The following is a 57,671-nucleotide window of genomic DNA, read 5'->3' as shown; positions in this document are numbered from 1 at the left end:
TCGGCACCGGATGTGTCGGCCGGGCGGTTCGCAAGCGCTGCGACTTCCTGACGAAGCGACGCGAGTTCGGCCGAGACGTTAGCATCGCTCGAGGATGACGATGCGCCGCCGGGTATGAAGCCGGCATATTGCATGCTGCCGGCAAGCAGAAGCGCGACGAGGCCGCCGAAAATGCCGGCTGCGACCAATGTAGACGTTGCCGGAGCGGCGCGCTGGGCGGGCTTTGCTTCGGGCTGGGGCCGGCGGGTGGAAAAGGATTGCGAAGGTCGCTCTTCGGGTTTCGGCCCAGACGGCTGCTCGTTCTTCCTTTCCGGAGAAGGTTTCTGCTCGGAGGCTTTAGCCGGTTCGGGCTTTGCCGCAGTTTGGGTCGGCGCCTCCGGTTGCGATTTGCTCACTGGATCCGGCTCGTCGAAGCGTGGGGTCTCCGCCTTGGCGCTCTCCGCCTCGGCGCTCTTCGCCGTCATCGACGCGGGCTCATCGAAGCGTGGCGTTTCCGCCTTGGGCATTTCTGTCTCGGTGCCCTTGTTGATGACCGGCTCAGTAGACGGAGATGCCGCAGTGGTTTCGGCCGTATCCTGCTCGGCTGCGGGTATCACGTCGTCCGTGTCGTTGGCGCGCACCGGTTCTGCCACCGCGGGCGTTTCTTCCGCGGTCAGGTCGATCGTGACCGGTTCCTTGTTGGCTTTGGACCGGCGCGGTGGTTTTCGGGGACCATCTCGACCTCTTCGTTACCTGTGTTGCTTAAAACCTAGTTGGTGCCCCCTCGGAAGGAAAGGGGCGGACCGGCAATTTGGAAAATGGCTGGCTAAAGAAGCGTCAACAAAGCGTCTTCGCTCGGTGTTTTGGCCACGCGAATATGGCGGCTATATTCGGCAGGTACGCCGGCAGCTGTCCTGTCGCTCATGCAGAGTATCTGCATGTCGTACAAGGCTTCTGCATGGGGCGTGGCGAGATCGAAAAAGCGCTGTGCGTTTTCCCGGGAATAGAGAAGCACGGCTTCGGGCCTAGACGTCACCAATATGTCTGCGAGGTCTGCACGCTGGTATTCGACCGGGACCATTTCGTAGACCTCGGTGATCCGCACGTAGAGCCTCAGCGCGTCGAGTCGCTCCTCGAAAGTCTGCGCTCTCGGCCGGCCAGCGAGATAAAGAATTCCTCGCCGAGATCGACACTCGAGCCGGCAATCAGGTCGGCAAGATCCTCTCCGTCGCCTGCTCCGGCATGGACTTCGCCGAAGCCTGCCGAACGCGCGGCTGCGGCTGTCGCATCGCCGACGGCGAAAAGGGCTTTTCAATGTCGATGCTAGGCCGGATTTCAGTTGCTGCGATCGCGCGCAAAGCCTCGGCGCTGGTCACCGCCAGTGCCGCATAGGGCGTGCGAAAAGCTTCCGCAGCCGCTTGCGGGTGATGCACCGCTTCACTCAGCGGCATCAGAACCGGCTCGTGGCCCATGGAGATCAGCCGCTCGGCGGTGCGGGCGGCGGAGAGTTTCGGGCGGGTGACGAGGACCCGCAAGGGTCAGCTCCAGCTGTCGAAGAATTCGGTGCCGGCGGCGGCACGGACGGCTTCGCCTGCCTGACGGCCGAGTGCCTCGGCATCTGCCCGCTTGCCTTCGGTCTCGATCGCATGCTCGCGACGGCCATCCGGCGTCAGGATCAGGCCGGAGAATTTTAGCGCCTCGCCATCGCAGATCGCGAAGCCGCCGATCGGGGTGCGACAGGAGCCGTCGAGGGCCGCCAGGAAGGCGCGCTCGCAGGTGACGGCATCATAGGTCGGGCGATCGTTGATCGGAGCGACAAGATCGTCGATCCGTTTGTCGCCCATACGGCTTTCAACGCAGATCGCGCCCTGGGCCGGGGCCGGGGGAAATCGGCGGGGTCGAGCAGTTCAGTGACGACGTTTTCCATGGCGAGGCGCTTGAGGCCTGCATAGGCAAGCAGCGTCGCATCGACATGGCCCTCGTTGAGCTTGCGCAGCCGGGTGCCGACAGAGCCGCGGAAGATGGTCACCTCGATATCCGGCCGCAGGCGGCGGATCAGTGCCTGGCGGCGCAGCGAGGCGGAACCGACGACGGCACCGTTCGGAAGCGCCATCAGGCTCGGCGCGGTGCGGCCGATGACGGCATCGCGAAAATCCTCGCGCGGCAGATAGGCGGAGATATAGAGCCCGTCCGGCAATTTTGTCGGCATGTCCTTCGACGAATGCACGGCGATATCCAGTTCGCCGGATTGCAGTTGCTCTTCCAGTTCCTGGGTGAACAGGCCCTTGCCGCCGATTTCGGACAGTGCGCGGTCGGTGATGCGGTCGCCGGTCGTCGACAGGACGACGATCTCGAACATCTCTTCCGGCAGGCCATGGGCCGCCATCAGCCGGGCGCGGGTCTCGGCTGCCTGGGCAAGCGCAAGCGGGCTGCCCCTGGTGCCGATCCGGAAAGGTTTTGTTTGCATCCGTCTCAATCCGTTGTTACCGGAAGCTCTCGTAGACCGGATCATTCGGCATCGCAATAAAATCGCAGTGAACGAGAGGGCAATGGCGCCATTTCTCCGCATCCTCGGCATTGAAACAAGCTGCGACGAAACCGCCGCAGCCGTTGTCGCGCGGCATGAAGACGGCCGCGGCGAGGTGCTCTCCGACGTCGTTTTGTCGCAGCTCGACGAACACAGCGCCTATGGCGGCGTGGTGCCGGAAATCGCCGCCCGCGCCCATGTGGAGGCGTTGGACGAACTGATCGAGGAAGCACTGGCGCGCGCCAATGTCAGCCTGGACGAGGTGGATGCGATCGCCGCCACCTCTGGCCCCGGCCTGATCGGCGGGCTTCTCGTCGGCCTGATGACGGCCAAGGCGATCGCCCGCGTCTCCGGCAAGCCGCTGATGGCGATCAACCATCTCGAAGGCCATGCGCTGACGGCGCGGCTGACGGACGGGCTTTCCTTCCCTATCTTATGCTGCTCGTCTCCGGCGGCCACACCCAGCTGATCCTGGTGCGCGGCGTCGGCGAATACGAGCGCTGGGGCACGACGATCGATGACGCGCTGGGCGAGGCTTTCGACAAGACGGCAAAGCTGCTCGGCCTGCCTTATCCGGGTGGTCCCGCCGTCGAGAAGGCCGCACAATCCGGCGATCCTGATCGGTTCTCGTTGCCGCGACCGCTCGTCGGCGAGGCGCGGCTCGATTTTCCTTCTCGGGTCTCAAGACCGCCGTCCGGCAGGCTGCGACCGAGATCGCGCCGCTGCCGGAGCAGGATATCGCCGATATCTGCGCCTCGTTCCAGAAGGCGGTGTCGCGGACACTCAGGGATCGGATCGGACGCGGGCTTGCGCGGTTCAAGGCGGAATTCACAGGGCTGGATAACGAGCCGGCGCTGGTCGTGGCCGGTGGCGTTGCCGCCAATCAGGAGCTTCGGCGTACGCTGCAGGCACTTTGCCTGGAACACGGTTTCCGCTTCATCGCGCCGCCGCTTCGTCTCTGCACCGACAATGCGGCGATGATCGCATGGGCCGGGCTCGAACGGCTGGCGGAAGATTTTCCGGCCGATGAAATGAGTGTCGCGCCGCGCTCGCGCTGGCCGTTGGACAGCGCGGCAAAGACATTGCTGGGATCCGGCAAGCGGGGAGCCAAGGCATGAGCAACGAACGGATCGCCGTCATCGGGTCTGGCGCATTCGGCACCGCGCTCGCCTGCGTCTTCGCGCTGGAGGCCCGGCATCCGGTGACGCTGGTCGGCCGCCGGCCGGACCTGATGAGCGACCTGCGCGAAGACCGCGTTCATGACGCGGCGCTGCCGGGCGTGCCTCTTCCCGACAATCTCGCCTTTTCCGCCGAGCCGGATGCCGTGGCCGAGGCGTCCATCGTGCTCTTCGCCATGCCGTCGAGAGCGCAGATGGATGCGGCGCGTCACTACGGTCCGTATCTGTCGAAGGACGCGGCTGTCGTCGTCTGCGCCAAGGGCCTCGACCGGTCCGAGCGGTTACTCACTGAGGTCGTGTCTGCTGCACTGCCAGATGCGGGCATGGCGGTTCTCTCCGGCCCTGGCTTTGCCGCCGATATCGCCCGTGGCCTGCCGACGGCGATGGCACTCGGTGCGCAGGATCTGGCGCTGGCCGAAAGGCTGGCGAATGTGCTTTCCGGCCGCACCTTCCGGCTCTATGCCTCGTCCGACGTCGTCGGCGTCCAGCTCGGTGGCGCGTTGAAGAATGTGCTGGCGATCGCCTGTGGCATCGTCGAAGGCGCTGGGCTCGGCGATTCCGCCCGCGCGGCGCTGATCTCCCGGGGCCTGGCCGAAATGTCGCGTCTGGTCGAGGCGATGGGCGGCAATGCAGATACAGTGCGCGGGCTTTCCGGGCTCGGTGATCTCGTGCTGACCGGCACCAGCCATCAGTCTCGCAATCTGCGTTTCGGCATTTCCATCGGGCAGGGCGAACCGGCTCAGACGGCCGGTGGGCCGCTTGTCGAGGGCGCCTATGCCGCCTCCGTCGCCGCCCGGCTTGGTCGCAAGCATTCCGTCGATCTGCCGATCACCGAAGCCGTCGCCGCGATCATCGATGGCCGGCTCGATGTGATGACGGCGATGGAGCAGTTGATGACCCGCCCGATCAAGGCCGAATAGAAATTTGATTTTTGAGGAGAGACCCGATGCTGTTTGCCTTTCTCTGCACCGACAAGCCCGGCCACCTGCAGGTTCGCATGGACACCCGTCCGACGCATCTGGAGCATCTGAACAAGCTCAATGCCGAAGGCACGCTGAAATTTGCCGGACCCTTCCTCGATGACGAAGGCAAGCCGAACGGCAGTCTCGTGGTTGTCGAAGCCGCCGATATCGCCGCTGCCCGCACGATCGCCGAGGCCGATCCCTATTATCTCGCCGGCCTGTTCGAGAAGGTCGAGGTGAAGGCGTGGAACTGGGTGTTCAACAACCCGGCCAACGAGGCAAAGTGATCGATGGCGTACTGGCTTTACAAATCCGAGCCGAATGTCTGGTCCTGGGAGCAGCAGAAGGCAAAGGGTGATGCGGGCGAGGAATGGACCGGCGTGCGCAACTACCAGGCGCGCAACAACATGCGGGCCATGAAGATCGGTGACAAGGGCTTCTTCTACCACTCCAACGAGGGGCTGGAGATCGTCGGGATCGTCGAGGTCTGCGCCCTGTCGCATCCGGATAGTTCGGCCAAGGGCGATCCGAAATGGGATTGCGTCGATATCCGCGCCGTGACCGACATGCCGAAGCCGATCACGCTGAAGGACATCAAGGCGAACCCGAAGTTCGAGAAGATGTCGCTCGTTACCTCAATGCGCTTGTCGGTTCAGCCAGTGACCGAAGAGGAATATCTCGAGATCTGCCGTCTCGGCGGTCTCGACAATCCGCCGAAATCCCCGGCCTGAGCCTGCCACCTTGAAGACCGATCCGAAGGCCTTCATTCTCGAAAACACCGACCTCATGCGGCCGCCGCATGTGCCGGAAATCGAACTCCATCTGGCAACCGAGGCCCATGACCTCTGGCTGAAGACGGAGGAGGACCTGGTAGCAATCGGCCTGCCACCACCGTTCTGGGCCTTCGCCTGGGCCGGCGGGCAGGGGCTTGCTCGTTACATTCTCGATAACGCCCAAGCGGTTGCCGGCAAGCGCGTGCTCGATTTCGCCAGCGGTTCCGGACTTGTGGCGATCGCGGCGAAGCTTGCCGGTGCATCAGATGTGCTGGCGGCGGATATCGATCCCTGGACGGCAACTGCAGTGGCGCTGAATGCGGCGCGGAACGAGGCCGAGCTCGGCTTTACCGGTGAGAACCAAGTGGGGCGGTCGGTCGAAGCCGATGTCGTGCTGGCCGGCGACGTTTTCTACGACCGCGACTTTGCGGCGGCGCTGGTGCCGTGGTTCACGATGCTGGCGGCTGAGGGCAAGACGGTTCTGGTCGGCGATCCGGGGCGCAGCTATCTGCCGAAGAGTCGACTGGAAGAACTCGCCGTCTATCAGGTGTCGGTCACGCGGGCGCTGGAGGACAGCGAGGTGAAGAAGACGACGGTGTGGCGGTTCCTTTAGTCAGGAAAGCGCCTTCTCAATTCCCGCCACGGATGACGCAGACGCCCATTTCAAAGGTACAGCCGTTGGTGGCCGCGAAGTTCTGATCGGTCATGGCCTTGTTCACGTCGATGATCTTGGCTCTCGGTGCCGGGATCATCGTGTTATCCTGTCCGGCATCGGATCCCCAGTAGCCACCGTCGCTGTAGAAGATGACGCCGCCGGACACGAAGCCGATCGAGCTGCCCTCGCTGCCCTTCGATCTCGAAGCCGTCACCACTCGGCTTGCACCGCCGAGAGACCTATCCGAAAGCATGTTGAGACGGTTGCGGCCGAAATGGTGGCCGTGGCCATGGTGAGGCCCGTAGTAACCGGGGGCGCCGTGGCCGTGACCCGGCCAGCGATCGCGGGCGGAAGCGCCTGTCGCCAACAGGGCAAATAGAGCAATGGCAGCAAGGACAGGCTTCATACGATTCGCGATCATGGCGAACTCCGGGAATCATGGTTAACCGGAAGTTAACACGATCTGGCCGAAAACAAATGTACGGCAACCAAATCTTTGGATTTCTTGGTTAACGTGCCGCGACGAAATGTCCGGGTGGTTGCCACTTGAAAGTCACAATCGATTAAATTCGGGCTCACTTGGAATTGTTCTTGTCGTCTTCGAAATCGAAGATTAAACCGGGCCGATGATGCAATGCACATTTTCTCGGCATGGTGCATTGCCGGGCGCCCGCCCGCTTTAGACGACGCCGCGAGGTAATGATGGCGAATGTAACGAATAACCGGCCCCTGTCGCCGCATCTGCAAATCTACAAGCCAATTCCCACCATGGTCATGTCGATCGTCCACCGCATCACCGGTGGCGCGCTGGCCGTCGGCACGATCCTTCTGGCCTGGTGGCTGGTTGCTGCCGCCTCGGGCAAGGAATATTTCGACTGGATCAGCTGGCTGTTCGGTACCTGGATCGGGCTGCTCGTCCTGTTCGGCTATACCTGGGCGCTCGTCCATCACATGCTGGGTGGCATGCGTCACTTCATGTGGGACATGGGCCACGGCTTCGACAAGCATTTCACCACCAAGCTGGCGGTTGCGCTGCCGATCGTCTCGATCTGTCTGACCGTGGTGATCTGGATCGTCGGCCTGGCGATCTGAGGGGATAAAATCATGGATATGCGTACGCCGCTCGGCAAGGTCCGCGGCCTCGGCTCCGCCAAGGATGGTACCGAGCACTTCTGGGTTCAGCGGATGTCGGCCGTGGCCATGGTGCCGCTCGCCATCTTCTTCATCATCTTCCTGATCCGTTATGCCGGCGCTCCCTATGAGGAAGTCGTGGGCGCGCTGTCGAACCCGATCGTCGCCGTCCTCTTCGGCATGATGGTCATCGCGGGTCTCGTGCACATGCGCATCGGCATCCAGGAAATCATCGTCGACTACGTGCATCACGAGGGCCTGAAATTCCTCGTCCTGATGCTCAACACCTTCTTTGCAATGCTGATCGGTGGCCTCTGTCTTTTCGCCGTTCTGAAAATTGCGTTCGCAGGATAATCCGTCATGGCATCCGTAACACCTATCGCTCCGAACGGAGCAAATCAGAACGGCAAGGCATATAATTACGTCGACCACTCCTATGACGTCATCGTCGTAGGTGCCGGCGGCGCAGGTCTGCGCGCCACGCTCGGCATGGCCGAACAGGGTTTCAAGACTGCCTGCATCACCAAGGTCTTCCCGACCCGCTCGCATACCGTCGCGGCGCAGGGCGGTATTGCCGCTTCGCTGCAGAACATGACGCCGGATAGCTGGCAGTGGCACCTCTATGACACCGTCAAGGGTTCCGACTGGCTCGGCGATGTCGACGCCATGCAGTACATGGTCATGGAAGCGCCCAAGGCCGTCTACGAACTCGAACACTATGGCGTGCCTTTCTCCCGTAACGAGGAAGGCAAGATCTACCAGCGTCCGTTCGGCGGCCACATGCAGAACTTTGGTGCCGGCCCGCCGGTGCAGCGCACCTGCGCCGCTGCCGACCGCACCGGTCACGCCATCCTGCACACGCTCTATGGCCAGTCGCTGCGCAACAATGCCGAGTTCTTCATCGAGTATTTCGCGCTCGACCTGATCATGTCGGATGATGGCAGCCGTTGCGAAGGCGTCGTTGCCTGGAACCTCGACGACGGCACGATCCATCGCTTCGCCGCCAAGATGGTGGTTCTGGCGACCGGCGGTTACGGCCGCGCCTACTTCTCGGCAACCTCCGCCCATACCTGCACCGGCGACGGTGGTGGCATGGTGGCGCGTGCCGGCCTGCCGATGCAGGACATGGAATTCGTTCAGTTTCACCCGACCGGCATCTACGGTTCGGGCTGTCTGATCACCGAAGGCGCACGCGGTGAAGGCGGTTACCTCGTCAATTCCGAGGGCGAGCGCTTCATGGAACGCTATGCCCCTTCGGCGAAGGACCTTGCCTCGCGTGACGTCGTCTCGCGCTGCATGACGATGGAAATCCGTGAAGGCCGCGGCGTCGGCAAGAACAAGGACCACATCTTCCTGCATCTCGACCATCTCGATCCGGCCGTGCTGCATGAGCGTCTTCCGGGCATTTCGGGATCGGCAAAGATCTTTGCCGGCGTCGATGTCACCCGCGAGCCGATCCCGGTCCTGCCGACCGTTCACTACAACATGGGCGGCATCCCGACGAACTATTGGGGCGAAGTGCTCAATGCCGACAGCGACAATCCGGAGCGCATCCTGCCCGGCCTGATGGCCGTCGGTGAGGCGGGCTGTGCCTCGGTTCACGGTGCCAATCGTCTCGGCTCCAACTCGCTGATCGACCTCGTGGTCTTCGGCCGCGCCGCCGCTATCCGCGCCGGCCAGGTCATCGACCGCGAAAGCCCGATCCCGGCCTTGAACGTAGCTGCCTGCGACAAGATCATGGATCGCTTCGACAACCTGCGCTATGCCAAGGGCGGCACGCCTACCGCTGTCCTGCGCGACAAGATGCAGCGCGCCATGCAGGATGATGCTGCAGTGTTCCGCACGCAGGAATCGCTGGAATCCGGCTGCAAGCGTCTCTCCGCGATCTGGAGCGAGATGAAGGACATCAAGGTCACCGACCGTTCGATGATCTGGAACTCCGATCTCGTCGAGACGCTCGAGCTGCACAACCTGATGGCCAACGCCATCCTGACCGTCTACGGCGCCGAGGCCCGCAAGGAAAGCCGCGGTTCCCACGCCCGTGAGGACTACACCGAGGGCGCATTCGCCGGCCGCGACGACGTGAACTGGCGCAAGCATACGCTCGCATGGGTCAACGATGCCGGCGACGTGAAGCTCGACTACCGCCCGGTCCACACGGACCTGATCGCCGACGGCATCGATCCTTACAAGATCGAGCCCAAGGCTCGCGTGTACTAGTGTTTGAGGCCGAAAGCATAAGCAGAGAAAGTGGCGAGCCTGTTGGTTCAAGAGAACTGCAGGCCGCATTTCCTGTTTTCATGCAAAAGGATTTCGAAGGTTCCGTTAATAACGCGGCGTACCAAGTCGGGATTGATAAAAATTATCCTTCTCGGTTGCGAAAGATGATCAGCGCTTCGATTCTAACATATCAGCTTAATAACAAGTCCGTTGATTACGTCCTGCGGCGCTATTTGGCTGACAAGGATTACGAAGAGAAACCTTCCTCTCGGTTGGACCGAGAGTTCCGCAAAGCTTGTCTTGAGCAGGTAGAGTTTTTTCAGGCCGCGCTTAAGGTCTACCCTCTCTTACCCAACGAGAACCTAAGGTGGGTGAGTGGATCGGCGATTTGACCGCTATTAGAATGGGTTACAGCTTGCAGCGAGCTTTCGGTGAAGCTGATAGAGGAGCTCTTTTGAAGCGACAGCAATTGGCCGTATGATCTTGGAGCAAGTTGCATGGGCGTTTGCGGTACGCAACATTGACGACGTGGCAAAAGTCCAACGATTTGCGGCAACCAAATCGATTGGCGTGTTAAATTCGAATTTCCCAATTGTTGGCCGTCTTTATGGCTGGATGAGTGGCCATGCCCATTGGGGCTATGATGCCCACTCGAAGGTAATCACTTCCAAAGACGGCTTCTCTGGAGCTTGGCTTTTCAACACCGAGTTTAAGGCAATTGCATATGCGATGTTAATTGCTTTGACACTCGTCATTTCTCAGGTTGGAGCAGTTATGCTGATGGAATACCCAGAGCTGCACTCTACGAAAGAATTCCAGTTCTGGGACGAGCGCCGAGGCAGCTTTGCCGGCGTCGCTATGATTGAGAAAATTTTCGACCTAGATCAAAATTCCTCAGATATCGAGACGATCTTAAATATCGTGAAAGTGGCAGCTAACCATGGTTGAACTCGCTCTTCCCAAGAACTCGCAGATGACCGAAGGCAAGGTCTGGCCGAAGCCGGATGGTGCCAAGAACGTTCGCGAATACCGCATCTACCGCTGGAGCCCGGATGACGGGCAGAACCCGCGGATCGACACGTTCTATGTCGATCTTGACGATTGCGGCCCGATGGTGCTCGACGGTCTGCTCTACATCAAGAACAACATCGACCCGACCCTGACGCTGCGCCGTTCCTGTCGTGAAGGCATCTGCGGTTCCTGCGCGATGAATATCGACGGCACGAACACGCTCGCCTGCACCAAGGGCATGGACGACATTTCCGGCACGGTGAAGGTCTATCCGCTGCCGCATATGCCGGTGGTGAAGGACCTCGTTCCCGACCTCAACAACTTCTACGCCCAGCATCGTTCGATCGAACCGTGGCTGAAAACGGTGTCTCCGACGCCGGCCAAGGAATGGAAGCAGAGCCACGACGATCGTCAGAAGCTCGACGGCCTCTATGAGTGCATTCTGTGCGCCTGCTGCTCGACCTCCTGTCCGAGCTACTGGTGGAACGGCGACCGCTATCTCGGTCCGGCCGTCCTGCTGCAGGCCTATCGCTGGCTGATCGATAGCCGCGACGAAGCCAAGGGCGAGCGCCTTGACAATCTCGAGGATCCGTTCCGGCTCTATCGTTGCCACACGATCATGAACTGCGCCCAGGCCTGCCCGAAGGGTCTCAACCCGGCCAAGGCGATCGCCGAAATCAAGAAGATGATGGTCGAGCGTCGCGTCTGACGCTGTTTTCTTGGAGGCCGCAACCTTGGGGTTGCGGCCTTTTTTATTATAGAATCCGCGCGCTGCGCACGCCTTTTTGATCAAGACAAGGGTCGCGATTGTGCCCGAAAGTCTGGCTACCCTTGATTAACCAAGTGCGTTTACGATATTCCCCGCCAAACTGTCGTGCCCGCACCGGGTGCAGTGTGAAGTGATCGGACAGGAGTTTTTGATGCAGTTCAAATATGTGGCAACAGGTCTCGTTCTGACCTTGGCGTTGGCCGGATGTCAGAGGACGTCCTACAGCCCGTATAACGACCTGCCTTCGCAGCCCGCTCCGCTTCAGGCGCAGCCCGTGCAGGGCGTGCAGGGCAGCCAGCTGCCGCCTCCAGGTGGCGCGTCGCAGTATCCTGCCGCTCCGCAGCAGGGCCAGAACATGGCCATGGCCGATCCGAATGCTGCCGCTCCGGCAAACGCGCTTGATGTGACCAAGCAGCAGATGGTCGGCAACTGGCGTGTCTCCAACGGCGGAGCCTCCTGCGACATGTTCCTGACGCTTACCAATCTCGGCAGCGGTTCGCGCGGCGGTACGCGTGGTTGCTCCGGCGAGCTGACGACCATGGGATCCTGGGAAGTCTCCGGCAAGATGGTTCAGTTCAAGAACCGCGCCGGCGATGTCATCGGCCGCGTCTACAAGAGCGCCGACAACAAGTTTGACGGCACGACCAATTCCGGCCAGCCGGTCAGCCTCAGCCGCTAACCCCATATCCCTCATGAAGGGGCGTCCCTCGTGGAACCCATCCCCGAATATACGTCGAGTGTCGGCGAGGAGCTGAAAGCCCTTGCCGCATCCGGCGTTCTGACGCCCGACGCGGCGCAGATGGCGGTCGCCGCCAAGCTCGACCACGTTCTCACCTGCCTCAAGGAAACCAAGCCGGCGAAGAAATCGAGCGCGCTTGGCTGGCTGTTTGCCAAGGGTTCCGGCAAGCCGCGCAAGATCCGCGGCCTCTATGTCCATGGCAGTGTCGGCCGCGGCAAGACCATGCTGATGGACATGTTCTTCAAAAAGGCGCGGATCGAAAAGAAGCGCCGGGCGCATTTCCATGAATTCATGGCGGATGTGCATAACCGTATCCACGAGCATCGCCAGAAGCTGAAGCGCGGCGAAACGAAGCAGAACGATCCGGTGCCGCCGGTGGCGGCGGCGCTGTTTGCCGAGGCGGAGCTTCTGTGCTTCGACGAGTTCTCCGTCACCGACATCACCGATGCGATGATCCTGGCGCGGCTGTTCACCGAGCTCTTCGATCTCGGCTGCGTGCTGATCGCGACCTCGAACGTGGCGCCGGAAAACCTCTATAGGGACGGCCTCAATCGCGGACTGTTCACGCCGTTCATTGGATTGCTCAACGAGCATGTCGATGTGGTGACGCTGGATAGTCCGACCGACTACCGGATGCAGAAGAACGCCAATCTTCCCGTCTATCTGACGCCGATCGACGGGCGTGCGGATGCGGCGATCGAATCCGCCTGGCACCAGGTGACCGACGGCAAGCGGGCGGAGCCGCTCGACCTGCCGATGAAGGGGCGCAGCATTCATGTTCCCCAGGCGGCGGGGCGGGTTGCGCGCTTCTCGTTTGCGGATCTCTGCGAAAAACCGCTCGGCGCTTCCGACTATCTCGCGATCGCAGCGCGGTTCGATGCCGTCTTCGTCGAGCACGTTCCGCAGCTTAGTCCGGATAAGCGTAATGAAACGAAGCGCTTCATCAACTTCGTCGATGCGCTCTACGATCATAGCGTCCGCCTGTTCATCTCGGCGGCCGCAGCGCCCGACGCGCTTCTGACGGAGAAACGAGGCACGGAAGGTTTCGAATTCGACCGTACTGTTTCCCGTCTTTTCGAGATGCGCAGTGCCGAATATCTCGCACTGCACAATGAGAAACGGCAGTCCGTCTGACACATTTATGACGGAATATCTTACGTTTACGTAAGAATCTTATCATCTAAACGATTGAATTTATTGGTCTCAAAATAATAATTTGCCATTTTTTCCAGATGGCGTTATCGGTTCTGCCGCAAGGAGAGCCTGCGATGTCTTGCCGCAGGTCAGGATTTGAGAGGAAGCATTTCCATGTCGCGTAAGAAGATCGCACTTATTGGTTCTGGCATGATCGGTGGCACGCTGGCGCATCTTGCCAGCCTGAAGGAGCTGGGCGACGTCGTCCTCTTCGACATTGCTGACGGCATTCCCCAGGGCAAGGGCCTCGACATCGCACAGTCCGGCCCCGTCGAAGGCTTCAATGCGAAGCTTTCCGGCGCCAGCGACTACGCGGCGATCGAAGGCGCGGATGTCTGCATCGTCACCGCCGGTGTCGCCCGCAAGCCGGGCATGAGCCGCGATGACCTGATCGGCATCAACCTCAAGGTCATGGAACAGGTCGGCGCGGGCATCAAGAAATACGCTCCCGACGCGTTCGTGATCTGCATCACCAACCCGCTCGACGCGATGGTCTGGGCTCTGCAGAAGTTCTCTGGCCTGCCGAAGAACAAGGTCGTCGGCATGGCCGGCGTGCTCGACTCGGCCCGCTTCCGCCTCTTCCTTGCCGAAGAATTCAACGTTTCCGTCCAGGACGTCACCGCGTTCGTTCTCGGCGGCCATGGCGACACGATGGTGCCGCTCGCCCGCTACTCCACGGTTGCCGGCGTTCCGCTGACCGACCTCGTCAAGATGGGCTGGACCACCCAGGAAAAGCTCGACCAGATCATCCAGCGCACCCGTGACGGCGGCGCAGAGATCGTCGGCCTCTTGAAGACCGGCTCTGCCTACTACGCCCCGGCCGCTTCGGCGATCGAGATGGCTGAATCCTACCTCAAGGACAAGAAGCGCGTCCTGCCGGTCGCAGCCCACCTTTCGGGTCAGTACGGCGTCAAGGACATGTATGTCGGCGTTCCCGTCGTTCTCGGTGCCGGCGGCGTCGAGCGCATCGTCGAAGTCGAATTCAACAAGGACGAAGAAGCTGCCTTCCAGAAGTCGGTCGGCGCTGTCGCCGGTCTTTGCGAAGCCTGCATCAGCCTCGTGCCTTCGCTCAAGTAATTTTCGGCGCCGGAGCAATCCGGCGCTCACCCAATTCCAATAGGGATCAAGCCCCATGAACATTCATGAATATCAGGCCAAGGCTCTCTTGAAGGGCTATGGCGCACCGGTCGCCGAAGGCGTTGCGATCCTCAAGGTCGAGGAAGCTGAAGCCGCTGCAAAGCAGCTTCCGGGCCCGCTCTACGTCGTCAAGAGTCAGATCCATGCCGGCGGTCGCGGCAAGGGCAAGTTCAAGGAACTCGGCCCCGACGCCAAGGGCGGCGTTCGCCTGGCTAAGTCGATCGAGGAAGTCGTGGCTCACGCCAAGGACATGCTCGGCAATACGCTGGTAACCGCGCAGACCGGCGACGCCGGCAAGCAGGTCAACCGTCTCTATATCGAAGACGGCGCCGACATCGACCGCGAGCTTTACTGCTCGCTGCTGGTCGACCGTTCGGTCGGTCAGGTTGCCTTCGTCGTTTCGACCGAAGGCGGCATGGACATCGAAGCCGTTGCCCACGACACGCCTGAAAAGATCCACACGATCGCCATCGACCCGCTCAAGGGTGTGACGGCTGACGACGTTGCCAAGATCTCCAAGGCGCTCGAACTGTCGGGCGCTGCCGCCGAAGATGCCAAGTCGCTCTTCCCGGCGCTCTACAAGGCGTTCGGCGAAAAGGACATGGCTCTCCTCGAAGTCAATCCGCTGATCGTCATGAAGGACGGCCATCTGCGCGTTCTCGACGCCAAGATGTCCTTTGATGGCAATGCTCTGTTCCGCCACGACGACGTCAAGGCGCTGCGCGACGAAACGGAAGAAGATCTCGAAGGAAATCGAAGCCTCCAAGTGGGACCTCGCCTACGTTGCCCTCGACGGCAATATCGGCTGCATGGTCAATGGTGCCGGTCTCGCCATGGCGACTATGGACATCATCAAGCTGTACGGCAAAGAGCCGGCTAACTTCTGCGACGTCGGCGGTGGCGCCGGCAAGGAGAAGGTGGCGGCTGCCTTCAAGATCATCACCGCCGACCCGAAGGTCGAGGGCATCCTCGTCAACATCTTCGGCGGCATCATGCGCTGCGACGTCATCGCCGAAGGCGTTGTCGCTGCCGTGCAGGAAGTCGGCCTGAAGGTTCCGCTCGTCGTGCGCCTCGAAGGCACCAATGTCGAGCTCGGCAAGAAGATCCTCAACGAGTCCGGCCTGGCGATCACCGCCGCCGACGATCTCGATGACGCGGCGAAGAAGATCGTCGCGGCGATCAAAGCCTAATCTGAGGAACCTGATACATGTCTATTCTCGTCAATAAAGACACCAAGATCCTGGTTCAGGGCCTGACCGGCAAGACCGGCACGTTCCACACCGAACAGGCACTTGCCTATTACGGCACCAAGATGGTCGGCGGTATCCACCCGAAGAAGGGTGGCGAAACCTGGTCGTCGGGCGTCGATGGCACGGCACTGCCGATCTTCGCTTCGGTTGCCGAAGCCAAGGAACGCACCGGCGCTGACGCGACCGTGATCTACGTTCCGCCGGCAGGCGCTGCCGACGCGATCATCGAAGCGATCGAAGCCGAAGTCCCGTTCATCACCTGCATCACCGAGGGCATCCCGGTCATGGACATGGTGCGGGTCAAGGCCAAGCTCGACAAGTCGAAATCGCGCCTCTTGGGCCCGAACTGCCCGGGCGTCCTGACGCCGGAAGAATGCAAGATCGGCATCATGCCGGGCTCTATCTTCCGCAAGGGTTCGGTCGGTATCGTGTCGCGCTCCGGCACGCTGACCTATGAAGCCGTGTTCCAGACCTCCAACGAAGGTCTCGGCCAGACGACGGCTGTCGGCATCGGTGGCGACCCGGTCAAGGGCACCGAGTTCATCGACATGCTGGAAATGTTCCTCGCGGACGACGCCACCCAGTCGATCATCATGATCGGCGAAATCGGTGGTTCGGCTGAAGAGGATGCAGCCCAGTTCCTGATCGACGAAGCCAAGAAGGGCCGCAAGAAGCCGATGGCAGGCTTCATTGCCGGCCGTACCGCTCCGAAGGGTCGTACCATGGGCCACGCCGGTGCTGTCGTTTCCGGCGGCAAGGGCGACGCGGAATCCAAGATCGCTGCGATGGAAGCGGCAGGCATCAAGGTGTCTCCTTCTCCGGCCCGTCTCGGCAAGACGCTGGTTGAAGTCCTCAAGGGCTGACGCCACATAATGGTCCACCGCCGCCGATAGACAGGTGGCGATGGACCTCAAGGTTCAAGCCCGCGAGCGGCGAGAATTCGCGGGCGGGCCAGCTGCCAATTAGGGCGGTGCCGCTGCGGCGGTTGAAATCAGAAGACACCAAGAGAATGCGGAGCCGGCGAGGTTTTCGGTTCCGACCACGTGAGGAGGCGGGCGCGGCGCCCGCAATAGGCCATGTCCCGGCAAGAAGCCAACGAGCAGTTTCTTATCACTTCGTTCCTGGACGGTGCGAACGCCGTCTATATCGAACAACTCTATGCCAGCTATGAAGCGGATCCGAACTCCGTGTCGGAGGAATGGCAGTCCTTCTTCAAGGCGCTCGCCGATAATCCCGACGATGTGAAGAAGGCGGCCCAGGGCGCATCCTGGAAGCGGACGAACTGGCCGATTGCTGCCAATGGCGATCTGGTTTCCGCTCTGGACGGCAACTGGCCGCTCGTCGAAAAGGCGATCGAGACCAAGGTCAAGGAAAAGCCGAAGCTGCCGCCGCAGCAAAGGGCGCGCCGGTCAACGAAGGCGACGTGCATCAGGCGACCCGCGATTCGGTGCGCGCCATCATGATGATCCGCGCCTATCGCATGCGCGGCCACCTGCATGCCAAGCTCGACCCGCTCGGTATCGCCAGCCCGGTCGAGGACTATAACGAATTGTCGCCGAAGTCCTACGGCTTCGAAGAGGCGGATTACGACCGCAAGATCTTCATCGACAACGTGCTCGGTCTCGAATACGCGACCGTGCGCGAAATGATCGATATCCTCGAGCGCACCTATTGCTCGACTATCGGCGTCGAATTCATGCACATGTCCAGCCCCGAGGAAAAGGGCTGGATCCAGGAACGCATCGAAGGTCCGGACAAGGGCGTTGCCTTTACGCCGGAAGGCAAGAAGGCGATCCTGTCTAAGCTGATCGAAGGCGAAGGCTACGAACAGTTCCTCGACGTCAAGTTCAAGGGCACGAAGCGCTTCGGCCTCGACGGCGGCGAAGCGCTGATCCCGGCGCTCGAACAGATCATCAAGCGCGGCGGACAGCTGGGTCTTGAGGAAGTCATCGTCGGCATGGCCCACCGTGGCCGTCTGAACGTCCTGACCAACGTCATGCACAAGCCGCATCGCGCCGTGTTCCACGAATTCAAGGGCGGTTCCTACAAGCCTGACGAAGTCGAAGGTTCGGGCGACGTGAAGTACCACCTCGGTGCGTCTTCCGACCGTGAGTTCGACGGCAACAAGGTTCACCTGTCGCTGACGGCCAACCCGTCGCACCTGGAAATCGTCAATCCGGTCGTCATGGGCAAGGCCCGCGCCAAGCAGGACATGCTGACCAAGGCCTGGGACAAGGACAACATCATCCCGCTCTCCGAGCGCGCCAAGGTTCTGCCGTTGCTGCTGCACGGCGATGCGGCCTTTGCCGGCCAGGGTGTCGTTGCTGAAATCCTCGGTCTGTCGGGTCTGCGTGGTCACCGCGTTGCCGGCACGATGCATGTCATCATCAACAACCAGATCGGCTTCACCACCAATCCGGGTTTTTCGCGCTCGTCTCCGTACCCGTCAGACGTCGCCAAGATGATCGAGGCACCGATCTTCCACGTCAACGGCGACGATCCGGAAGCGGTCACCTATGCCGCCAAGATCGCCACCGAATACCGGATGAAGTTCCACAAGCCGGTCGTGCTCGACATGTTCTGCTATCGCCGGTTCGGCCATAACGAAGGCGACGAGCCTTCGTTCACCCAGCCGAAAATGTACAAGGTCATCCGCGCCCACAAGGCCGTGGCCGAGCTCTATGCCGAACGCCTGATCGGCGAAGGCGTACTGACCGAAGCCGAATTCGACAAGATGAAGGCCGACTGGCGCGCCCATCTGGAAGCCGAGTTCGAAGCCGGCCAAAGCTACAAGCCGAACAAGGCTGATTGGCTGGACGGCCAGTGGTCGGGCCTGCGCTCGGCCGACAATGCCGACGAGCAGCGCCGCGGCAAGACGGCGATGCCGATGAAGAACCTCAAGGAAATCGGCCGCAAGCTGGCGACCATTCCGGAAGGCTTCAACGTTCACCGCACGATCAAGCGCTTCATGGAAAACCGTGCGCAGATGATCGAGAGCGGCGAAGGCATCGACTGGGCTATGGCGGAAGCGCTTGCTTTCGGTTCGCTCGCCGTCGAAGGCACGAAGATCCGCCTGTCCGGCCAGGATTGCGAACGCGGCACGTTCTCGCAACGTCACTCGGTTCTCTACGATCAGGAGACGGAAGAGCGCTATATTCCGCTCGCCAATCTGCAGGCCGGCCAGGGCAAGTATGAAGTCATCAACTCTATGCTGTCGGAAGAGGCTGTTCTCGGTTTCGAATACGGTTACTCGCTCGCTCGTCCGAACGCGCTGACGCTCTGGGAAGCCCAGTTCGGCGACTTCGCCAACGGTGCGCAGGTCGTATTCGACCAGTTCATCTCGTCCGGCGAACGCAAGTGGCTGCGCATGTCCGGTCTCGTCTGCCTTCTGCCGCACGGTTATGAAGGCCAGGGTCCGGAACACTCTTCCGCCCGCCTGGAGCGCTGGCTGCAGATGTGCGCCGAAGACAACATGCAGGTCGCAAACTGCACGACGCCGTCCAACTATTTCCACATCCTGCGCCGTCAGGTGAAGCGCGACTTCCGCAAGCCGCTGATCCTGATGACGCCGAAGTCCCTGCTGCGCCACAAGCGCGCAACCTCGACCCTGGCGGAAATGGCGGGCGAAAGCTCGTTCCACCGCCTGCTGTGGGACGATGCGGAAGTCATCAAGGACGGTCCGATCAAGCTCCAGAAGGATGCAAAAATCCGTCGCGTCGTGATCTGCACCGGCAAGGTTTATTACGACCTTCTGGAAGAGCGCGAGAAGCGCGGCATCGACGACATCTACCTGCTGCGCATCGAACAGCTCTATCCGTTCCCGGCCAAGGCTCTGATCAATGAGCTGTCGCGCTTCAAGAACGCTGAAATGGTCTGGTGCCAGGAAGAGCCGAAGAACATGGGTGCATGGTCGTTCATCGACCCGTACCTGGAATGGGTTCTGGCGCATATCGATGCCAAGTATCAGCGCGTCCGCTACACGGGCCGCCCGGCTGCCGCTTCTCCGGCAACCGGCCTGATGTCGAAGCACCTGGCTCAGCTCGAAGCCTTCCTCGAAGACGCACTCGGCGGCTGATTTTTCAGCCGTCTCCCCTAATTTGCCCAGAACGCAATCTGAGAAACACGGAAAATAGATCATGGCCACCGAAATCCGCGTCCCAACCCTCGGCGAGATCCGTCAGCGAGGCAACCGTCGGCACCTGGTTCAAGAAGGTCGGCGACACGGTCAAGGCCGATGAGCCGCTGGTCGAACTCGAAACCGACAAGGTTACAGTCGAAGTCCCGGCTCCGGCCTCCGGCGTCCTGACCGAGATCGTCGCCCAGAACGGCGAGACCGTCGGTCTCGACGCGCTGCTCGGCCAGATCGCCGAAGGCGGCGCTGGTGCAGCTCCTTCGGCTCCGGCCGCAAAGCCTGCCGAAGCCGCTCCGGCTCCTGCTGCCGCCGCTGCTGCTCCGGCACCTGCTGCTGCTCCGGCTGGCGGTTCGTCCATGCCGGCCGCTCCGGCTGCGGCCAAGGTTGCTGCCGACAACAATGTCTCGACCGCCGATATCGACGGTTCGGGCAAGCGTGGCCAGGTTCTGAAGGGCGACGTGCTGGCCGCGATCGCCAAGGGGCCGTCGGCTCCGGCAGCGCCCGCCGCCGCACCGGCTGCTCCGCGTCCGGTTTCCTCGGCTGACGACGCTTCCCGTGAAGAGCGCGTGAAGATGACGCGCCTGCGCCAGACGATCGCCAAGCGCCTCAAGGATGCGCAGAACACCGCCGCCATGCTGACCACCTATAACGAGGTGGACATGTCGGCCGTGATGGACCTGCGCAACCGCTACAAGGACGTGTTCGAGAAGAAGCATGGCGTGAAGCTCGGCTTCATGGGCTTCTTCACCAAGGCCGTCACTCACGCCCTGAAGGAACTGCCGGCCGTCAACGCCGAGATCGACGGCACCGACATCATCTACAAGAACTACTGCCACGTCGGCATGGCGGTCGGCACCGACAAGGGCCTCGTCGTTCCGGTCATCCGTGACGCCGACCAGCGCTCGATCGCCGGCGTCGAAAAGGAACTCGGCCGCCTCGCCAAGGCAGCGCGCGACGGTTCGCTCGGCATGGCCGACATGCAGGGCGGCACGTTCACGATCACCAATGGCGGCGTCTACGGTTCGCTGATGTCCTCGCCGATCCTCAACGCGCCGCAGTCGGGCATTCTCGGCATGCACAAGATCCAGGAGCGCCCGGTCGTCGTCGGCGGCCAGATCGTCATCCGTCCGATGATGTATCTCGCGCTCTCCTACGATCACCGCATCGTCGACGGCAAGGAGGCGGTCACCTTCCTCGTCCGCGTCAAGGAAAGCCTGGAAGATCCGGAACGCCTGGTTCTCGATCTCTAAGCCGTAGATACTGAGTTTAAGGAGAGCAGCATGGAACCGGATTCCGCGAACGCAACGCATCTGGTGGTGCTGCTTTCTCTCAGTGTCATTCTGCTTCTCTTCCACATTCTCCTGCAGGCTTCTTTTGCGACGAAGGAACTCGGCCGCTCATGGAATGCCGGGCCAAGGGATGAGGGGCAGCAGCCAACGAGTATCCGTGCGGGACGCGCGGCGCGTGCCTCGAAGAACTACCAGGAAACCTATCCGGCCTTTATCGGCCTGCTGCTGGGCCTCGCCTTCATCGGTGATCCGACCGGTCTCGGCATCGGCGGCGCCTGGGTCTGGCTGATTTCCCGCATCGCCTATGTTCCAATCTATCTCGCCGGCATTGCCTATATCCGCACCCTTGTCTGGGCGCTGAGCGTTGTCGGTCTTCTGATCATGATGTCCGCCTTGCTGGCTTGAGCCACGAGCGGCGCTTCGGAAAAAGGATTTTGAAATGTCTTATGATGTCGTCGTCATCGGTTCCGGCCCCGGCGGTTATGTCTGCGCGATCAAAGCAGCACAGCTCGGCCTGAAGGTCGCGGTCGTCGAGAAGCGCGCCACCTATGGCGGCACCTGCCTCAACATCGGCTGCATTCCGTCCAAGGCGCTGCTGCACGCGTCGGAAATGTTCCACCATGTGGCTCATGGCGTCGACCAGCTCGGCGTCGAGGTTTCCGCGCCGAAACTCAATCTCGAAAAGATGATGGCGCACAAGGATGCGACGGTGAAGTCGAACACCGACGGCGTCGCCTTCCTGTTCAAGAAGAACAAGATCGACGGCTTTATCGGCACCGGCAAGATCGTTGCTGCGGGCAAGGTTTCGGTCACCGGCGAAGACGGCAAGGTGCAGGAAATCGAGACGAAGAACATCGTCATCGCCACCGGCTCCGACGTTGCCGGCATTCCAGGCGTCAACGTCGAGATCGACGAGAAGGTCATCATTTCGTCGACGGGCGGGATCGCGCTCGACAAGGTTCCGCAGAACCTGATCGTCGTCGGCGGCGGCGTCATCGGCCTCGAGCTCGGCTCGGTCTGGATGCGCCTCGGCGCCAAGGTCACCGTCATCGAATATCTCGACAAGCTGCTCGGCGCGATGGATGCCGACGTTTCGAAGCAGTTCCAGCGTATGCTCGCCAAGCAGGGCATGGATATCCGCACTGAAGCCAAGGTGACCGCAGTCGAAAAGACCGCGACCGGTGCCAAGGTGACCTATGAGCCGGTCAAGGGCGGCGATGCGGTTACCGTCGAAGCCGATGTCGTGCTGATCTCCACGGGCCGCAAGCCCTATACCGAAGGCCTCGGCCTGGAGGGTGCGGGCGTCGCGCTCGACAGCCGCGGCCGCGTCGAAATCGACCATGGCTTCAAGACCAATGTCGCCGGCATCTATGCGATCGGCGACGTGGTGAAGGGCCCGATGCTCGCCCACAAGGCGGAAGACGAAGGCGTCGCGCTCGCCGAAATCCTCGCCGGTCAGCACGGCCATGTGAACTACGACGTCATCCCGAGCGTCGTCTACACCCAGCCGGAAGTCGCCTCCGTCGGCAAGACCGAGGAAGAGCTGAAGGCGGCCGGCATCGCCTACAAGATCGGCAAGTTCCCGTTCACGGCGAACGGCCGCGCCCGCGCCATGCTGGCGACCGACGGTTTCGTCAAGATCCTGGCCGACAAGGAAACCGACCGCGTTCTCGGCGGCCATATCGTCGGCTTCGGCGCCGGCGAGATGATCCACGAGATCACCGTGCTGATGGAATTCTCCGGTTCGTCGGAAGATCTCGGCCGCACCTGCCACGCGCATCCGACCATGTCGGAAGCCGTCAAGGAAGCCGCGCTCGCGACCTTCGCCAAGCCGATCCATATGTAATCGGCAGACGCATTCTCGAATTGGCAAAAAAACCGGCCTGGAGACAGGCCGGTTTTTTTATTTTGCGGATGAACCGTCATCCTCGGGCTTGTCCCGAGGATCCAGCCGCATTGCACATCCTTCGAGGGGCAGATGATCGGGACAAGCCCGATCATGACGCTGGAGTGATGAACCGCCCTCTCACGCCCTGACGGCATGAAGATACTGGAAATGCCGGTCGTACTGGGCCAGCACGTCCTGGATCAGTTCCTCGCGCGTCAGGCCCATCACGTCGTAATCCTGCCCGCCGTCGGAGAGGAATACCTCGGCGCGGTAATATTTGTCGGCGCGCTGGCGGTTGCTCTGGCTTTCGATGAAGCTGTAGCTCGGCATGTCGTAGGGGCGGATGCGAATGCCGTAGGAGAACTGCTCCTCACCCCCGGGAGTGACGATCAGCTTCAGGCGGCTGTCATCCTGCTGAACCTCGGCTTCGAGCGAACGATTGCGCAGTTCCGCAGCCACATCCGTCAGGGCGGGTGCAGCGACCTCGGAGAGGAATTTCGTCACTTCTGATTTGCGCGGATAGCTGATGATGCCGTGCAACTGTCGCTGCCAGCTGACCGATTGGCGCGGCCTCAGGCTCTGCACCAGCGCATTCTGCCGCAGCCCCTCGCGGCGCAGACCCTGGATCAGGCCCCAGCACATCAGCAGCATGACGAAGGCGAAGGGCAGGGCGCCGGCAATAGAGGCAGTCTGCAGCGCATCCAGCCCCCGGATGACAGCAGGATCGTGCCGATCAGACCCGATACGATGGCCCAGAACACCCGGCGCATGGCCGGACCATCGTCGCGCCCACCGGAGGCGAGCGTGTCGATGACCAGGGCAGAGGAGTCGGCGCTGGTGACAAAGAAGCAGACGATCAGCAGGATCGCCAGCCACGACACATACATTCCGAGTGGAAACTGTTCGAGGAAGACGAAGAGTGCGAGCGTGACATCCTTGGCCACGGCGTCAGACACGGCAGTGGTTGCTCCCGTCATATGCATGGCGAGTGCGGTATCACCGAAGACCGTCATCCAGGCGAAGCTGAAGCCGGTCGGTACCAGCAGCACGCCCATAACAAACTGACGGATGGTGCGGCCGCGCGATATGCGGGCGATGAACATGCCGACGAAGGGCGACCAGGCGATCCACCAGCCCCAGTAGAACAAGGTCCAGTCGCCGAGCCACTGGCCGGGTTCTTCGTTCGGCGCATAGGCATACATATAGAAGGTGCGCAGAACGAAGTTGTCGAGATAGGTGCCGAGATTCTGGACGAAGGCGCGCAGCAGGAAGGTTGTCGGACCCATCACCAGAACGAAGATCATCAGCGCGGCAGCCATGATCATGTTCAGGTTCGACAGGAACTTGACGCCTTTCTCGAGACCGGTCGCAACCGAGATCGTTGCAATGGCGACAATGACGACGATCAGCACCAGTTGCACGCTGAAGCTGATCGGTACGCCCGCCACATGGGCGAGCCCGGCGTTGATCTGGAGCACGCCGAGGCCAAGAGACGTCGCAACACCGAAGATAGTGCCGATGATCGCGAATATGTCGACCGCATTGCCGATGGGGCCGTAGATACGTTCTCCGATGATCGGATAGAGCGCCGAGCGCATGGTCAGCGGCAGGCCATGACGATAGGAGAAATAGGCGAGCGACAGACCGATCAGCCCATACACGGCCCAGGCATGCAGGCCCCAGTGGAAATAGCTGATTTCCATCGCCGTGCGGGCAGCCTGGATCGAGGCGGGATCGCCGACCGGCGGCTTGGTGAAGTGATTGACCGGCTCTGCGACGCCGAAGAAGACGAGGCCGATGCCCATGCCGGCGGCAAACAGCATGGAGAACCAGGCCGGATAGCTGAAATCCGGCTCCGAATGGTTCGGCCCGAGCTTGATGCTGCCGTAGCTCGACACGCCGAGAAAGAGCATCAGCATGAGAAAGATCGCAACGGCGAGAAGATAGATCCAGCCGAGCTCCGAAACAATCCAGCCCTGGACTGCCGCAAAAGTCGCGGCGGAGGCCTCCGGTGCGAGGACGCCGGCCAGGACGAAGAGAAGAGTTATACCGGCAGACCAGAGGAACACAGGTCGGTTGACGCCCTCCGTAAGACCGATTTTGCGGGAGGTTGATGTCTCTGTCGGATCTGCCATGGATGCCCCTTGCGCTTACGCGTCACGCCAACGGCCTGGCTATGTTAGCTCAGCCGCATGTGCGGGCATATGGAGCCATGGGCTCGTTCGCCAAGGGGTAGGTTGTATAACCGAGAGGTCGTCAGATTGCGGGCGTGACCGTGAAGCCCTGTTTGCGCAGAAGCTCGACAAGGCCTTCCTCGCCCGGCAGGTGCAGGGCGCCGACGGCCATGAAGACATTGCCTTCCGACAGAATCGGAGCTGCGCGTTCCGCCATCAGGTGGTTGCGCTTGGTGACGATCAGTTCCTCGAATTCGGCATAGCCTGCGTCATCGCTGCCATCGGGGGCGACCTGTTTCAGGAGTGGGATGGTGAGGCCCATGTCGCCGCTCAGATAAAGATCGGTCATGGTTTCGAAGACGTCGTCCATCTTCGAGCCGAGCTTGATGGTCTCGACCAGCGACTTGAGGTGAATGTCGGTTGGGATCGACGCCATGGCGCCGAGTTGTTCGGCGTAGGTTTCCAGCCCCTTGACCGACTTGCCGGCGGCGGCCGCATCCATGGCGATCTTCTTGTCGAGGAATGCTTCCGCCTTTGCCTTGCGCGCCATCTCGCAGGCGGGAAGCGATACGAAGGCCATCAGCATCCAGGGTTTCATGCGAGAGACGGCGGATAGCGGAATGCCCCGCTGCTTCAATCCGCTTTCCAGAAGCGCCAGATCATCCTTGCTCAGAAGCTTCTCGATGGAAGTGCCATCGGTGAACATGGTGAGTTCCGGCTTTGCAAGAACGCTGGCCATCGCCTTCTGCTCGTCCAGAACTTCGGCGGATTCGACGATGATCGTCTTTGCATCCTGGAGGGCGGTATCGGCGCCGGCCGGCATTTTCAGGACGCGCGGGTCGGTGACATGCATGGTGCCGAGCAGCCATGAGGTGGCGACACCCGGCTTCTCGATCTTCCAGAAGATGCCCTTTCCGTTCGGCACCTTGTCGCCTTCGGCCAAGATCTGCTGGTAGGCGGCGGGTTCCTTCGCTTTCATCTCGTCGACGAGGCTCGTGCCGTGGCAGGCCGGGTCGGCTTCCTGAGCATGGGCCGGAAGGGATCCGAGGATCACGATCAAAGACGCGAGCACGGCCACGTGGATGGCCGCAAGCAGCCACAGGACGAAGCCTTGCAGGCGCTCGAAACGGGGGCCGTAGAAGAAAGTCTCGTTCATGTCATCGATCCGCAATTGTCGCGCCGAATGTATCAATCCAGGTTCGACACGGCCTTAACGGGCTTGGTTAACGAATGGTTCAGGTCGCTGTTAGGCCAGGTATCACGCTCTAGGATGGGCGCGGTCGTAGACTTCCAGGAGGCGGGACGTGTCGACGCCGGTATAGACCTGAGTGGTCGAAAGGCTGGCATGGCCGAGCAGTTCCTGGATGGTGCGCAGGTCGCCGCCGCCGGCAAGCAAGTGGGTAGCGAAGGAATGGCGCAGTGCGTGGGGCGTTGCCGTATCCGGCAGGCCGAAGGCGCCGCGCAGTTTTTGCATTTGCCGCTGGATGATGGCCGGCTGCAGCGGCCCGCCGCGGGCACCGCGAAACAGCGGCTGGTCTTCGGTCAGGTGGAAGGGGCAGATGTCTCGGTAGCGGGTGACCGCTTCGGAAACCGCGGGAAGAACCGGCACGATGCGTGTCTTGCCGCCCTTGCCCCTGATGCGCAGCGTCGTCGTGCCGGGTTCGATCTCGTCCGGTTTCAGGTCGAGTGCTTCAGAGATACGCAGGCCGCAGCCATAGAGAAGCGCCAGGACCGCGGCATCGCGGGCGGCGATCCAGGGCTCGTCGTGCAATTGCGTCTCACGGATCGTCAGGTTGGTTGCCTGCCGGTCGGTCAGCGGCTTCGGCAGCGATTTTGGCTGTTTCGGCGCACGCACCGCACCGGCTGCGGCGGCATTTATCAGGCCCTGGCGTTCCAGATATTTGAGGAAGGAACGCAGACCGGCCAGATGGCGGCCGAGCGAGCGGGCGCCTGATCCGTCGCGGCGACGCTGCGCCAGGAAGGCGCGAAGGTCGGCCGGCCGCAGCGTGTGGATGTCGGAAAGTTTCGGCGGGCCGGCGAGATGGCCGGTCAGGAAGGTTAGAAACTGCCTTGTGTCGCGCTCATAGGCATCGAGCGTATTGGGCGACAGCCGGCGTTCGCTCTCAAGGCTCGACAACCACTCCTGGCGCTTGGCGGTAAGGTCGGGTGCGGCAATGATCAGCAGTTCGTTCAAGGGTGTTGCCTATTGGGCCCGTTGATTTTCGTGGAAAGCCGCACCAGATTGCTATCGGCAGCGTTACGAAAATCCTAAGTCAGCCGTAGTCTGCCAAAGTTTTATCATACAGGGCTGCCACAAAGCCGTCCTGCCCAAGGAGTACGTATGGCCCGCCGTGATAGTTCGACGACCCTCGGTCAATTCGCGGAGACCATATCGCTCAATTCCAGAGGTCGGCCCGGCCATATCGTCGACACACTGATCGGGGAACGCGGCAAGCGCATCGTCGGCAGCCCGTTCTGGCCGATCATGCGGCCCTTCCTCTACACGCTGCTGCGCTACGGCAAGGCGATCGAATTCGCCGACGACGTGGCGCCGAAGAGCGGTTTTCAGTGTTTCGAATATATGAGCGATCTCCTGAAGCTGGAGATCAAGGCGAAGAACGCCGAGCGCATACCCGAGAGCGGCGGTTTCATCCTGGTCAGCAACCACCCGACCGGCATTGCCGACGGCGTCGCCGTGTTCGATCTGTTGAAGGCGACCCGGCCGGACCTGATGGTGTTTGCCAATCGCGACGCCGTCCGCGTCAATCCGCGCTTCGCCGAGATGATCATTCCCGTCGAATGGCGCGACGAATACAAGAGCAAGCTCAAGACCCGCGAAACGCTGGTGCTGACCAACAAGGCGGTCGAGGAGGGCAAGGTGATGGTGCTGTTCCCGTCCGGCCGTATCGCCTATTGGGCGAATGGTCAGCTCAACGAGCGGCCGTGGAAAACCTCGGCGGTCAGCCTTGCGCGCAAATATAATCTGCCGATCCTGCCGATCCATATCACAGCCCGCAATTCAGGCCTGTTCTACTGGTTCGCCAAATGGTCGACCGAGCTGCGCGACATGACGGTGTTCTACGAACTGCTCAACAAGAAGGGCAACCGCTTCGATTTCACTGTCGGGCAGATGATAGAGCCGGACCAGCTGGAAGGCGATCCGGCAGAGGTGACGAAGGCGCTGGAGCATCATACCGTGATCGAACTGGCCGCTGACGGCGATGCCCGGTTTGCAGGGCTTGCAAAGGCCGAGGTCGTCTCGGCGGCGTGATCGGGAACCCTTACGGCCATGGCCATAGCGATCAGAATTCTCGGGGAGCGGTTGGCATCGGATGTTGCTCCTTTAGCCGAAGCTGCCGAGCGTGATGGTTATTCACATATCAGCCGTCTTGTCGAAGAATGGGAGAGCGGCAGTAACCGTTTCAACAAGTCTGGTGAGATGTTGCTTGGCGCCTTCGACGGGCCATCAATAATCGCGATCGGCGGCATGACCATCGAGCTTTCTCGCTCCGATTGGCTGCGTATGCGGCGCTTCTATGTTTTGCCGGATTTCCGAGGGCGCGGTATCGCGCGATTGCTGGCCAGCCGACTTCTGGCCCATGCACGAGGTTACGCACCGACGGTCACGGTGCATGCCGGCGATGCGCGCGCCGCCCTGTTTTGGCAAGCGATGGGCTTTCGCCCCTTCGTCCGTGACACCTACACGCATATTCTCGATTTCGCCTGATAGCACTTCCTCAACCTGCCGGATGGGATAGAAATAGGCATGCTGCTTCGTTCCATGTCTGCCCGGAACTACCGATCCCTGAAGTCGATCGGCATGGATCTCGCCGGCGTCAACTTGTTCATCGGCGAGAACGGCGTCGGCAAATCCAATCTCTACCGCGCGCTGCAGCTGATCCAGGCGGCGGTGCGCGGCACGCTGGCGCAGGAGATCGCAGCGGAAGGCGGCATGGCCTCGGCGCTCTGGTCCGGCCATCGGCGCAACGAGAAGAATTTCCGCATCAAACTCAACGTCGAGGTGCTGGACGATGAACGCGCCATTACCTTCCGATACCGCGTCGAAGCGGGGTTGAGACCGCCCAAGGCTGCGGCGGGCTTCGCCTTCGAACCGCAGATCAAGGAAGAGGAGCTTTCGATCGAGACCGGCTCGCGACCGGTGACGATGATGAAGCGAGCCGGCCCCGGCATCATGGTGCGCGGGGCGGACAACCGGATGCAGGAATATCCGGAAATCGGCGCCTTCCGTCGGATGGTGGAAAGTTGGCGGTTCTTTCACGGTTTTCGGACCGATCGCGACGCGCCGATGCGGCAGCCGTGCCTGGCGGTGACGGCGCCACTGCTGGACGAGGACGGTGCCAATGTTGCGGCCGTGTTCGCGACGCTGGAGCATATCCGCGGTAACACGATCGAGCTCAACCGGGCGATTGGAACCGCCTTCGACGGGCCCAGGCTGCATGTGCCTGAGCCCGGCGAATATGCTGAATTCGGTCTTGTCTTTCCGCACCTGCCGTTACGCGTCTTCACGCCGCGCGAATTGTCGGACGGGCAAATCCGTTTCTTAGGGCTGGCGGCGGCGCTGATGTCCTATCGCCAGCCGCCGCTGATTGCGCTCAACGAGCCGGAAGCGAGCCTGCATCCCGACATGCTGGAGCCGCTGGCCGACATGATCGCCGCGGCGGCGCAGGCAAGCCAGATCTGGATCGTCACTCATTCGGAACAACTGGCCGCCGCCGTTCAGGGGCGCTGCGGTGTGCGTGCCAAGCGGGTGATCCGCAAGGATGGGGCGACATGGATCGAGGGCATGCGGCTGACCGGGATGATGGACGAGGATGATGAGGACGAGTGAGCCGATGATGGCTGGGCGTTTCTCCTCTTCCCTGTGCCCCTAGGGCTTCGTCCACGGAGTGTCACAGGGATCCAGCCGACCCAAGTCCTTGGGCTGAAAAGAGCCTTCTCGCCGCGCAGGCGCGTGTCGGCTGGATTCCTGTGACGAACACAGGAATAAGGAGTGCTTGGGAGGAGGGGTTCACTTTTGTTCTCTTCCGATGCATGGTCGCGCCGCATGGCCAAAGATTCTCCTGACGTGACTGGCGACATGATGGGTTCGCTGTTCGGCGACGCGCTTGCGCCGTCGCGGGCACCCGTGCGCGTCGTGCCGGTTCTGGTGCCCGTGCCGGTGCCGGTTGCCTATAGCTACGCCGTGCCGGAAGGCGTGCATGTCGAGCCCGGTTCGGTCGTGCAGGTGCCGGTCGGGCCGCGGCAGCTGATCGGCGTCGTCTGGGAAGGCGAGAACGACGAGCGGCTCGATCCGAAGAAGCTGCGCCCCATCACGCTGGTCTTCGACTGCCCGCCTCTGTCCAAGGACATGCGCGATTTCGTCGACTGGGTATCGGCCTATACGCTCTCGCCGCCGGGCCTCGTCGCCCGCATGGCGATCAGGGCACCCGCGGCGCTCGATCCCGAACCGATGGTCGAGGGATTGCGCTATCTCGGCGGCGAGCCGGATCGGCTGACACCGGCGAGAACCCGCGTGCTCGACATGGCGCGCGAGCAGGATGCGCCGTGGACGCGCAGCGGGCTTGCCCATGCGGCGGGCGTTTCGCTCAGCGTCATCGACGGACTGATCAAGCAGGGCATGTTCGACACGATCTTCCTGCCCCCGCCACCGGTCGTGGCGAAGCCGGATCCCGACTATACCGCGCCGCGCATCGAAGGACCGCAGAAGGATGCGGCGCAGGAGATCGTTGCCTCCATTCGCCAAGGTGGGTTCGCCGCATCGCTGATCGACGGCGTCACCGGCTCGGGCAAGACGGAAGTCTATTTCGAGGCGATCGCCGAGACGCTGAGGCGCGGCAAGCAGGTGATGATCCTGCTGCCTGAAATCGCGCTGACGCCGGCCTTCCTCGAGCGTTTCGAGCAGCGTTTCGGCGCCAAGCCCGCCGAATGGCATTCCGATCTTTCGCCGCGTATGCGCGAAAAGGTGTGGCGCGGCGTGGTGACCGGCGAGGTGAGGGTGGTGGCCGGTGCGCGTTCTGCGCTGTTCCTGCCCTTCGAGGAGCTTGGTCTCATCATCGTCGATGAAGAGCACGATCCCGCCTACAAGCAGGAGGATCGCGTCTTCTATAATGCGCGCGACATGGCGGTGGTCAGGGCGCGGATCGGAGATTTCCCGGTCGTGCTGGTTTCGGCGACGCCATCGGTCGAAAGCCAGGTCAACGGACTGTCGGGCCGCTACAATCTCGTGCAGTTGCCCACACGATTTGGCGATGCAGCGCTTCCGGACCTGCATCTCGTCGACATGCGGCGCCATCCGCCTGAGCGTGGTGGTTTCTTGTCGCCGGTTCTGGTCAGGGCGATTGCGCGGACGATAGAGAAGAAGGAGCAGGCGCTGCTGTTCCTCAACCGTCGAGGCTATGCGCCACTGACGCTCTGCCGCGTCTGCGGCCACCGGTTTCAGTGCCCGCAATGTTCGAGCTGGCTGGTCGAGCACCGGTTCAAGAGCCAGATCCAATGCCATCAATGCGGCTATCATCAGCATACGCCGGAAGCCTGCCCGGAATGCGGAACGCTCGATCATCTCGTCGCCTGCGGTCCCGGCGTCGAGCGCATCGCCGAAGAGGTGGAAAAGCATTTTCCTGATGCGCGCACGATCGTTATGTCCTCCGACATTCTCGGCGGCGTGAAGCGGATGCGGCTGGAGCTCGAAGCCATTGCCAAGGGTGATGTCGATATCGTCATCGGCACCCAGCTTGTTGCCAAGGGCCATAACTTCCCGCTGATGACGCTGGTCGGCATCGTCGATGCTGATCTGGGCCTGTCCAACGGTGACCCGCGCGCGGCGGAGCGTACGTTTCAGCTCTTGAGCCAGGTGACCGGTCGCGCCGGGCGAACCGGCTTGAAGAGCCACGGCCTGATCCAGACGTTTCAGCCGCAGCATCCGGTCATGCAGGCGATCGTCTCGGGCGATTCCACCGCCTTCTACGAGCGCGAGATTTCCGAGCGGGAAAAGGCGCTGCTGCCGCCCTTCGGCCGGCTCGCCTCGCTGATCGTGTCGGCGGATACGCGGGCGGATGCGGAAAACCATGCCCGCGGTCTTCGCGCGGCAGCGCCGCATGTTTCCGGCATTGCGATCCTCGGGCCGGCGGAAGCGCCGATCGCGCTGGTGCGCGGGCGCTACCGTTTCCGCCTTCTCGTGCACGGACGGCGCAATTCCGACATGCAGGCCTTCCTCAGGTCCATGATCGGCAATGGCCCGAAAGCTCGCGGGACGATCCAGGTCCAGCTCGATGTCGATCCCCAAAGCTTCCTTTAGCGGATCGCATAAGCACTCATCTTTGCTACTTGTTTACCCTGTTGGCTAGAATCGGGACGATTCGCAGAAGTTGGATCGAAGAGGGACGACGCATGGAATTCTACTTTCCGACAGAAATGAACGAGCAGGTGGCCTTCATCGCCTGCGCCATCACGGCCGTGCTCGGCCTGCTGGTGCTTCTCTGCCCGGGTCCGGTCCTGCGGCTTTCCGCGTTTCAGATCGGCGAAGTCCGGCCGGAAGGCTATGGTTCGGTGCGGGCGGCGGGCGCGCGCTATATCGGTCTCGGTGTCCTGCCCATCCTGCTGGCCCAGGATTGGTTCTACATGGCGACCGGCGTGGTGCTGGCGCTGGGTGCGGCGGGACGGCTCGTCTCCTTCTTCGCCGACCGTGGCTTCACCTCACGAAATATGCTGTTTTTCCTACTTGAAGTTGTGCTTGCTGCTGGCCCGCTCGCCTATGTGTTCGGGTATATCTGACGGGCCTTATTGACGCAGTCGTGCATCGACGGCCTGGATTCCTTCAGTCGCGCCTGAAAAAACTGCGCATCCCCTTGAAGGACGGGCGTTTTCGATGTCGAGGCGTGTTGCGAGTCCCTACATCCTATGCTAGACGGACCCCGAACGTCGGAAAGGGTGGGCTGGAGGCTTCGCAGGTTCCGAGGAAATTCAATTATTTTCAAGACCTTGCTTGAACATGAGTTTCAGGTTGGGCGCTTGAATGGCAATTCAGGGAAACTGTGCCCGTGGCTGACACGTCCCCGCTTATTTCCGGTGTTGCGGAGCGCTATGCTTCGTCGCTGTTTGAATTGGCTTTGGAATCTGGTTCCATCGACAGTGTCGGCGCCGATCTCGATCGCTTCCAGGCGCTTCTGGACGAGAGTGAAGATCTGCGGCGTCTGGTTGCAAGCCCGGTCTTCTCTGCCGAAGACCAGCAGAAGGCTGCGAGCGCCGTTGCCGAAAAGGCCGGTATCTCCGGTACTGTTCTGAACTTCATCAAGGTCGTGGCCGGCAATCGCCGCCTGTTTGCCTTCCCGGGCATGATCCGCGCCTATCGCGAAATCGCCGCAGAACACCGCGGTGAAGTTGCCGCCGAGGTCACCTCGGCCCATGCGTTGACTGCAACGCAGGAAAAAGAACTCAAGTCGGCGCTGAAGGGCGTTACCGGCAAGGACGTGACCATTGCGGTCACGGTCGATCCGTCGATCCTCGGCGGCCTGATCGTCAAGGTCGGCTCGCGTCAGATCGATACCTCCTTCGCACCAAACTTTCCACCCTTAAGCTTGCATTGAAAGAGGTCGGCTGATGGATATCCGTGCAGCGGAAATTTCCGCAATTCTCAAGGACCAGATCAAGAATTTCGGCCAGGAAGCTGAAGTTTCTGAAGTCGGCCAGGTTCTTTCCGTCGGCGACGGCATCGCTCGCGTTTACGGTCTCGACAACGTCCAGGCGGGCGAAATGGTCGAGTTCCCGGGCGGCATCCGCGGTATGGCGCTCAACCTCGAATCCGACAATGTCGGCGTGGTTATCTTCGGCTCCGACCGTGACATCAAGGAAGGCGACACCGTCAAGCGGACCGGCGCCATCGTCGACGTTCCGGTTGGTCCGGAGCTGCTCGGCCGCGTCGTTGACGCGCTCGGCAACCCGATCGACGGCAAGGGCCCGATCAACTCGACCCGCCGTTCGCGCGTCGACGTAAAGGCTCCGGGCATCATTCCGCGCAAGTCGGTTCATGAGCCGATGTCGACCGGCCTCAAGGCCATCGACGCCCTCATCCCGGTTGGCCGCGGCCAGCGCGAGCTCGTCATCGGCGACCGCCAGACCGGCAAGACCGCCATCATTCTCGACGCGTTCCTGAACCAGAAGTCGATCCACGACAACGGTCCGGAAGGCGACAAGCTTTTCTGCGTATACGTTGCTATCGGCCAGAAGCGCTCGACCGTTGCCCAGTTCGTCAAGGTTCTGGAAGAGCGCGGCGCACTGCAGTATTCGATCGTCGTTGCCGCAACGGCTTCCGACCCGGCTCCGATGCAGTATCTCGCACCGTTCGCCGGTTGCGCCATGGGCGAATACTTCCGCGACAACGGTCAGCACGCGCTGATCGCATATGACGACCTTTCCAAGCAGGCCGTCGCCTACCGTCAGATGTCCCTGCTGCTGCGTCGTCCTCCGGGCCGCGAAGCTTACCCGGGCGACGTTTTCTATCTCCACTCGCGTCTCCTCGAGCGCGCTGCAAAGCTCTCCGACGAGCGCGGCGCCGGTTCGCTGACGGCTCTGCCGGTCATCGAAACCCAGGGTAACGACGTTTCGGCCTTCATTCCGACCAACGTGATCTCGATCACCGACGGCCAGATCTTCCTCGAAACCGACCTGTTCTACCAGGGCATCCGTCCGGCCGTTAACGTCGGTCTGTCGGTTTCCCGCGTCGGTTCCGCCGCGCAGATCAAGGCGATGAAGCAGGTCGCCGGCTCGATCAAGGGCGAGCTTGCCCAGTATCGTGAAATGGCTGCGTTCGCGCAGTTCGGTTCCGACCTCGACGCCTCCACGCAGCGCCTGCTCAACCGCGGTGCGCGCCTGACCGAACTCCTGAAGCAGCCGCAGTTCTCGCCGCTGAAGACGGAAGAGCAGGTTGCGGTGATCTTCGCCGGCGTCAACGGCTACCTCGACAAGATCGCGGTTTCCGAAGTCGGCAAGTTCGAACAGGGCCTGCTTTCCTACCTCCGTTCGGAAGGCAAGGCAGTTCTGGAGACGATCCGCGCTGAAAAGCAGATCTCGGACGACACGAAGGCAAAGCTGAAGTCGGCTCTCGACGCCTTCGCAAAGTCTTTCGCTTAAAAGTACGGATCTAGCTCAAGGACCGATAACGGATGCCTTCACTTAAGGATCTGAAAAACCGGATCGCCTCCGTCAAGGCGACGCAGAAGATCACCAAGGCGATGAAAATGGTCGCCGCGGCGAAGCTGCGTCGCGCGCAGGAAGCGGCCGAGGCCGCCCGTCCTTACGCAGAGCGGATGGACAAGGTATTGGGCAGCCTCGCAGCTGCCAATGCCGGCAATGCGGATGCGCCAATCCTGCTTTCGGGCACCGGCAAGGACCAGGTTCACCTCCTGGTCGTCGCCACCGGCGAGCGCGGTCTGGCGGGGGCTTCAACTCCTCGATCATCCGTCTGGCCCGCGATCACGCCCAGAAGCTTCTTGCCCAGGGCAAGACGGTCAAGATCCTGACCGTCGGCCGCAAGGGCAACGACGTTCTGCGCCGCTCGTTCAAGGACAATATCGTCCACTACATCACCTTCCGCGAAGTGAAGCAGCTTGGTTTCGTCCAGGCGGACGAAGTCGCGCACAAGGTGCTTGAGATGTTCAACGCCGGCGAATTCGACGTCGCCACGCTGTTCTTCTCGCGCTTCCAGTCGGTGATCTCGCAGGTCCCGACCGCACAGCAGATCATTCCTGCAAAGTTCGAAACGAAGGACGCAAACGAACCGGCAACCGGTTCGGCAGCGCTCTACGAATACGAGCCGAGCGAAGAGGAAATCCTCGAGGACCTGCTGCCGAAGAACATCGCAGTGCAGATCTTCCGGGCGCTGCTCGAAAACAACGCTTCCTTCTACGGCGCGCAGATGTCCGCAATGGACAACGCAACGCGCAATGCCGGCGACATGATCAACAAACTGACGCTTTCCTACAACCGCCAGCGTCAGGCGCAGATCACGAAGGAACTCATCGAAATCATTTCGGGCGCGGAAGCGCTCTGAGGTAAAGAAAGAGGGTAAGAATCATGGCTACCGCAACGGGCTCGTCCCTCGGCAAAGTGACCCAGGTTATCGGCGCTGTCGTCGACGTCGCGTTTGACGGCAAACTGCCGGCTATCCTTAACGCGCTTGAAACCGAGAACAACGGCAACCGCCTCGTTCTCGAAGTCGCACAGCACCTCGGTGAAAACCAGGTCCGCACAATCGCCATGGACTCGACCGAAGGTCTCGTCCGTGGCCAGAGCGTTACCGATACGGGCGCTCCGATCTCGGTTCCGGTCGGCGAGCAGACGCTCGGCCGCATCATGAACGTCATCGGCGAGCCGGTCGACGAAGCTGGTCCGCTTGACCGCACCAACCTGCGCGCCATCCACCAGGACGCTCCGGCCTATGTCGAGCAGTCAACGGAAGGCCAGATCCTCGTCACCGGCATCAAGGTCGTCGACCTGCTCGCACCTTACGCGAAGGGCGGCAAGATCGGCCTGTTCGGCGGCGCCGGCGTTGGCAAGACCGTTCTCATCATGGAACTGATCAACAACGTTGCTAAGGCACACGGCGGTTACTCCGTATTCGCCGGCGTTGGTGAGCGTACCCGTGAAGGCAACGACCTTTACCACGAAATGATCGAATCGAACGTCAACAAGCATGGCGGCGGCGAGGGCTCCAAGGCTGCGCTCGTTTACGGCCAGATGAACGAACCGCCGGGCGCCCGCGCTCGCGTCGCTCTGACGGGTCTGACCATCGCTGAAGACTTCCGCGACAAGGGCCAGGACGTTCTGTTCTTCGTCGACAACATCTTCCGCTTCACCCAGGCAGGTTCGGAAGTGTCGGCTCTGCTCGGCCGTATTCCTTCCGCCGTTGGTTATCAGCCGACGCTCGCTACCGACATGGGCCAGATGCAGGAACGCATCACCACCACGACCAAGGGCTCGATCACCTCGGTTCAGGCCATCTACGTTCCCGCCGACGACTTGACCGACCCGGCACCGGCAACCTCGTTCGCCCACTTGGACGCAACGACGGTTCTGTCGCGCTCGATCGCTGAAAAGGGTATCTACCCGGCCGTCGACCCGCTCGACTCCACCTCGCGCATGCTCGACCCGATGGTCGTCGGCGAAGAGCATTACGAAGTTGCCCGTAAGGTCCAGACGACGCTTCAGCGCTACAAGTCGCTGCAGGACATCATCGCCATCCTCGGCATGGACGAACTGTCCGAAGAGGACAAGATGACGGTTACCCGCGCCCGCAAGATCGAGCGCTTCCTGTCGCAGCCGTTCTTCGTTGCCGAAGTCTTCACCGGTTCGCCGGGCAAGCTGGTTGCTCTCGAAGACACGATCAAGGGCTTCAAGGGCCTGGTCAACGGCGAGTACGACCACCTGCCGGAAGCTGCCTTCTACATGGTCGGCTCGATCGAAGAAGCGATCGAAAAGGCCAAGAAGCTGGCCGAAGCCGCTTAATTACAAGCTTGAGACGGCGCGTCGGGAGAACCGGCGCGCCTGTCACTCCGTAAGAATTCGAATTTTCACGCAGTCCCGCATGCCGAGCCGATCAGGCGCCTTGCAGGATCTGCCATAGGAAGTGGACCATCATGGCCGACGCTTTCAACTTTGAACTGGTTTCGCCCGAGCGCCTGCTCGTTTCGGAGAAGGTCTCCGAAGTGGTGATCCCGGCGACGCTTGGCGAAATGACGGTGCTGGTCAACCACGCGCCGACAATGACGACGATCAAGCCCGGCGTGGTCACCGTGAAGCTCGATCGACATCCTGCCGGACAGCTGTACGCTGCTCGCAGAATCCGCCGTCCCGGCCGCCGAGCTGACCCACGACACGCTGCAGAAACGTATCGAGGCGACCCAGGCCGATATCGGCAAGGCAAACAGCGACGAGCACAAGACCAAGCTCGAGCAGTTCCTCGCCGAACTGACGCATCTCAACGGCGTCGTCGTCGCAGCGTAATTCGCTCGAGATAACAGTTTTTATGAAGGCGGTCCTTGCGGGCCGCCTTTTGCGTTATGGGGTCGCCTTCCAGGCGCGTCGTCATCCTCGGGCTCCCAAGGATCCAACCACGTCGAGAACAATGGGACGGTAGTAGATGCTCGGGACAAGCCCGAGCATGACGGCAGGGGAGGGGCGCTCTCGCTACGAGCTCCGGCTGCCGGGTGTCAAATCCCCGACAGCAGGTGCTGATGCAGCCGTGCCGCTCCGGGCGTCAGCGAACGATAGCGCGGCATGCCGAGATGGTAGCCGTAACCGGTCTCCAGCCGCCGAGAGCCCAGCTCGACGAGCGCGCCCGTAGCCAGTTCATCCGCGATGAGGCCGATACTGCCGAGCGTGACGCCTTCGCCGCGCAGCGCCGCGTCCACCGCCAGCGAGTAGGTTGAGAAGGAGAGGCGGGGCGTGATGCGTGCTTTGGGTGGATCGGGCAGCCGCGCGAACCATTGGCGAAACGAGATCCAGTGGGCGTTGAAACGTTCGTAGTCGATGAGGTCGAGACGGGCTATTTCGTGCGGGGCGATGGCGGCGGGATCGATCCTGAGTCTTTCAATGAAATCCGGCGAGGCCACCGGCACAAGCTCTTCCTTCATCAGCAGCGTCAGGTTCCAGCGCGGATGTTCGCCGGTGGAATAGAGGATCACGAGGTCGTTGGCTTCGGACGCAAGTTCCGAAGGGGCGTCGGTGGTCAGCAGCCGGACAGAGACCGATGGGCTTTCATTGTCGAAATCCTTGAGCCGCTTGGCGAGCCAGAGATGCGAGACGGAGCCACTGGCGGCGATCGAGATCGTTTCGCGTCCACCACCACGGAAGGGTTCAAGGCTCTCCTCCAGATAGTCCAGCGTTGCGCGCACACGCTGGGCCAGTCGGTCGCCCTCCGGCGTGAGCGCCAGATTGCGGCCGCGGCGGGTGAAGAGTTTTGCGCCGAGCTGTTCCTCTAGGCCCTGAATGCGCCGGCTGACTGCCGCCTGGGTGATATGCAGCTCGCGGCCTGCGCGGGAAAAATTCATGTAGCGGCAGGCGGCATCGAAGACGCGGAATGCTTCCAAGGGTATGCGATCCAGCATCAGCCTCTCCATGATCTCAGATCATCAAATAACCTGATATTTCGATGGATTTGAAGAGCTGACATTGTGATGCAGAGTGCGCGCATCATTCATCGCGTCGGCGGGCATTCATGCAGTTCTCCACTTCCTTCATTCCGGACATACGCTTCGGTTCCGGCCTGTTCCACGAGCTTCCTACTGCGGTTAAAGGCTTCGAGGGCGCACGGGCGGCCCTGATCGTCATGGATGGCTTCCTTGCCGCGACAGGGTTGGCGAAGAGCCTTGCCGGTGAACTGGCGGCAGCCGGTATCGAGCCACGTCTCTATTCCGACTTCTCCGGCGAACCGAAGCTGACGCATCTGCAGGCAGCGAGTGAACTGGCAAAGGGCGCTGACGTCGTGGTCGGCATCGGCGGCGGGTCGGCGCTCGATATCGCCAAGGTCGCGGCCTGCTGTGCCGCCTCCGGTGAGGATCCGATGTTCTACGCGCTGGCGGCTAATCCCTTGCCGAAGAAACCGTTGAAGAAGATCATGGTGCCGACGACGGCCGGGACGGGTTCGGAGACATCGGCCACCAATATCTTTGCTGGGCCGGAAGGCAAGAAGCTCTGGATCTGGGGTGCGGAGACCAAGGCCGATCTGGTGTTGCTCGATCCCGAGCTGACGATTTCCCTGCCACCGCATCTGACCGCATGGTGCGGCATGGACGCCTTCATCCACGCTTTCGAGGCCTGCACCAACCGGAATGCCCATGTGGGTGCGAAACTCTACGCCCATGAGGCGATGCGGCTGGTGGCGGGCTCGCTCGAAGCCGCCGTCAAGGCGCCCGGCAATCTGGAAGCGCGCGGTAAAGTGCTGCTCGGCTCCTGCTATGCCGGTATCGCCATCGACAATTGCGGCACGGCGGTCGCCCACAATATCAGCCATGCGCTAGCGGGAATGGCGCCGGTGCATCACGGGCTTGCCACGGCACTCGGCTTCGAGGAGACGCTGCCCTGGCTTGTCGATGCCGACACGGCCGATCTCAACGAGGCTGCCCGGGCACTCGGCCTCGCCGATGCGGCGGCTCTGCCGGGCCTCGTGACCGAGTTGATGGATCGCTGCGAGGTGGTTCGCGCTCTGCCCAAGGCCTTCAATGGCCTGACTGCCGAAGATCTCGCCAGCGAGATGCGCGAGCCGGAAAACCAGCCGATGCGTCGCTCGACCGTTCGCGACATTTCCGACGCCGATATCGATGCCTTCGCCGCCAGGATCATAGCGCTGCCGAAAACGCTTTGAGGAGAATACTCCGATGACCAGGACATATACCCGCAACTATTGGGAAACCGCGCTTTCGACGCTGACGCTCGAAGGCCGCCATTTTATTGACGGCGCCTATCGTGATGCAGTGTCCGGCGAGACCTTCACCCGCACACGGCCGATGGACGGGAAACCTGGAGCGAAACTGGCGCGCGGCGGGCAGGCTGATATCGATGCGGCCGTCGCCTCGGCACGGGCAGCTTTCGAGAGCGGCGTGTGGCGGAAGAAGGACCCGCTCGAAAAGAAGAAGATCATGCTGAAATGGGCGGAGCTGATCCGCGCTCATGGCGAGGAGCTCGCCATGCTGGAGACGCTCGATGTCGGCAAGCCGGTGCTAGCTTCGCTGAACGTCGATGTCCGGCTCTGCGCCGACGGCATCCAGTTCTATGGCGAGATGATCGACAAGCTCTATGACGAGATCGCGCCAACCGGACCGAATGCCCGCGCGCTGGTCCGCAAGGTGCCCATCGGCGTCATCGGGGCAATTACGCCCTGGAACTATCCGATGATCATCGATGCCTGGAAGCTCGGGCCGTCGATCGCCGCCGGCAATTCGGTAGTGCTGAAGCCGGCCGAACAGTCGTCGCTCTCGGCGATCCGGCTGGCGGCCTTAGCGGTCGAGGCGGGACTACCAGCAGGCGTCTTCAACGTCGTCACCGGTTACGGCGAGGAGGCGGGAAAGCCGCTGGCGCTGCATATGGATGTCGACATGATCGCCTTCACCGGCTCGACCGAGGTCGGCAAGCTGATCATGGGTTATGCGGCGCAATCCAACGTGAAGCGCGTGGCGCTGGAACTCGGCGGCAAGTCGCCGCTCGTCGTCTTCGAGGATGCCGATCTCGATGCGGCGGCCTCTGCCGCCGCTTGGGGCTGCTTCTACAATTCCGGTGAAACATGCCATGCCTCGACGCGGTTGTTGGTCGAACGTTCGGTGCAGGAAAGGCTGATCGGGAAGATCGAAGCGGTGACGAGAAACGATATAACGCTTGCCCATCCCTTCGAGCCTTCAGCACAGATCGGCGCGCTGATCGAACAGGCGCATATGGACAAGGTGCTCGGGTTGATCGAGGCCGGCGAGAGAGAAGGGCACGGCGGGCATTCGGTGCCGAACAGGTGCTGTCGGAGACGGGCGGTTATTACGTTTCGCCCGGCGTCTTTGTCGACATGACCAATGACATGAGCCTCGCCCGCCAGGAAATCTTTGGGCCGGTTCTGGCGGCCATTCCCTTCGATACGGAGGAGGAGGCGCTGCGGCTGGCCAATGACACGATCTATGGCCTGGCCGGCGCTGTGTTCACAAAAGACATGGATCGCGCGCACCGGTTCTCGGAAAACCTGCATGCCGGCACGGTGTGGATCAATACCTATGACATGTCGAATTTTGCCACACCGTTCGGCGGCTTCAAGCAGTCCGGTTTCGGGCGGGATCGTTCGGTGCATGCGATCGACAAATATTGCGATTACAAGACGATCTGGCAGCAATTCGGGTGATGCCTGTTGGTCGGGTTTGCCCCTCACCCAGAGCGCAGCAAGCTGCGCTCCCCTCTCCCCGTAAACGGGGCGAGGGGACGTGCCTCACCCGAGGCTGCAGAGGGGCGGAGACGGTGCGTCATTTCTCATTCGCCCCGCTTGCGGGGAGAAGGTGCCGGCAGGCGGATGAGGGGCATTCGCCGGCGACAGGACAAGACGCAGGCCGAAGATAAACGAGGGAACAGACAGCATGAGCCGCATCGCATCCATCGAAATCACCCACCATCGTCTCCCGCTCGATCCGCCGTTCAAGGCGAGCTGGGATGGGCGGCCGCGCAGGCATTTCGATGCGACGATCGTGCGCGTGAAGGATGACGAGGGCCGAGAAGGCATCGGCTCGGGCGACCTGATGAAGGGGTTTGATGGCCACGAGGACTTGTTCATCGGCGAGGATCCTCGGCATCTGGAACGGCATTACGAGGTGCTCTCGCATATCAATTTCCACTATGGCCGCTGCTGGCCGATGGACCTCGCTCTGTGGGATCTGGCGGGAAAGATCACCGGAGAACCGGTCTGGCGCATGCTCGGCGGTCGGTCCGACAGGGTACGACTCTATGCCTCCTCCGGCGTGCTGCGCGAGCCGTCCGCCATGGCCGATCAGGCGGAGCGTTATGTCGAGGAGGGCTTTCCGGCGATGAAGGTGCGCTTCTCATCCTCTGCCGGAGGCCGGTCGGGATGGCGAGACGACGTGAAGGCGCTGGAGGCGATCCGTGCTCGGGTAGGCGATCGTCTTGAACTGATGGTCGACTGTAACCAAGGCTGGCGGATGCCCTGGGATACGACCTTGCCCTGGACGTTCAAGGATGCGCTGGCGGTGGCGAAGGAACTGGAAGAAGCTCGGTATCTACTGGATGGAAGAACCGCTGTTCCGCTCCGACCGCAAGGGCATGAAGGCGCTGAAGGAGGCAACGTCGGTGAGGATCGCCGGTGGCGAGATGACCCGCGAGCTCTATGAATTCCGCGACATCATCGAGGAGCGCGCCTTTGACGTGATCCAGCCGGATGTGGCGCTGGTCGGCGGCTTAACCGGGTGCCGCAGGCTCGTCTATCAGGCGCGCGAGGCGGGCGTGACGTTTACCCCGCACAGCTGGACCAACGGTATCGGCGTGCTGGCCAATGCGCATCTGACGGCCGGTGTCGGTGATGCGCCCTTCCTCGAATATCCTTATGACAATCCCGAATGGAGCGAGGCGCGGCGGGACTATCCGATGGCTTCACCGCTCAAGCACAGCAATGGCTGGCTGGAGCTCGGCGAGGCGCCGGGTCTCGGAATCGTGCTCGACGAAGAACGGCTGAAGGCGACGCGGATCGGCTGATCGACCGTCGGAGCGCGATACCTCTAACTTGGCTGTTGGCATGCCGGGCCGGAAGCGTCTAGACATGTCGGGCGCGAAAGATCGGAGGAGCGATGCTGGCGGGCTTTCCCATGTATGACTGGCCGGAGGTCCGTGATGCGGCCGACGCGTTCTGGAGCACGCTGCAGCACTCTCTGCGTACCCGTGGCTTCGATGCGTCGGACTGTCTTTGGCGCGAAGACGACCTTGCCTCTTTCTGGCGTTCGCCGGACCTTCTGATCGGCCAGACCTGCGGGCTGCCCTTCGCCACCGATCTTGCCAGCGCTGTCCGGCTAATCGGCACGCCGGCTTATGATATAGGCTGCTGGCCGGGCTTTTACTATAGTGTGCTGATCGCGCCTCGGGGTCGCAGTCACTCAGGCCTAGAGCGCTTTACCGGCCGCGTTGCGGTCAATGACCTCAAGTCGCAGTCAGGCTATGCGACTCTGATGACATCGCTGATGGCGGCCGGTGCGGATGCGGCGGCGATCAGGATCGAGATGACCGGATCGCATCGCGCCTCTGTCGAAGCGGTCGCGGATGGGCGGGTGGATCTGGCCGCGATCGATGCGGTCTCGTTTCAGCTGGCCAAGCGCCATATGGCTGTGGCCTCGGAGGTGGAGATAGTTGGCAACACGCTGCCGACACTCGGCCTGCCTCTGATCACCGCATTGCCCGAAGATGCCCGGGACGCGCTTGCCGATGCGATGGAGGAAGCAGTTGATCGACTTGGACCCGCAGCGCGCGAGACTCTTCTTCTCACCGGCTTCGTGCGAACAGACGCATCCGCCTATGCACCCCTTGCAGAGAATTGGGCGCTGGTTCAGGCGTGGCTTGGCCTTCAGGCTGCCGCATCGGTTATTCCGGCTCGGATATCGGCATGATCGACAAGCTGGAATTTTTTATCGCGCTGGCAAAGGAGGGCCATTTCGGGCGGGCGGCCGAAGAGTGCGGCATTTCCCAGCCGTCTCTCTCCGCCGCCATCCGCCAGTTGGAAGAGAGCCTCGGGGTGCAGCTCGTTCTGCGTGGATCCCGTTATCAGGGGCTGACCCCGGAGGGCCAGCGGGTGCTGGAATGGGCGCGCCGTATCGTCGGTGATGCCCGCACCATGCGAGAGGAGATGCGTGCGGCCCACAAAGGCCTGACCGGCCATATCAGGCTCGCCGTCATCCCGACCGCGCTTGCCATGGTGCCGCGGCTGACAGAGCCGTTCCAGGCCCGGCATCCGGATGTGACCTTCTCGGTTGTCTCGCGAAACTCGCTGCAGGTTCTGTCCCAGCTCGACAATTTCGAGATCGATGCGGGGATCACCTATCTCGATAACGAGCCGCTTGGTCGGGTCACCAGCGTACCGCTCTATGCCGAGCGCTACACGCTCGTCACCGCCGAAGGCACGGCATTCGCAGATCGCGAAACCGTGACCTGGGCCGATATGGGCGGCGTTCGGCTTTGCCTATTGACCCCGGACATGCAGAACCGGCGCATTATCAACCAGAACCTGAGCAATGCCGGTATCCCGGTAAGGCCGATGCTGGAATCGAATTCCATGGTCGTTCTGCTTTCCCACGTCGCAACGGGGCGGTGGGCAAGCATAATGCCGCGAAATGTCGCCCGATCCTTCGGATTTTCGGACAAGATTCGCATGATTCCTGATCGTCGAGCCCGAAGCGGTGCATGTCGTCGGGCTGGTCGCCACGCATCGCGAACCGTTCACGCCGCTCGTTTCCGCTTTGCTTCACGAGGCGCGCAGCCTCAACTTGAGCGACGAAAATCGATAGTTTTTTCTATCGCGTAACCGAACAGCCTTATTGATCCTGCTGCTACCTCTTGTCAGACTTCCGGCAACATAAATGCATTTGCCGCTTTGGTTTTTCCTTCGCGGCGAATGGCTGGGAGGCTGTCAGGAATGAATGTGCGTGTAGCGAGCGGCGCCTATGCCGAGCGTGCCCTTCCGATCATCCAGGAGCTGAAAGGCCTGGAAGGTCCGATGCTGCCGATCCTGCATGCCATTCAGGCGGAGTTCGGTTACGTGCCGGAAGAGGTAAAGCCGGTCATTGCCAGCGAGCTCAACCTGTCGCGTGCCGAGGTGCATGGCGTCGTTACCTTTTATCACGAGTTCCGCGACCATCCGGCGGGCCGGCATGTGCTGAAGCTCTGTCGGGCCGAGGCCTGTCAATCGATGGGCAGCGACCATATTGCAGATCGGGCGCGGCAATTGCTCGGCATCGATTTCCACCAGACGACGCTCGACGGCGCGGTGACGCTGGAGCCCGTCTACTGTCTCGGCCTCTGCGCCTGCGCGCCGGCGGCGATGCTGGATGATGAAGTCTATGGCCGGGTCGACGAGCACTGTCTTGCCGACATGGTGGCGGAGGCACGCCGATGACCGTAACGATTTTCGTTCCCAAGGATGCGGCCGCCCTAGCGCTCGGCGCCGAGAAGGTGGCGAAGGCCATCGAACGGGAAGTGAAAGCCCGCGGGCTTGAGGCCCGGATCGTGCGCAACGGGTCACGCGGCATGTTCTGGCTGGAGCCTCTGGTGGAGGTGCGGACCGAGCGCGGCCGTATCGCCTACGGGCCGGTCAAACCCGGCGATGTGGGAGGCCTGTTCGATGCGGGCCTGATCGAAGGCGGAGGCCATGAACTCTGTCTTGGGCTGACGAAGGAAATTCCTTCCTTCGTCAGCAGACACGCCTGACCTTCGCCCGCTGCGGCGTCACCGATCCGCTTTCGCTAGATGACTATCGCCAGTACCAGGGCTTGAAGGGGCTTGAAAAGGCTGTCGGCATGGCGCCGGCGGATATCGTCAAACAGGTCACCGACAGCGGTCTTCGCGGTCGCGGCGGCGCGGGTTTCCCGACCGGCATCAAGTGGAAGACGGTGTTGGATGCGGCGGCTAGCCAAAAATACATCGTCTGCAATGCAGATGAAGGCGACAGCGCGACCTTCGCCGACCGGATGATCATGGAGGGTGATCCCTTCGTGCTGATCGAGGGCATGGCGATTGCCGCGGTCGCGACCGGCGCGACCAAGGGTTATGTCTATATCCGCTCGGAATATCCGCATGCGATCGCGACGATGACGACGGCGGTAGAGATCGCTCGGCAAGCCGGCATTCTCGGGCCTTCGGTACTCGACTCCGCCCACGTCTTCGACATGGAAATCCGGTCCGGTGCCGGCGCCTATGTCTGCGGCGAGGAGACGTCGCTGCTCAATTCGCTGGAAGGCAAGCGCGGCATTGTGCGTGCAAAGCCGCCGCTGCCGGCGCTGCAGGGCTTTCTCGGCAGGCCGACGGTGGTCAACAATGTCATTTCGCTCGCCTCGGTGCCGATCATCATGGATCGCGGCGCGGAGTTCTATCGCGATTTCGGCATGGGCCGGTCGCGCGGTACTATCCCGATCCAGATCGCCGGCAACGTCAAGCATGGCGGGTTGTTCGAGACGGCCTTCGGCCTTTCGCTCGGCGAGATCGTCGATCATATCGGCGGCGGCACGTCGACGGGACGGCCGGTCAAGGCGGTGCAGGTGGGCGGGCCGCTCGGCGCCTATTTCCCGCGGGCACTGTTCAACACACCGTTCGATTACAGATCCTTCGCGGCCAAGGATGGGCTGATCGGCCATGCGGGCATCACGGTGTTCGACGATACGGCCGACATGCTGAAGCAGGCGCGGTTCGCGATGGAATTCTGCGCCATCGAAAGCTGCGGCAAGTGCACGCCCTGCCGCATCGGCTCGACCCGCGGCGTCGAAACCGCCGACAAGATCAGGCAAGGCATCGAGCCGGATAAGAACCGGGCACTGCTCGCCGACCTCTGCAACACGATGAAATTCGGCTCGTTGTGTGCGCTCGGCGGGTTCACGCCCTATCCGGTGATGAGCGCGATGAAGCATTTCCCGGAGGACTTTTCGCCGGCACCGATGGTGGAGGCTGCGGAATGACGGAGACGAAGGTCAAGGGTCCGGCGAGCTATTTCCCGTCGATAGAGAAAACATATGGCAAGCCGATCGAGCACTGGAAGAGCCTGATCCTGCAGCAGGCCGGCAGGAAACATATGGAAATCGTGGGCTGGCTGAAAGCCGAGCACGGTCTCGGGCACGGCCATGCGAATGCGCTTGTGGCGCACACGCTGGCCGAAAAGAGCGCAAGCTAGGAGGAGCAACGCATGTCCCTCGTTCATGAAATCGACTACGGCACGCCGGCATCGCGGTCTGAGGCCCAGGTGACACTTACCATCGACGGTCGCGACATTACCGTGCCGGAAGGCACGTCGATCATGCGGGCCTCGATGGAGGCCGGTATCAAGGTGCCGAAGCTCTGCGCCACCGATATGGTCGATGCGTTCGGCTCCTGCCGCCTGTGCCTCGTCGAGATCGAGGGGCGCAACGGCACGCCCGCTTCCTGCACCACGCCCGTTGCGGCGGGCATGGTGGTTCATACTCAGACGGGCCGGCTGAAGGATATCCGCAAGGGCGTGATGGAGCTTTATATCTCCGACCATCCGCTCGACTGTCTCACCTGCGCCGCCAATGGTGACTGCGAATTGCAGGACATGGCGGGCGCCGTCGGCCTGCGCGATGTCCGCTACGGCTATGAGGGTGACAACCATGTCCGCGCCCGCAACAGCGGCGAGATCAACGCCAAGTGGATGCCGAAGGACGAGTCGAACCCTTACTTCACCTATGACCCGTCGAAATGCATCGTCTGCTCCCGCTGCGTGCGCGCCTGCGAGGAAGTGCAGGGCACGTTCGCGCTGACGATCGAGGGACGTGGTTTCGGGAGCCGGGTATCGCCCGGCGCGCACGAGCATTTTCTCGATTCCGAATGCGTCTCCTGCGGCGCCTGCGTGCAGGCCTGCCCGACGGCGACGCTGATGGAAAAGTCGGTGATTTCGATCGGCCAGCCGGAACATTCGGCGGTGACGACCTGCGCCTATTGCGGCGTCGGCTGTTCCTTCAAGGCGGAGATGCGCGGCGAAGAGCTGGTTCGTATGGTGCCGTGGAAGGACGGGCAGGCGAACCGCGGCCATTCCTGCGTCAAGGGCCGCTTTGCGTATGGCTATGCGACCCACAAGGACCGCATCCTCAACCCGATGATCCGCGAAAAGATCTCCGATCCATGGCGAGAAGTGACCTGGGAAGAGGCCTATGCGCATGTCGCCTCCGAGTTTCGCCGCATCCAGTATCAGTATGGCCGGGATCGATTGGCGGCATCACCTCGTCGCGCTGCACCAATGAGGAAACCTTCCTCGTTCAGAAGCTGATCCGCGCCGGTTTCGGCAACAACAATGTTGATACCTGCGCCCGCGTCTGCCATTCGCCGACCGGCTACGGTCTCGGCCAGGCGTTCGGCACCTCGGCCGGCACGCAGAATTTCGACAGCGTCGAACATACCGACGTGGTGATCGTGATCGGCGCCAACCCGACCGACGGGCATCCGGTCTTCGGCTCGCGGCTGAAGAAGCGTTTGCGCCAGGGCGCCAAGCTGATCGTCATCGATCCGCGCCGCATCGATCTCGTCAAGACACCGCATGTCGCGGCTGCCTACCACCTGCCGCTGAAGCCCGGCACCAATGTTGCAGTCATGACGGCGCTGGCGCATGTCATCGTTACCGAAGGCCTGTTCGACGAACAATTCATCCGCGAGCGCTGCGACTGGTCGGAATTCGAGGATTGGGCGGCCTTCGTCGCCGAAGAGCAGCACAGCCCGGAAGCGATCGAACCGTTCACCGGCGTCGAGCCTTCGCTGATCCGCGGCGCTGCCCGGCTGTTTGCCACCGGCGGCAACGGGGCGATCTATTACGGGCTCGGCGTTACCGAGCACAGTCAGGGCTCGACGACTGTCATGGCGATCGCCAATCTTGCGATGGCAACCGGCAATATCGGTCGCCCGGGCGTCGGGGTGAACCCGCTGCGCGGCCAGAACAATGTGCAGGGCTCCTGCGACATGGGCTCCTTCCCGCACGAGCTGCCGGGCTATCGCCATATTTCGGACGATGCCACACGCGACACGTTCGAGAAACTCTGGGGCGTGACGCTCGCCAACGAACCGGGCCTGCGCATCCCCAATATGCTGGATGCCGCCGTCGAGGGCACGTTCAAGGGCATCTACATTCAGGGCGAGGATATCCTGCAGTCCGATCCGGATACCAAGCATGTCTCGGCCGGCCTCGAAGCGATGGAATGTGTCGTCGTGCACGACCTCTTTTTAAATGAGACGGCCAATTACGCCCATGTCTTTCTGCCGGGTTCGACCTTCCTGGAAAAGGACGGCACCTTCACCAATGCCGAGCGGCGTATCAACCGCGTCCGCAAGGTGATGAGCCCGAAGAACGGTTATGCCGACTGGGAAGTGACCCAAAAGCTTGCCCAGGCGATGGGGCTCAACTGGAACTATGCGCATCCGTCCGAAATCATGGATGAGATTGCCGCGACGACGCCGAGCTTCGCGCTCGTCTCCTACGATTATCTGGAAAAGCTCGGCTCGGTTCAGTGGCCGTGCAACGAGGCGCATCCGGAAGGTTCGCCGATCATGCATGTCGACGGCTTCGTGCGCGGCAAGGGCAAGTTCATTCGCACCGAATATGTGGCGACGGACGAGCGCACCGGCCCGCGCTTCCCGCTGCTTCTCACGACCGGCCGCATCCTCAGCCAGTATAATGTCGGCGCCCAAACGCGTCGGACGGAGAATGTCGCCTGGCATGCGGAAGACCGGCTGGAGATCCATCCGCATGATGCCGAACAGCGCGGCGTGAAGGATGGCGACTGGATCAAGCTTGCCAGCCGCTCCGGCGATACGACGCTCAGGGCGCTGATCACCGACCGCGTGGCGCCGGGGGTGGTCTATACAACCTTCCACCATCCGGATACGCAGGCTAATGTCATAACAACCGATTTTTCGGACTGGGCGACAAACTGCCCTGAGTATAAAGTGACGGCAGTTCAGGTATCACCATCCAACGGCCCCACCGAATGGCAGAGCGATTACGACGCGCTGTCGCGACGGTCGCGACGCATTGCGGGCAAGCTGGAAGCAGCAGAGTAAGGACAAATGAATGGCGGGTTTCAAAACGACCACCGTTGCGCAGGAAATCATTCGCCGCAATGGCGTCGTTCGTGCCGGAAGCCGTTCCGTGCCTGAAGAGGTGCCGATCGCCTTCTCCTATGGCGGTTCGACCCATGCGGTGATGATGGGCACGCCGGCGGATCTGGAGGACTTTGCGGTCGGCTTCAGCCTGACCGAAGGCGTGATCACCTCGATGGACGAGATCGAGGAGGTCACGGTTCTGGACGAGGGCCGTGGGCTCGACGTTCAGGTGCGGCTTGCCGAGGACAAGGAAGATGCGTTGCGTGCCCGTCGCCGGCACATGGCCGGGCCGGTGGGCTGCGGGCTATGCGGCATCGAGTCGATCGATCAGGCGATGCGCGTCGTGCCGGATGTCTCGGAAATCTCGATGACGCTTGGTCCGCGCGACATCACGACGGCCATGGACGCACTCAACGGCGCTCAGCCGCTGCATGCGGAAACCCGCGCCGTTCACGGTGCCGGCTTCTTCATTCCCGGTGAAGGGTTGATTGCCGTGCGCGAGGATGTCGGTCGGCACAATGCACTCGACAAGCTGGCAGGTGCGGTGATCCGCGCCGGCCGCAACGGTGCCGATGGCATTGTCGTCGTCACCAGCCGCATCTCCGTCGAGATGGTGCAGAAGGCCGCAATCCTCGGCTCCTCGACGCTAGTTGCCATTTCGGCGCCCACCGCCCTTGCCATCCGCACCGCGGAAGAGGCAGGCATGACGCTGGTGGCGCTCACCCGCGGCGAGGATTTCGAGATCTTTTCGGGGGCGCAGCGCATTTCCGTGGGAGCGGTTTCGAATGTCGCATGAACCCGGCCAGGATGATGGGCATGATAAGGGACAGGACAAGCTGATCCGCATGGCGAACCAGATCGCCACCTTCTTCATGTCCCAGCCGGAGAAGGTGCGGACGGAAGGCGTTGCCACCCATATCAACAAATTCTGGGAGCCGCGCATGCGCCGGCACCTGTTCGAACATCTCGACCGCGGCGGAGAGGGACTGATGCCGTTGGTCGTGGAAGCTTCCGCATTGATCAAGAGGCCTCCTGCCCCGGCGCCGATCGGCGTGGCGGGAGGCGACAGCAAGCCGGCAGAGCTCGCGACGCCGCAAAACTAGATAATCATTTTGATTTCGCCGGCCATCTGTGCCGGCCTTTGTTTTTCAGTCATGGATCTGGAGGAGGGATTTTATGGCAGTCGCAGGGGCAACAACAACGAATTTCACACAACCCGGCCTGCTCGATAGGGAGCGGATCATCGCGAAACCGGGCTTCAATCGATGGCTCGTGCCGCCGGCAGCGCTCGCCATCCACTTATGCATCGGCATGGCGTATGGTTTCAGCGTCTTCTGGTTGCCGTTGACGCGCGCGATTGCCGGCACGCCCGATCCTTCCTGCGCCAGCCTCAATCTCGTATCCGCCCTGTTCACCACGAGCTGCAACTGGCGCGTGGCCGATCTCGGCTGGATTTACACGCTGTTCTTCGTGCTTCTCGGTTGCTCCGCGGCGCTCTGGGGCGGCTGGCTTGAGCGGGTCGGCCCGCGCAAGGCTGCCTTCGTCTCGGCCTGCTGCTGGTGCGGTGGCATTGTCATTGCCGCGATCGGCGTGATGACACACCAGTTATGGCTGATGTGGCTCGGAGCCGGCGTCATCGGCGGCATCGGCCTCGGGCTCGGCTATATCTCGCCCGTCTCGACACTGATCAAATGGTTTCCCGACCGGCGCGGCATGGCGACCGGCATGGCGATCATGGGCTTCGGCGGCGGCGCGATGATCGGCGCTCCGCTTGCCAATATCCTGATGAATACGTTCAAGACGGATGTGTCGGTCGGTGTCTGGCAGACCTTCATCGTCATGGCGGCCATCTATTTCGTTTTCATGATGGGCGGCGCCTTCGGCTACCGTATCCCGCCGGCAGGCTGGCGTCCCGAAGGCTGGGCGCCGCCGGTCAGCATGGGTAAGACGATGATCACCCATAAGCATGTGCATCTGCGCGACGCCCACAAGACGCCGCAGTTCTGGCTGATCTGGGCCGTGCTCTGCCTCAACGTCTCGGCGGGTATCGGCGTTCTCGGCATGGCCTCGCCGATGCTGCAGGAAATCTTCGCGGGCTCGCTGATCGGCCTGCCTGACCTGACCTTCTCGCAGCTCGACGCGGGCCAGAAGGCGCAGATCGCGGCGATTGCAGCAGGCTTTACCGGCCTGTTGTCGCTGTTCAACATCGGCGGGCGGTTCTTCTGGGCCTCTCTGTCGGACAAGATCGGCCGCAAGAGTACCTATTACTGCTTCTTCTTGGTCGGCATCGTTCTCTACGCACTGGCACCGACCCTGGCGGATATGGGCAGCAAGGCGATGTTCGTCCTCGCCTTCGGCATCATCCTGTCGATGTATGGCGGCGGTTTCGCAACGATCCCGGCCTATCTGGCCGATGTCTTCGGCACCCAGTTCGTCGGCGCGATCCATGGCCGGCTGCTGACCGCCTGGGCGACCGCCGGTATTCTCGGTCCCGTCGTCGTCAACTACATCCGCGAAGCACAGATCAGCGCCGGCGTGGCGCCCGGGCCGGCACTCTATACCGGCACGATGTATATCCTTGCCGGCATGCTGGTGCTCGGCTTGATCGCCAATGCGCTGGTCCGGCCGCTGTCCGACAAGTGGTTCATGTCGGATGAGGAAGTCGCCTCGCTGCAGGCGAAGACCGCTGCTGCCAATCCCGGTCCGACCGGTTCCTTCGGCATCGGCACTGGCGGTCTCGATGCCAAGGCGACGATGGCCTGGGCTGTGGTCGGCATTCCGCTTCTCTGGGGCATCTGGGTGACGCTGAAGAGCAGCTTCGCGCTGTTCGGTTAGCCCGGTAAAAGGATCAGAGAGATTTGGGGCAGCATGCCCCCTTCCGTCTGAAGAAAAAACAGCCCGCTACGGTCACTCGTAGCGGGCTCGAATTTTACTCCACGTTATTATCCCGGCATCATGCCGGTTTATCTGGATGGCTCAGAAATCTTCCCAGCCGACCGCCTTCTTGAGGTCGGTATGGGGCGCGTGTAGTGGCATCTGCGTGACGCGACTGCCCCGGGGTGCCATCTGCACGGAGGCTGCCGTAGCCCCGCCGATATCGAACTGCATCAGCAGGCCGCGCAGGCTTTCGGCCTCGTTGGCAAGCGAGTGGCTCGCCGCGGTGGTTTCCTCCACCATAGCCGCATTCTTCTGGGTGGCGTGGTCCATCTGGTTCACCGCCTGGCTGATCTCGCGCAGGCTGGCTGCCTGTTCCCGTGAGGCTTCGACGATCGCGCTGACATTCTCGTGGATGCTCGAGACCTGGGACAGCATGTCCTTCAGCGACGCGCCGGTGCGGCCGACAAGCTCGACGCCGCCGGAAACCTGGTGGCTGGACGTGTTGATCAGCGTCTTGATTTCCTTGGCGGCAGTGGCGGAGCGCTGGGCGAGTTCACGGACTTCCTGCGCAACAACCGCAAAGCCCTTGCCGGCCTCACCGGCTCGCGCCGCCTCGACACCCGCATTCAGGGCCAGGAGATTGGTCTGAAAGGCGATGTCGTCGATCACGCCGATGATGTTGGTGATCTCGTTGGAGGATTTGGCGATCTCGTCCATGGCGGAGATGGCGTCGCGGACGACGAGGCCGGATTGTTCGGCATTCTGTCGCGTGCTGGTAACCAGACGCCCTGCCTCCTCAGCACGCTGGCTTGAATCGCCGACAGTGCGGGTGACCTGTTCCAGGGCGGCGGCGGCCTCTTCAAGCGACGCTGCCTGTTGTTCCGTGCGTTGGGCGAGCTCCTGGGATGCGTCGCGGACCTCGACAGAAGCGGCGGCGATGCCGGAGGCGTTCTGGGCGACGATTTTCATCGCGTCGCGCAGCTTGGCGGCCACCGCATTGAAGTCGTGACGGGTGGTTTCCATGCTCGGGACGAAGCGGGTGCCGATCTCCTGGTCGAGCTTGCCGTTTGCCAAGTCCCGCAGGCCGTTGCCGAGCATGCCGATGGCGCTCATGCGTGGCGTGACGTCGGTTGCGAACTTGACGACCTTGCAGACCTTGCCGTTTAGGTCGACGATCGGGTTATAGGCTGCCTGGATCCAGATTTCCTTGCCGCCCTTGCCGTAGCGAACGAATTCGTCGGCGATGAACTCGCCGCCGGCGAGCCGTTTCCAGAATTCGGCATATTCGGCCGAGGCCGCATAGGTCGGGTCGCAGAACATCCGGTGATGACGGCCCTTGATCTCGGAAAGATCATAACCGAGGCCGGAGCAGAAGTTCTCGTTGGCTTCGAGAATTTCGCCGGCCGGAGTGAATTCAATCACGGCCTGGGAACGGCTGATGGCGAGAAGCTTGCTCGCATCTTCCACCGCGCGCATCCTAGCGGCCGTGATGTCGGTCGCGATCTTGACGACCTTGTGCGGCCTGCCTCGACGCAGGATCGGGTTGTAGGAGGCCTGGATCCAGATTTCCCTGCCCGACCTGGTGAAGCGCTTGTATTCCCGCGCATCGAAATTGCCGGCAGCGAGGTTTGCCCAGAATGCCTTGTATTCTTCTGATGCGGCATAGGCCGGCTCGCAGAAGATACGGTGATGCTTACCCTTTATCTCCTCCAGCGAGTAGCCGAGGGCTTGGCAAAAATTGGTATTGGCATCGAGAATATGCCCGCTCAGATCGAATTGAATGACTGCCTGAGATCTTGAAATCGCAGCCAGTATGTCCGCTGCACCCGCCGTCCTGCCCAGTCCCAGCATGGAATGTCCCCTAGACCGCCTAACCTCTCTGGTTACGGCCGTGTTGTTATTGGAAGACGCTGTTAACCAATCAACGCGCTGAACTTCCGTTTATATTAGGACATCTAAAAATTAACGCGGACTTTATTTGAATTATGAATAATAGCCGGACAAAAAATAAAGCCGCCCGGAGGCGGCTTTTTTCGAGCGAGGGAAGCGGACGGCACCTTACGCGGCGATGTCTTCCATCTCGCTGCCCTTGAACATCTTGGATAGGTTCAGGAAGCAGATCATGCCGGTCTCGTTGGCGATGATGCCTTCCGAGAAGGACTTGTCGAAGGAGGCGGAAACTTCCGGAACCGGCTGAACTTGGCTCGACGGGATGGTCAGGATGTCGGACACGCGATCCACCAGCATGCCGATGACCATGTTGTGAACTTCTGCGACAACGATGGCGCTGCGCTCGTTTGCAACGGTGCTCTTCATGCCGAGCTTGTAGGCCAGATCAATGATCGGAATGACCGAACCGCGCAGGTTCATGACGCCGATAACATCTTTCGGGGCGTGCGGGAGAGGCGTCGACGGAGCCCAGCCGCGGATTTCGCGGATCGTGGTCGTCTTGACGCAGAATTCCTGATCGTGCAGGCGGAAGGCGATGATTTCCAGCACTTCGCCGCTGTACATTGTCGAATTGATCGTGGTTGCCATCATTGTCTGTCCCAGGTCTCCGTTGCCCCCGCGACGGTGGTGCCAGAAAGTTTGGGCAACCGGATACCATCACGTCCGCGTGTCGTCGTTCGCAAGCGAGATCTCAAGACGCGCACGATGGATTATAGCCGGCGATTATTGCTCAAACCTAAACTGTTGGCCGCAAAGATTGATTTCTTCGCAGCTCGCAAGCATCGACCAAGAAAAGAGCGAGGAGCCGCTCAGTATTCCTTTTCGTAGAAGATGCCGGCAGTGCCGCCTTCGCTTCCCGCACCGGCCTTCAGCTTCACGCCTCGGCCGACATCGAGATTGATGGTCGCCTGTGCGCCGTTCTGACCGCCCTGCTCAACCTGGATGTAGGTCCGGTTGTTGATGTAGCGGCCGACCGACACCGTGGTCTGGCCGGTCGAGTCGGTGTTGATGTCGAGATCGTCGACACCGAGATTGCTGCGCAGCGTCTGAAGGAGTGAAGTCGAGCCGCCGCCGGCAAGCTGGCTCACCGCATCCGCCAGCTGGGCGATCTGCAGGGGAGACAGGCGCGACATGGACTGGCCGAAGATCAGCTGCGCCAGAACCTCGTCCTGCGGCAGGGCCGGCGAGGAGGTGAAGGCAATCGTCGGATCGTCCGCCAGACCGGTGACGCCGACCGTAATCGTCGTCTGGCCGGAAGTGGTGTCGGCCGACATATCTAGAACCGGGACGAGACCACCGCCGAAGGTGATGTCGCCACGGGTGAAGTCAAGGCGCTTGGTCAGGATGACGATACGGCCGCGGCGCATCTCGAAGCCGCCGGAAACCTGCGGCGCGACGGCGGTGCCGGCAACCGTCAGTTCGCCGCCGAGTTCCGCATCGATGCCGCGTCCGCGCACGAAAATACCGTTTGGCGCGTTGATGCGCAGGTCAAGCTTCATCGGGTTGGAGCTGCCCTGAGCCTGCTTCGGGCGGATTTCTTCCATCTGGCGAAGAACGTCAGCCGGTGCGTTGCGGTGGCGGATGTCGATCGAGGAGAGCGAGCTCGGCAGCTTGGCCGGAACGGTGATCGCAGCCTTGACCAGCGTGACCGCACCGGCGAGCGTAGGACCGGATGTTAGGGGGCCGGTCAGCGTCAGGGTGCCGTCGGCCGTGACCGCGAAGAGCGTGCCGTCCGCATAGGCAGCCTTGGCAAGCCGGACTGTGATGTCGGCGGGGAAGCCGGAACCTGGTTCGATGCCGACGGTGCCGTCGACGGATACCGTGCCGCCCGTGGAGAGCGTGCCGTTGATCCCGGAAAGCCGTGCCGTGCGTCCGTCCAGCGCCACGTTGGCCGCCAGATTGTTGATCGCAAGGTTGCGCCTGACATCGATCAGCTGCGCGCCGGACGTGGCGAACGTGCCGGTGATCGCGGGAGACGCGGCTGGACCGCCGACGGCAAGGTCTACACGGCCGGCGCCCTGCAGAACGAAACCTTGAGCGGCGAGCTGTCCCGCCAGAACCGAGAAGGGAAAGCTGCCGTTGAATTTCAGGTCGAGGGGACGATCGCCGGTGATGACGACGGAGCCGCCGCCAGAGAGTGAAATGCCACCACCGCCGGAAAGGCGGGTGTCGACGGTGACGCGTCCATCCTGGAACGTTCCCTGCGCGGTGATGTCGACTGCTGCGACGCCAGCACCGGTGGTCTGGCTAACGGCCGCCTCCGCCCAGCGGAGCGAATAGCGCACAGCGGGAGCCTGGGGCGTGCCTGTTGCGGTGACGTCGCCAGATATCGTGCCCCGGGCGCCGAGGCCCGGCGAGAAGGCATTGGCGATGGCGGCCGGAATGGCGCGCGCCTTGGCATTCACGTTGAGCGCCGGACCGCCTTCGGCATTCAAAATGATGCGGCCGTCGGCCGTGACTTCAAGGCCGCCGCCGCCGGTGATGCGGGTCTG

The 57,671-nt window shown here is 61.8% G+C and carries 45 protein-coding genes and 12 pseudogenes (2 of these 57 only partly in view); 44 read left to right on the top strand and 13 right to left on the bottom strand.

Going from position 1 to position 57,671, the window contains the following annotated elements:
• The 4 genes and pseudogenes from N7E02_RS13100 to hemC all read right to left on the bottom strand — a co-directional run.
• Nucleotides 1-632: the 5' portion of a COG4223 family protein gene (locus tag N7E02_RS13100; RefSeq protein ID WP_286582386.1), read on the bottom strand. It extends 688 nt beyond the left edge of the window; 632 of the gene's 1,320 nt are visible here — the first part of the coding sequence; it begins with the start codon at nt 630-632; its stop codon lies beyond the left edge, outside the window.
• 173 nt (nt 633-805) lie between these two features.
• A complete protein-coding gene (locus N7E02_RS13095; RefSeq protein ID WP_286582384.1) occupies nt 806-1,294 on the bottom strand; it encodes a uroporphyrinogen-III synthase in 489 nt (162 codons plus the stop codon).
• A complete protein-coding gene (locus N7E02_RS13090; protein ID WP_286582382.1) occupies nt 1,185-1,514 on the bottom strand; it encodes a uroporphyrinogen-III synthase in 330 nt (109 codons plus the stop codon). Before N7E02_RS13090 ends, N7E02_RS13095 begins: the two co-directional genes overlap by 110 nt.
• A 3-nt stretch (nt 1,515-1,517) precedes the next feature.
• A pseudogene (gene hemC / locus N7E02_RS13085) lies at nt 1,518-2,446 on the bottom strand (hydroxymethylbilane synthase).
• A gap of 82 nt (nt 2,447-2,528) precedes the next feature.
• Here hemC and tsaD point away from each other — a divergent pair.
• The 5 genes and pseudogenes from tsaD to N7E02_RS13060 all read left to right on the top strand — a co-directional run bounded on the left by tsaD (nt 2,529) and on the right by N7E02_RS13060 (nt 6,032).
• Nucleotides 2,529-3,624 (top strand): annotated as a pseudogene (gene tsaD, locus N7E02_RS13080) (tRNA (adenosine(37)-N6)-threonylcarbamoyltransferase complex transferase subunit TsaD).
• A complete protein-coding gene (locus N7E02_RS13075; RefSeq protein ID WP_286582381.1) occupies nt 3,621-4,604 on the top strand; it encodes an NAD(P)H-dependent glycerol-3-phosphate dehydrogenase in 984 nt (327 codons plus the stop codon). The pseudogene tsaD and the gene N7E02_RS13075 overlap by 4 nt, the downstream one beginning before the upstream one ends.
• Nucleotides 4,605-4,630: 26 nt before the next feature.
• A complete protein-coding gene (locus N7E02_RS13070; protein WP_286582379.1) occupies nt 4,631-4,933 on the top strand; it encodes a YciI-like protein in 303 nt (100 codons plus the stop codon).
• Between the two features lie 3 nt (nt 4,934-4,936).
• Complete coding sequence (locus tag N7E02_RS13065) at nt 4,937-5,377, top strand: EVE domain-containing protein (protein WP_286582377.1); 441 nt, start codon at nt 4,937-4,939, stop codon at nt 5,375-5,377.
• A 10-nt stretch (nt 5,378-5,387) separates the two neighbouring features.
• Nucleotides 5,388-6,032, top strand: coding sequence for a class I SAM-dependent methyltransferase (locus N7E02_RS13060; protein ID WP_286582376.1), 645 nt, complete (start codon nt 5,388-5,390; stop codon nt 6,030-6,032).
• A 16-nt stretch (nt 6,033-6,048) separates the two neighbouring features.
• Here the strand turns inward: N7E02_RS13060 and N7E02_RS13055 are convergent, their stop codons facing one another.
• Entirely contained in the window at nt 6,049-6,495 is a 447-nt protein-coding gene (locus N7E02_RS13055; protein ID WP_286582375.1) for a hypothetical protein, read from the bottom strand.
• 281 nt (nt 6,496-6,776) lie between these two features.
• Between N7E02_RS13055 and sdhC the strand changes: the two genes are divergently transcribed.
• The 16 genes and pseudogenes from sdhC to lpdA all read left to right on the top strand — a co-directional run bounded on the left by sdhC (nt 6,777) and on the right by lpdA (nt 22,792).
• Nucleotides 6,777-7,166 carry a succinate dehydrogenase, cytochrome b556 subunit gene (sdhC, locus tag N7E02_RS13050; protein WP_286582374.1) on the top strand — a complete coding sequence of 130 codons (390 nt, stop codon included), beginning with the start codon at nt 6,777-6,779 and terminating at the stop codon, nt 7,164-7,166.
• 12 nt (nt 7,167-7,178) lie between these two features.
• On the top strand, nt 7,179-7,559 hold the full coding sequence (sdhD, locus tag N7E02_RS13045) for a succinate dehydrogenase, hydrophobic membrane anchor protein (protein WP_286582373.1): 381 nt from the start codon (nt 7,179-7,181) through the stop codon (nt 7,557-7,559).
• 6 nt (nt 7,560-7,565) lie between these two features.
• Complete coding sequence (sdhA, locus tag N7E02_RS13040) at nt 7,566-9,425, top strand: succinate dehydrogenase flavoprotein subunit (protein ID WP_286582372.1); 1,860 nt, start codon at nt 7,566-7,568, stop codon at nt 9,423-9,425.
• Nucleotides 9,425-9,817 (top strand): hypothetical protein, encoded by a 393-nt coding sequence (locus N7E02_RS13035; protein ID WP_286582370.1) that lies wholly within the window; start codon nt 9,425-9,427, stop codon nt 9,815-9,817. The genes sdhA and N7E02_RS13035 overlap by 1 nt, the downstream gene beginning before the upstream one ends.
• 85 nt (nt 9,818-9,902) lie before the next feature.
• Nucleotides 9,903-10,373, top strand: a complete 471-nt coding sequence (locus tag N7E02_RS13030; RefSeq protein ID WP_286582369.1) for a hypothetical protein — start codon at nt 9,903-9,905, stop codon at nt 10,371-10,373.
• Nucleotides 10,366-11,145 carry a succinate dehydrogenase iron-sulfur subunit gene (locus N7E02_RS13025; RefSeq protein ID WP_286582368.1) on the top strand — a complete coding sequence of 260 codons (780 nt, stop codon included), beginning with the start codon at nt 10,366-10,368 and terminating at the stop codon, nt 11,143-11,145. The genes N7E02_RS13030 and N7E02_RS13025 overlap by 8 nt, the downstream gene beginning before the upstream one ends.
• 211 nt (nt 11,146-11,356) lie before the next feature.
• Nucleotides 11,357-11,884: a protease inhibitor Inh/omp19 family protein gene (locus N7E02_RS13020; RefSeq protein WP_286582367.1), complete on the top strand. Its 528-nt coding sequence runs from the start codon at nt 11,357-11,359 to the stop codon at nt 11,882-11,884.
• Between the two features lie 30 nt (nt 11,885-11,914).
• A complete protein-coding gene (gene zapE, locus N7E02_RS13015; protein WP_286582366.1) occupies nt 11,915-13,078 on the top strand; it encodes a cell division protein ZapE in 1,164 nt (387 codons plus the stop codon).
• 174 nt (nt 13,079-13,252) lie between these two features.
• Nucleotides 13,253-14,215, top strand: a complete 963-nt coding sequence (gene mdh, locus N7E02_RS13010; RefSeq protein ID WP_286582364.1) for a malate dehydrogenase — start codon at nt 13,253-13,255, stop codon at nt 14,213-14,215.
• Between the two features lie 55 nt (nt 14,216-14,270).
• Nucleotides 14,271-15,465, top strand: a pseudogene (sucC, locus tag N7E02_RS13005) (ADP-forming succinate--CoA ligase subunit beta).
• A gap of 17 nt (nt 15,466-15,482) precedes the next feature.
• Nucleotides 15,483-16,388: a succinate--CoA ligase subunit alpha gene (gene sucD / locus N7E02_RS13000; protein ID WP_148148159.1), complete on the top strand. Its 906-nt coding sequence runs from the start codon at nt 15,483-15,485 to the stop codon at nt 16,386-16,388.
• Between the two features lie 213 nt (nt 16,389-16,601).
• Nucleotides 16,602-16,700, top strand: a pseudogene (locus N7E02_RS12995) (2-oxoglutarate dehydrogenase E1 subunit family protein); the annotation flags it as partial.
• 89 nt (nt 16,701-16,789) lie between these two features.
• Complete coding sequence (locus N7E02_RS12990; protein ID WP_353622912.1) at nt 16,790-19,600, top strand: 2-oxoglutarate dehydrogenase E1 component; 2,811 nt, start codon at nt 16,790-16,792, stop codon at nt 19,598-19,600.
• A 61-nt stretch (nt 19,601-19,661) separates the two neighbouring features.
• Nucleotides 19,662-20,907: pseudogene (odhB, locus tag N7E02_RS12985) on the top strand (2-oxoglutarate dehydrogenase complex dihydrolipoyllysine-residue succinyltransferase).
• Nucleotides 20,908-20,937: 30 nt separating this feature from the next.
• Nucleotides 20,938-21,351, top strand: coding sequence for an MAPEG family protein (locus N7E02_RS12980; RefSeq protein WP_286582363.1), 414 nt, complete (start codon nt 20,938-20,940; stop codon nt 21,349-21,351).
• 34 nt (nt 21,352-21,385) lie between these two features.
• The gene (gene lpdA / locus N7E02_RS12975) at nt 21,386-22,792 is read left to right on the top strand and encodes a dihydrolipoyl dehydrogenase (RefSeq protein ID WP_286582362.1); all 1,407 of its coding nucleotides are present in this window, start codon (nt 21,386-21,388) and stop codon (nt 22,790-22,792) included.
• A gap of 180 nt (nt 22,793-22,972) precedes the next feature.
• On the opposite strand, the gene N7E02_RS29690 is transcribed toward lpdA, so the two are convergent.
• The 4 genes and pseudogenes from N7E02_RS29690 to N7E02_RS12960 all read right to left on the bottom strand — a co-directional run bounded on the left by N7E02_RS29690 (nt 22,973) and on the right by N7E02_RS12960 (nt 27,202).
• Nucleotides 22,973-23,485, bottom strand: a complete 513-nt coding sequence (locus tag N7E02_RS29690; protein ID WP_353622937.1) for a hypothetical protein — start codon at nt 23,483-23,485, stop codon at nt 22,973-22,975.
• 15 nt (nt 23,486-23,500) lie between these two features.
• Nucleotides 23,501-24,969: pseudogene (locus tag N7E02_RS12970) on the bottom strand (BCCT family transporter); the annotation flags it as partial.
• 121 nt (nt 24,970-25,090) lie between these two features.
• Nucleotides 25,091-26,164: a TraB/GumN family protein gene (locus N7E02_RS12965; protein WP_286582361.1), complete on the bottom strand. Its 1,074-nt coding sequence runs from the start codon at nt 26,162-26,164 to the stop codon at nt 25,091-25,093.
• A gap of 102 nt (nt 26,165-26,266) precedes the next feature.
• Nucleotides 26,267-27,202, bottom strand: coding sequence for a tyrosine recombinase XerC (locus N7E02_RS12960; protein ID WP_286582360.1), 936 nt, complete (start codon nt 27,200-27,202; stop codon nt 26,267-26,269).
• 147 nt (nt 27,203-27,349) lie between these two features.
• Here N7E02_RS12960 and N7E02_RS12955 point away from each other — a divergent pair, with 147 nt between their 5' ends.
• From N7E02_RS12955 to N7E02_RS12910, 10 genes and pseudogenes are all read left to right on the top strand, one after another.
• Nucleotides 27,350-28,279, top strand: coding sequence for a lysophospholipid acyltransferase family protein (locus N7E02_RS12955; protein ID WP_286582358.1), 930 nt, complete (start codon nt 27,350-27,352; stop codon nt 28,277-28,279).
• An 18-nt stretch (nt 28,280-28,297) separates the two neighbouring features.
• Nucleotides 28,298-28,735, top strand: coding sequence for a GNAT family N-acetyltransferase (locus N7E02_RS12950; RefSeq protein ID WP_286582356.1), 438 nt, complete (start codon nt 28,298-28,300; stop codon nt 28,733-28,735).
• 39 nt (nt 28,736-28,774) lie between these two features.
• Nucleotides 28,775-29,857 carry an AAA family ATPase gene (locus tag N7E02_RS12945; protein ID WP_286582354.1) on the top strand — a complete coding sequence of 361 codons (1,083 nt, stop codon included), beginning with the start codon at nt 28,775-28,777 and terminating at the stop codon, nt 29,855-29,857.
• A gap of 249 nt (nt 29,858-30,106) precedes the next feature.
• Nucleotides 30,107-32,323, top strand: a complete 2,217-nt coding sequence (locus tag N7E02_RS12940) for a primosomal protein N' (RefSeq protein ID WP_286583802.1) — start codon at nt 30,107-30,109, stop codon at nt 32,321-32,323.
• A 92-nt stretch (nt 32,324-32,415) separates the two neighbouring features.
• Nucleotides 32,416-32,799: an AGROH133_08824 family phage infection protein gene (locus tag N7E02_RS12935; protein WP_286582353.1), complete on the top strand. Its 384-nt coding sequence runs from the start codon at nt 32,416-32,418 to the stop codon at nt 32,797-32,799.
• Between the two features lie 260 nt (nt 32,800-33,059).
• Nucleotides 33,060-33,625: pseudogene (locus N7E02_RS12930) on the top strand (F0F1 ATP synthase subunit delta).
• Entirely contained in the window at nt 33,625-35,154 is a 1,530-nt protein-coding gene (atpA, locus tag N7E02_RS12925) for a F0F1 ATP synthase subunit alpha (protein WP_286582352.1), read from the top strand. The pseudogene N7E02_RS12930 and the gene atpA overlap by 1 nt, the downstream one beginning before the upstream one ends.
• A gap of 32 nt (nt 35,155-35,186) precedes the next feature.
• Nucleotides 35,187-36,073 (top strand): annotated as a pseudogene (locus tag N7E02_RS12920) (F0F1 ATP synthase subunit gamma).
• A gap of 23 nt (nt 36,074-36,096) precedes the next feature.
• Nucleotides 36,097-37,527: a F0F1 ATP synthase subunit beta gene (atpD, locus tag N7E02_RS12915; RefSeq protein ID WP_286582351.1), complete on the top strand. Its 1,431-nt coding sequence runs from the start codon at nt 36,097-36,099 to the stop codon at nt 37,525-37,527.
• A 131-nt stretch (nt 37,528-37,658) separates the two neighbouring features.
• Nucleotides 37,659-38,025 (top strand): annotated as a pseudogene (locus N7E02_RS12910) (F0F1 ATP synthase subunit epsilon).
• 206 nt (nt 38,026-38,231) lie between these two features.
• Here the strand turns inward: N7E02_RS12910 and N7E02_RS12905 are convergent.
• Entirely contained in the window at nt 38,232-39,128 is an 897-nt protein-coding gene (locus N7E02_RS12905; RefSeq protein ID WP_286582349.1) for a LysR substrate-binding domain-containing protein, read from the bottom strand.
• Nucleotides 39,129-39,238: 110 nt separating this feature from the next.
• Here N7E02_RS12905 and N7E02_RS12900 point away from each other — a divergent pair, with 110 nt between their 5' ends.
• The 13 genes and pseudogenes from N7E02_RS12900 (at nt 39,239) to N7E02_RS12840 (ending at nt 53,187) form a co-directional block, all read left to right on the top strand.
• A complete protein-coding gene (locus N7E02_RS12900) occupies nt 39,239-40,384 on the top strand; it encodes an iron-containing alcohol dehydrogenase (RefSeq protein ID WP_286582347.1) in 1,146 nt (381 codons plus the stop codon).
• Nucleotides 40,385-40,397: 13 nt separating this feature from the next.
• Nucleotides 40,398-41,896: pseudogene (locus tag N7E02_RS12895) on the top strand (aldehyde dehydrogenase).
• Between the two features lie 229 nt (nt 41,897-42,125).
• A complete protein-coding gene (locus N7E02_RS12890; RefSeq protein WP_286582346.1) occupies nt 42,126-42,890 on the top strand; it encodes a mandelate racemase/muconate lactonizing enzyme family protein in 765 nt (254 codons plus the stop codon).
• Nucleotides 42,787-43,251: an enolase C-terminal domain-like protein gene (locus N7E02_RS12885; RefSeq protein ID WP_286582345.1), complete on the top strand. Its 465-nt coding sequence runs from the start codon at nt 42,787-42,789 to the stop codon at nt 43,249-43,251. The genes N7E02_RS12890 and N7E02_RS12885 overlap by 104 nt, the downstream gene beginning before the upstream one ends.
• A 92-nt stretch (nt 43,252-43,343) precedes the next feature.
• Nucleotides 43,344-44,153, top strand: a complete 810-nt coding sequence (locus N7E02_RS12880; protein ID WP_286582343.1) for a phosphate/phosphite/phosphonate ABC transporter substrate-binding protein — start codon at nt 43,344-43,346, stop codon at nt 44,151-44,153.
• Entirely contained in the window at nt 44,150-45,064 is a 915-nt protein-coding gene (locus N7E02_RS12875; protein WP_286582341.1) for a LysR family transcriptional regulator, read from the top strand. The genes N7E02_RS12880 and N7E02_RS12875 overlap by 4 nt, the downstream gene beginning before the upstream one ends.
• Before the next feature lie 111 nt (nt 45,065-45,175).
• The gene (locus tag N7E02_RS12870) at nt 45,176-45,655 is read left to right on the top strand and encodes a formate dehydrogenase subunit gamma (RefSeq protein WP_286582339.1); all 480 of its coding nucleotides are present in this window, start codon (nt 45,176-45,178) and stop codon (nt 45,653-45,655) included.
• A pseudogene (locus N7E02_RS12865) lies at nt 45,652-47,207 on the top strand (formate dehydrogenase beta subunit). The gene N7E02_RS12870 and the pseudogene N7E02_RS12865 overlap by 4 nt, the downstream one beginning before the upstream one ends.
• Nucleotides 47,204-47,419 (top strand): DUF4287 domain-containing protein, encoded by a 216-nt coding sequence (locus N7E02_RS12860; protein WP_286582338.1) that lies wholly within the window; start codon nt 47,204-47,206, stop codon nt 47,417-47,419. The pseudogene N7E02_RS12865 and the gene N7E02_RS12860 overlap by 4 nt, the downstream one beginning before the upstream one ends.
• A gap of 12 nt (nt 47,420-47,431) precedes the next feature.
• Nucleotides 47,432-50,310, top strand: a pseudogene (fdhF, locus tag N7E02_RS12855) (formate dehydrogenase subunit alpha).
• A 10-nt stretch (nt 50,311-50,320) separates the two neighbouring features.
• Nucleotides 50,321-51,148 carry a formate dehydrogenase accessory sulfurtransferase FdhD gene (gene fdhD / locus N7E02_RS12850; protein WP_286582336.1) on the top strand — a complete coding sequence of 276 codons (828 nt, stop codon included), beginning with the start codon at nt 50,321-50,323 and terminating at the stop codon, nt 51,146-51,148.
• Complete coding sequence (locus N7E02_RS12845; RefSeq protein ID WP_286582333.1) at nt 51,138-51,455, top strand: formate dehydrogenase subunit delta; 318 nt, start codon at nt 51,138-51,140, stop codon at nt 51,453-51,455. The genes fdhD and N7E02_RS12845 overlap by 11 nt, the downstream gene beginning before the upstream one ends.
• A gap of 73 nt (nt 51,456-51,528) precedes the next feature.
• Nucleotides 51,529-53,187, top strand: a complete 1,659-nt coding sequence (locus N7E02_RS12840; protein ID WP_286582332.1) for an OFA family MFS transporter — start codon at nt 51,529-51,531, stop codon at nt 53,185-53,187.
• Nucleotides 53,188-53,328: 141 nt separating this feature from the next.
• Here the strand turns inward: N7E02_RS12840 and N7E02_RS12835 are convergent, their stop codons facing one another.
• From N7E02_RS12835 to N7E02_RS12825, 3 genes are all read right to left on the bottom strand, one after another.
• Nucleotides 53,329-55,080 carry a methyl-accepting chemotaxis protein gene (locus N7E02_RS12835; RefSeq protein ID WP_286582331.1) on the bottom strand — a complete coding sequence of 584 codons (1,752 nt, stop codon included), beginning with the start codon at nt 55,078-55,080 and terminating at the stop codon, nt 53,329-53,331.
• A 207-nt stretch (nt 55,081-55,287) separates the two neighbouring features.
• Nucleotides 55,288-55,767: a chemotaxis protein CheW gene (locus N7E02_RS12830; RefSeq protein WP_286583801.1), complete on the bottom strand. Its 480-nt coding sequence runs from the start codon at nt 55,765-55,767 to the stop codon at nt 55,288-55,290.
• Between the two features lie 221 nt (nt 55,768-55,988).
• A protein-coding gene (locus N7E02_RS12825; RefSeq protein WP_286582329.1) for a translocation/assembly module TamB domain-containing protein crosses the window boundary here: on the bottom strand, nt 55,989-57,671 show its 3' portion. It continues 924 nt past the right edge of the window; the window shows 1,683 of its 2,607 coding nt (coding positions 925-2,607); the start codon falls outside the window, past its right edge; the stop codon is at nt 55,989-55,991.

Source organism: Terrirhizobium terrae (genome assembly GCF_030323265.1).
In the GTDB taxonomy this organism is placed as follows: domain Bacteria; phylum Pseudomonadota; class Alphaproteobacteria; order Rhizobiales; family Rhizobiaceae; genus Neorhizobium.
This window is presented reverse-complemented; position numbering and strand designations above follow the sequence as displayed.

Excerpts from the sequence above, each read along its gene's own strand:
- N7E02_RS12860 (WP_286582338.1), top strand. The coding sequence starts at position 47,204 with ATGACGGAGACGAAGGTCAAGGGTCCGGCGAGCTATTTCCCGTCGATA.
- N7E02_RS12950 (WP_286582356.1), top strand. The coding sequence starts at position 28,298 with ATGGCCATAGCGATCAGAATTCTCGGGGAGCGGTTGGCATCGGATGTT.
- atpA (WP_286582352.1), top strand. The coding sequence starts at position 33,625 with ATGGATATCCGTGCAGCGGAAATTTCCGCAATTCTCAAGGACCAGATC.
- N7E02_RS13070 (WP_286582379.1), top strand. The coding sequence starts at position 4,631 with ATGCTGTTTGCCTTTCTCTGCACCGACAAGCCCGGCCACCTGCAGGTT.
- lpdA (WP_286582362.1), top strand. The coding sequence starts at position 21,386 with ATGTCTTATGATGTCGTCGTCATCGGTTCCGGCCCCGGCGGTTATGTC.
- N7E02_RS12880 (WP_286582343.1), top strand. The coding sequence starts at position 43,344 with ATGCTGGCGGGCTTTCCCATGTATGACTGGCCGGAGGTCCGTGATGCG.
- N7E02_RS12835 (WP_286582331.1), bottom strand. The coding sequence starts at position 55,080 with ATGCTGGGACTGGGCAGGACGGCGGGTGCAGCGGACATACTGGCTGCG.
- sdhA (WP_286582372.1), top strand. The coding sequence starts at position 7,566 with ATGGCATCCGTAACACCTATCGCTCCGAACGGAGCAAATCAGAACGGC.
- N7E02_RS12845 (WP_286582333.1), top strand. The coding sequence starts at position 51,138 with ATGTCGCATGAACCCGGCCAGGATGATGGGCATGATAAGGGACAGGAC.
- N7E02_RS12905 (WP_286582349.1), bottom strand. The coding sequence starts at position 39,128 with ATGCTGGATCGCATACCCTTGGAAGCATTCCGCGTCTTCGATGCCGCC.
- N7E02_RS12955 (WP_286582358.1), top strand. The coding sequence starts at position 27,350 with ATGGCCCGCCGTGATAGTTCGACGACCCTCGGTCAATTCGCGGAGACC.
- N7E02_RS13030 (WP_286582369.1), top strand. The coding sequence starts at position 9,903 with ATGATCTTGGAGCAAGTTGCATGGGCGTTTGCGGTACGCAACATTGAC.
- N7E02_RS12840 (WP_286582332.1), top strand. The coding sequence starts at position 51,529 with ATGGCAGTCGCAGGGGCAACAACAACGAATTTCACACAACCCGGCCTG.
- N7E02_RS12890 (WP_286582346.1), top strand. The coding sequence starts at position 42,126 with ATGAGCCGCATCGCATCCATCGAAATCACCCACCATCGTCTCCCGCTC.
- N7E02_RS12900 (WP_286582347.1), top strand. The coding sequence starts at position 39,239 with ATGCAGTTCTCCACTTCCTTCATTCCGGACATACGCTTCGGTTCCGGC.
- N7E02_RS12980 (WP_286582363.1), top strand. The coding sequence starts at position 20,938 with ATGGAACCGGATTCCGCGAACGCAACGCATCTGGTGGTGCTGCTTTCT.
- mdh (WP_286582364.1), top strand. The coding sequence starts at position 13,253 with ATGTCGCGTAAGAAGATCGCACTTATTGGTTCTGGCATGATCGGTGGC.
- N7E02_RS13020 (WP_286582367.1), top strand. The coding sequence starts at position 11,357 with ATGCAGTTCAAATATGTGGCAACAGGTCTCGTTCTGACCTTGGCGTTG.
- N7E02_RS13055 (WP_286582375.1), bottom strand. The coding sequence starts at position 6,495 with ATGATCGCGAATCGTATGAAGCCTGTCCTTGCTGCCATTGCTCTATTT.
- N7E02_RS12945 (WP_286582354.1), top strand. The coding sequence starts at position 28,775 with ATGCTGCTTCGTTCCATGTCTGCCCGGAACTACCGATCCCTGAAGTCG.
- sdhC (WP_286582374.1), top strand. The coding sequence starts at position 6,777 with ATGGCGAATGTAACGAATAACCGGCCCCTGTCGCCGCATCTGCAAATC.
- N7E02_RS12875 (WP_286582341.1), top strand. The coding sequence starts at position 44,150 with ATGATCGACAAGCTGGAATTTTTTATCGCGCTGGCAAAGGAGGGCCAT.
- sdhD (WP_286582373.1), top strand. The coding sequence starts at position 7,179 with ATGGATATGCGTACGCCGCTCGGCAAGGTCCGCGGCCTCGGCTCCGCC.
- N7E02_RS13075 (WP_286582381.1), top strand. The coding sequence starts at position 3,621 with ATGAGCAACGAACGGATCGCCGTCATCGGGTCTGGCGCATTCGGCACC.
- N7E02_RS29690 (WP_353622937.1), bottom strand. The coding sequence starts at position 23,485 with ATGCTGCTGATGTGCTGGGGCCTGATCCAGGGTCTGCGCCGCGAGGGG.
- N7E02_RS13025 (WP_286582368.1), top strand. The coding sequence starts at position 10,366 with ATGGTTGAACTCGCTCTTCCCAAGAACTCGCAGATGACCGAAGGCAAG.
- N7E02_RS12885 (WP_286582345.1), top strand. The coding sequence starts at position 42,787 with ATGGAAGAACCGCTGTTCCGCTCCGACCGCAAGGGCATGAAGGCGCTG.
- atpD (WP_286582351.1), top strand. The coding sequence starts at position 36,097 with ATGGCTACCGCAACGGGCTCGTCCCTCGGCAAAGTGACCCAGGTTATC.
- N7E02_RS12940 (WP_286583802.1), top strand. The coding sequence starts at position 30,107 with ATGATGGGTTCGCTGTTCGGCGACGCGCTTGCGCCGTCGCGGGCACCC.
- fdhD (WP_286582336.1), top strand. The coding sequence starts at position 50,321 with ATGGCGGGTTTCAAAACGACCACCGTTGCGCAGGAAATCATTCGCCGC.
- sucD (WP_148148159.1), top strand. The coding sequence starts at position 15,483 with ATGTCTATTCTCGTCAATAAAGACACCAAGATCCTGGTTCAGGGCCTG.
- N7E02_RS12870 (WP_286582339.1), top strand. The coding sequence starts at position 45,176 with ATGAATGTGCGTGTAGCGAGCGGCGCCTATGCCGAGCGTGCCCTTCCG.
- N7E02_RS12965 (WP_286582361.1), bottom strand. The coding sequence starts at position 26,164 with ATGAACGAGACTTTCTTCTACGGCCCCCGTTTCGAGCGCCTGCAAGGC.
- N7E02_RS13065 (WP_286582377.1), top strand. The coding sequence starts at position 4,937 with ATGGCGTACTGGCTTTACAAATCCGAGCCGAATGTCTGGTCCTGGGAG.
- N7E02_RS12830 (WP_286583801.1), bottom strand. The coding sequence starts at position 55,767 with ATGGCAACCACGATCAATTCGACAATGTACAGCGGCGAAGTGCTGGAA.
- N7E02_RS12935 (WP_286582353.1), top strand. The coding sequence starts at position 32,416 with ATGGAATTCTACTTTCCGACAGAAATGAACGAGCAGGTGGCCTTCATC.